The organism is Armatimonadota bacterium, from assembly GCA_020354555.1.
In the GTDB taxonomy this organism is placed as follows: Bacteria; Armatimonadota; Hebobacteria.
Genome location: CP070648.1, coordinates 3,427,353 through 3,473,418 on the forward strand (window position 1 = coordinate 3,427,353; position 46,066 = coordinate 3,473,418).

Below are 46,066 nucleotides of genomic sequence, written 5' to 3' on the forward strand. Positions count from 1 at the left end.
AAGGGTTACGCACAGGGGCGCCCCAGCCGCGAGCAGCGGCATGGACGTAAGATCAGGTGCGTCGAGCACCTCCCACCTGTGGGCACCGACGGGTGACGCAACCCGCAGTTCCGCTTCAGCGATGATAGCACAGCGGAGGTGGGAGAGCAAGGCTGGCTGTGAAGCGGCAGCCCCGGTGCAGCGCATCCCCACGGCGCCGAGATAGCGGGCACGACCCGCGAACGCGCTGAAGCCCTTCTCACATCCCCGGTGGATGATCGCACGCAGGCGAACGCGGGCTCGGGGGAGAAACAGCCGGGAATGCGGGGGTGCGTGACCAGGACTTGCGGAAACCGAATGGATTGACTCAATGACGGCGGCGGAAGCGAACGGACCGAGAGGCGGGGACGACGAAGCGGGCCATTGGCGGCGGACGCTCTACGGCATGTGGCTCGCGATGTTCTTCGTGTTCCTGGAGTGGACGTTCGCGATGACCTTCCTACCGGTCTTCCTTCAAGAGGACATCGGCCTCTCCTTCAAGCAGGCGCAATACTGGACCGGCCTGATGATGGCGCTGCCGTCGCTCGCGATGTTCCTCGCGCAGCCGCTGTGGGGGCTGTACAGCGATCGCCACGGTCGGAAGCGGATCGTCATCATCAGCGTCATCTTCACATCGCTGCTCAGAGCGATGTGGGCGTTCGCGCACACGCCGTGGACGTTAGTCGGGCTTGGGGTGGCGGCGGGAGTACTGGGATCAGGTGTGATTGCAGGGCAGGCCATCGTGGCCTCGGCGGCGCCTCGTCATCGGATGGGGGAGGCGATGGGGACGCTGCAGACCTCGATGGCGGCGGGGTTCCTCATCGGCCCCGTTGTCGGGCAGGCGTGCGCAGGTCTGATCGGCGCCAGGCCGACGTTTCTGATTCAGGCGCTGTTCGCATTGATCGGGGCCATCACGGTGTGGCTCGCGGTTCAGGAGAGGTTCGATAGACCCGCGCAGTTGGAGAAGGTCACCGTCCTGGGCGCGATCACGCGCGATCTGCGGCCGCTCGTCGGCAACCGGCAGTTGCAGGCGCTGTGGGTGATGGCGTTCGTCGTTTTCTTCGGCTTCTCTTCGATGTGGCCGATCCTGACGTACTTCGTGCAGTTCATCGGCGTGCCGATGAACCGCGTGGCGGCGTACGCTGCGTACATCATGTTTGTCACGGGATCGCTTCAGACCGTGGCGGCGCCGCTGTTCGGTCGAATGGGCGACCGGATCGGACAGAAGAAGGTGCTCGTCGCGACGACGGCGTTGTGCGGCGCGTTCCTCGTCCCTCACTATTTCGTGAAGACATACGCGCAGTTCTTCGTGCTGCGGGTGCTGGCGACGGCGCCCGGCGCGGGAATCAACCCGACAACATCGGCGCTCGTCGCGCGGACGATGCCGCGGTCGCGCTACGGCGGAGCCTACGGCGTGCTCGCCAGCGCGCGAGCGCTCGCGGGCTCGGTCGGGCCTCTCGTGGGAGGGACGATGGCGGCATTCGTCGGCATCCGCTGGGTATTCGTGTGGACCGGGCTGCTGACTATCGTCGCTGCCTTGTGGGCGACTGCTGCGGTGAGGGAGGGCGAGCGCGCGCCGACGGAAATCACCGCAGCACCGTAACTCCCCCCGACCTTCCCGGCCTCCGTAGGAGCGCGCGAAGGGAGGTTCGGCCTCCCTTCTCGCGACACAGTGTTCGACTACCGCCCGCACTTACCGCCGGGGGGCGCACGCTCTGCGGCTGCTAATTGCCCTTAGCTTTGCCGAACCAACCGCTGCCTTGCTTCTGCTTGGCATCTTCCTTCTTTGCTGGTGTCGGCTTCGGCGCTGGCTTCGGCGCCGACTTCGGCGGGCCAGCGCTCTTCGGCGGCGAAGGCTTCTGGGTTTGCTTCATCCACGGGCCCTGGCCGCGCCCGGGCTCCGGGCCGCGGCGATCTTGCGTGCGCATCCACGGACCGCTGGCGCGCCCGGGCTCCGGCCCACGCTGGGCGGGGAACCCGACGCGCGTTCGCTCGCGTTCGCGCTCTCGCTCCCGTTCGCGTTGAGGCGTCCCGTACACATAGCCGGGCGGGGTCGAGGCGACTCTGAAATCCCGCCACCCCTTCGGCCCCTTGAGCTTGAGGACACCGCCGTCACGCTGGACCGGAATGCTCATGTGTCGCTCGAAGAGGGTGGACGGCACGTAGACCGCGCCCCCGACGACGACCGGCGGCGCCGGTAGGACGATCACCTGCGGGCCGTAGTACACCGTCGTGCTCCCGATGACGAGCGCGATCTCGCGGCCGTTGAAGGTGATGACCGCGCGGTTGCGCAGGTGATCCCACAGCAACGCGGCGCCGATGAAGTCCGCCGCATCGCGCAGCGGGATGTAGGTCGTACCGTAGTACACAAACGGGGCCGGCGCGTACACCACAGGCTGCTGGTGGCGCCTATACCCGTGCGCCGGGGCCCACGGGGGCGGGCCGTAGCCATGGATCACCGTCACCACGTATGGTGGCGCGTACGGCAGCACCTGGTAGTACCCCCAGCCCGGCGGGCCCTGGAGCAGCACGCGGTTGTAGTCGGGTTCCCAGCGTACGGGAACGTCGAAATAGCGGTCGAAAACGGTCACCGGAACCAGCATCTGACCGTTCACCACCACCGGAGGCACGGGCAAAGCCACGGGCTGTCCCATGTAATACGCCGTGTGGCTGCCGACTACGAGGCCAAGCTCGCGGTTGCGGTAGGTGATCGTGGCCCGGTTCTGCAGTGAGTCCCACAGCAAGGCCGCGCCCACGAAGTCCGCCGCGCTCTTCAGAGGCACGTAGCTGTACCCCGAATAGACAAAGGGCGCGGCTCCATAGGTGTTGATGACCGTGTAACTGTCTGCTGCAATGCCGGTGGCAGTTATGCCTAGCAAGGCGACCGCCGCTACTACCCACAGAATGTATCTCGTCATCTCCCGCTCCTTACCGAGCCCTGACGCTCTACGTATCATTATACTGCTCCTGTGCCTCCCCGTCACTTCGCGCCGCGTCTCCTCTCTCCACCATATTTGACTCCGATCACAGGTCGAATGTTCCGTGTGCCGCTAGCGCAAACGTATATTCCGGACTACGGTCGCCGGATGCTCGGTGGCCAGGTGGTTGATACGTTAGCCGCAGCATAGTATAATCAGGCACGTCATCGCAAGGCGCGGAGACAGCGTCCGAGGGGTTTCGCCCGACGGGCGCGCTTGCGAACTGTGAACTGCGGCAGGCCTATGCCAGCCGCTGTCATTGCCGAAAACTCAGGCCCCGATGAAAGTTCTGATGTACGCGAGACATCGGGTGAAGCGACCCGGCGGACCGGCGCGAGCAGCCGTTGCGGTGCTCGTCGCGATGCTGTGCCAGGCTTCGCTCGTCCTTTCACCCTATCCCACCGCCGCGGCAACCCCCGGTCAGGACGACCTGATCGCGCGCCAGCAGCAGGTCGAGCGCGAGAAGGAGAAGGTGCGCGCCCGGCTGCGCAGCACCAAATCCAAGCAGCGGGCCGCGGGCCACGACCTGAAGGTAGTAGAAAGCCGTCTGCGCGCGGTGCGCCGAGAGCTCGTCAGGGCCGACGCCGAGCTGCGCTCGACGCGAACCGAGCTTGAGCAGGCGACCCGCAGCCTCGCGGCCGCGGAGGCACGACTCGACAATCACCGCGAGACCGCCTCCGACCGGCTCGTCGCCATTTACGAGAGCGGCGGCATCGAGTATCTCGAGGTGCTGACGGCAGCCGCCAGCTTCGCCGACTTCGCGAATCGGCTCTACTTGGTGAAGCTGATCGTAGACGAGGATCTCCGGCTGCTGCGGGCGATGACGGAGGAGCGCGCGCGCATCGCGAGCTATCGGCGCCGCGTCGAGGAGCGGGAACGCAGCGTGGTCATGCTTGAGGCGCGCGTTGCTCGCAAGCACGACGAGGAGGCCAATCGCCGTCGCCAGAAGGCGCACGTCGTCAGCGACCTCCGGCAGCAGCGCATCTACTGGGAGCGCGCGCTGGCCCAGATGGAGGCAGACTCCCGCGACATCGCCGCGCAGATCCGCCGCTACCAGCGCACCACCGGCCGCTCCCAGTATTCGACGCCGTGGACCGGCAGCTTCATGCGCCCCGTGAACGGGTCCATCACCTCCGGCTACGGCTACCGCATGCACCCCATCCTGCGCGTACGCAAGATGCACACCGGGGTGGACATCGCCGCGGCCGCCGGCACACCGATTCGCGCGGCAGACGCCGGCACCGTGATCTGGAGCGCGTCGCGCGGGGGCTACGGCCTGTGTGTGATTATCGACCACGGCGGGGGCATGAGCACCGTTTACGGGCACTGCTCGCGGCTGGCGGTCAGAGCGGGCCAGGCAGTCAGCAAGGGCCAGGCCATCGGCAACGTCGGCAGCACCGGCCTCTCCACCGGCCCCCACCTGCACTTCGAGGTCCGGCGCAACGGAAGCCCGGTTAACCCGCTGTCCTACTAGCCCGCCTCACTTGCCGTCGGGGTCGCAGGGCTGCGCGGGACGTTCGCGGGCCCCTACGCCCGTGTCGCGCCGCCCGAATCCAGCCTACATCCATCCGTGTTCGTAGCCGGTCTCGTACATCGCCACGATGTTCTCGGGCGGGCTGACCGCCTGGATGTTGTGGCACGGGGCGAGGACGTAGCCTCCGCCGGCGCCGAGGATGCGCAGGTTGTCAAGCACCTCCTGGCGCACCTCGTCCACCGAGCCGAAGGCGAGCGTGTACTGATTGTCCATTGCGCCGTGGAACGCGAGCCGGTCGCCGAAGTCGCGCTTGAGCCCTTCACGCTCCATCCCCTTGCAGCGCCATTGCACCGGATTGAGGACGTCAATCCCCGCCTCAATGAGGTCGGGCAGAATCTCGCGCGCCGCCCCGTCTGTGTGGTGGAAGACGTACGCGCCGGCGCTGTGCGCGAGGTCCATCATGCGCTTCATCCGTGGCAGCAGGAACTCGCGGATATGCTCGCGCGACATGAGCAGGCTTTCCTGCGAACCGAGGTCCTCGGCGACATACGTGATCATGACCCGCCCCGGTATCTGCTCGTAGATGCGGCGCGTGTTCTCGTAGGCGAGGTCGAACAGCTTGTCAAGGCAGAAGTGCACGAGGTCCGGGTGCAGGATCAGGTCCATAAACGCCTGCTCCGGGCCGCGCAGATTCTTGTAGGTCAGGAAGGGCTCCGACCCGCCGCCCTTGATCGGGTACTCCTCGTTGCCCTTGGTTTGCTCCGCGATGCCGGAGTGATCCCACCAGTCCGGGCTGGGCCAGGCATATTCACGCTCCAACTCCGCCAGGGTTTCGTACCTCGCCAGCGGATGATGGACGCACTCGCTGTAGACCCCCGTGCCGTAGTCCACGGCTTGAAAGCGGCACCCGAAGATGTCTTCGCCCGGGGGCGCCTGCGGGCCGACGTAGCGCGGGCCGACGGCGACCGTGCGGTCAATGTGCAGCCGCTGAAACATGTCGTCGCCGCTTGCGCATCCGAGGTGCTTCATCAGCTTCTCGGTGGCTTCGCCCGTCGCCCAATAATCCATCGGCACGCGGTCCGGCTTCTCCCGCCGCAACACCGCCAGCCAGCGTTCCCTGGGAGTCATGCTTTCCTTCAATTCGATCCCTTCTTTCCGCGATTCGAGATACCGCCGCCGTACTTCGGCGCGAGCTTGTGGAATTCATCGAGTAGCGCCATGAAGTTGTCGTACTTCGTGCCGTAGGCGATGGACTGGCTGGGGCCGAGAATGAACCCGGGGGTTTGTGCGCCCTTCTCGAGCGCCCGCCGCACGTCCCGGCGTATGTCATCGGGCGTGCCCATGACGAGATCCTCCACCGGAATCCCTCCCCACAGGCACAGCCGGTCGCCGAAATCCCGCTTGAGGCCTCCGATATCCATGTCGGGGATGGTTTGGATGGACTGGTAGCACTGGATGCCCGCCTCGATGAACATCGGGATCAGCGGGCGGTTGTTGCCGCAGCAGTGCAGCACCGCCTGGTAGCCCAGGGATCGCGCCCTTTGCACTCGCTCGCGCATGGCCGGAAAGCAGATCTCCCGGAACATCTCCGGCGACACAAACGGGGCCTTCGTCGTGCCCATGTCTTGCTGGAAAAACACGCCGTCCTGGCCCGGTCGAATGCGGAACTCGTCGTTCGCGTTCTGCACGGCCACTGAGTGCCGCGTCGCCGCCCGCACGACCTCGGGATGAAGCGCATACTCCAGCAGCCCGCGCTCCCAGCCGCCAAGCAGAACCAGCGCCGTCAGTCCGCCGGAATCGCCGAGGATGTACCGATCATGCCCCAGGTGCTCGATGACGTAGTCGCACGCCTCGAAAACCGAGGGGTCCGGCGGCTTGGCCTCTACCGGGCCTTCGAATTGCTCGACGGTGTACTCACCATCGCCGGTCGTCGGATCCTCAACGCACGTGATGTCGTTGGTCAACTCGGACGCCCGCCACACGCGGCCGCGGCGGTCGCGCCAAACGTTGTCCGCGATTTGCTGCGGCGGATCCTCCGGCTCCCAGCCTCGCGGCGGGACGACCGGGGCTTCCTTGAAGTCAATCACATCGGCCAACTCTATCTTCCGAAAGAACTCGACCGTGTCTTTCCTATAGCTCTCGACCACCTCGTCGCGACGGCCCTCCCAGAAGGCGACCTGCGCCTTGATCTTGTCGCGCACGTACGTCTCGCGGCCGATGACGCGCGCGATCGTGTCGCAGTCAACGACGTAGAAGCCGAGCGGCACCCGATCCACGGGTTCCAGGTCTATGGCCGCTCGGACTCGTTCCTTACCGGTCATCTGCTGCTCCCAATGGCGGTGCAGACGCTCCGCCAGGCGTCGTGCCGTACTCGAATGGCCGGGCTATTGTCTTCCACTCGCGTGCGCCAAAACCCCTTCGGGAAAACGAAAGGTCCAACCGGGCGGCAGACGACACGAAGGCGCAGGGGAGAAAAGACGCGCGGGCCGGCAGCGTGATGCCGGCCCGCGTTGACGTATGATCGGCCACAGCCACGGTCAGCGCAGGTGGAGCGGACGGTCAGGCCTTGGAACGGCCGGATTGTCCGCTCCCGGAGGAAGGGGTCAGCCCCACTTCCGGCTCGGCCGCAACGTCCCTATTTGACCCTCGCCTCGCCCATGGGAGCGTAGATCTGCCGCTTCGCAGCGCACTCGGGCAATGCATAGGACGAAGCAAGGGCCGCTACTGTTCCGTCGGCTAGCACGAACCATGCCACACAGGTCGCCGGGTCAGCCGGGGGGGGGCGGCGGAACGCCTCCAAACAGATGGTTGCATCGGCGTAGATGCGCGGACTGGGGCCGAAACGACGCTTCGGACGCTGTCTAAAACTTCCGTTCGCTATTGCCAGAACATGTAGCTAGGGATGCCGCGGACGATGCTGACGATGTTGAGGATGCTCCCGACCACGAATTGGCCCAGAATGAGCCCGAAAAAGAACGGCAGTGACTGGCGGAATAGGCGTAGGCCGCCGTAACGCAGCAGGATGGACTTGGCGAGCCAGGCGACGAACAGGGGCATCCATACCAGGTTCATCTCCCAACTGCCCGACACCGCGAAACCGAGGGGATGAAACGGCCACGCCGCCCAGCGCACGCGCGCCAACTCGAGCAGGTACGCCAGCACGAAGCCTACGCCGATGGCAACGGTAGCGCCCCATTTGGCCGGCTGGGGGGATTCGAGCCAGGACGCGAGCCTGTTCCACCCTTCCGCGCCGAAGGACATCCGGCTCTTGCCCTGCGCGCCATAGGAGTACATGAGATGGAGCATCGCCCAGAACGCGCACAGCGTTCCGAGGGCGGCGGCAATCATCAGCGCCCACGAAAAGCTGCGCCGCGCCACGCCGACACGCCCGGTCATGTACATACCTTCGAGTTGGTGCGGCATCGGGTGGGAGCGATAGGCGCGATTGAACCAGAAGTACAGGGACATGACCGTTAGGTCCGAGCCCGAGAAGAACCGCTGGCCGGTGACCACGGGCATAGTCCAGTCCGGGCCGGTGAAGTGCAGATCGTGCACCGGCGTCCCGAACTCGGCGCGCATCCGGGTCACCGCAAGGGCAAGCGCGAAGTAGATGACGAAAAACGCAATCGCGACCCACAGCGACATCCCAGCGTAGCGGCTGAACAGAATGAGCCCCGCCAGGCCGACGGCCGCCCCGGCCGCCGCCGAGCGATAGCTCATGGCCTCCCGTGAGTCGTCGAGGGTCGAGGGGCGGCCGAGGATCTTGTTGAGCACCTGCTTAAGATAGCCCCGGCCGATCCAAATGGCGAAGATGGCGAATGCCATATACGCGCCGAACGCCTGCGAGTTCACGAACGGGAAGTCCGGGGTGCGGTCGAACCCGAACGCGCGCGTGAGCACGAGTTCCGCCTTCCAGAACAGGTAGAAGAACCAGCACGAGAACAGAAAATCGAGCGGGATGAGCACGCCGATGCCGATGACGAAGGGATAGAACGATATCGGCATCCAACCCACGGCGGTCCAGGGGTGCGTGTGGATGTGCTGATTGAGGTCGTATTGCTCGATGCGAATGTGGGGGATCGCCGGGTAGAGGAAGGAGAAGCTGTTGAGGGTGTCCACGCTCGCCGCCAGGCCGAAGCCGATCCAGAACAGCCTGCTGCGGAACAGCGCGCCGACCGGGTTGGTGATTTCGAGCGGGATCTGGGCCAGCGGATAGGTCAAGCGCTCGTGCTCGCTCCACTGCCGGCGCAGGATGGCATTGATGCACAGCATGACCCACAGCAGCAGCACGATGAACCCGGTCCAGGAAAGCACCGGCACCAGCCACGCCATGATGACGCGGCGGGTATACATGGTCGAGTTGCCCTTGAAATAGCCGGCGAGAGCGGTGTCGTCCTGTACCATGAGCCACGACCGCAGGTGATGCCCGAACAGGCGCTCCCAGCGGTTCTCCGGCGTCGAGAACTCGGTCGGCCAGGCAAGGCTGGGCGCGAGCACTTGCACGCCGTCGTGCCCGGCGATGACCGAGGAAATCGCAAGCATGGCGTAGATGACGAGCAATTCGCCCTGCGTCAGCGCGGCGCGCGGCCATAGTCGGCGCAGTCCCGCGTTGGCGAGGGTGAGCACGAGGATGATGAAGACGACGTTGAACAGCAGGGAGATCGTGGTCGGGTGGGCGGAGTAGCGCACGATCTCCATCTGGACGAGCCAGTAGGCGTTGACCGGCATCAGGACGGCGGCTACGAGCAGCGACCGCCAGGTGACGCCGCGCGCACGGTTCCGCGCTTGCGAGTGGACGTCGGATTCCAAGGCGCTTCCGTCTGCCACAGCGAAAAGTGAAGATACATTAAGCGCCGGCCGCCGCGGAACCTGCTTCGCGCCGCCCGGCGGCGCCCGTGGAGGATGATCTATGAAGTTCGCGACCGACTACGTGTGGTTCAACACTAAGCGCCCGCGCGAGTACGTCAACGTCACCGAAGATGTGGAGCGTGTGGTCGCGGAAGCCGGCATTCGCGAGGGGATGGTGCTCGTGTCGGCGATGCATATCACGGCCGGCATCTATGTCAACGATGCTGAGCCGGGGATCATTCAGGACATAGATGAATGGGCCGATCGCCTCGCCCCCAAGGGGCCGGACTATCACCACCACCAGACCGGCGAAGACAACGGAGACGCGCACCTGAAGAGCATTCTCGTGCATCACCAGGTCATCGTGCCGGTGACCGGGGGCAAGCTCGACCTCGGCCCGTGGCAGCAGATCTACTACGCCGAGTTCGACGGCCGGCGTCGCAAGCGCGTCATCATCAAGGCAATGGGGGAGTAGCGGCGCGCCGTAATCGTCCTCGGCGGCCATCCCCAGCTGGTCGCGCGCTCACTGCGCCTGCTTCAGCAGGTGATATCGCCGCTGATGCTCCAGCAACTGCGCCACCTTCTGGCACATGGTGTCAACCGTGTGCGTCTGTTCGCCGATCTTGAACAGAGTCGAGACGTACGTCGGCAGGAAGGGCAGACGCAGCAGGTCGCCCAAGCTCTCGCCGTGCTTGATCCGCTCAGGGGCCGCGATCAACACTTCCTGCTCCGGTCCCGGCGGGAAGACTTCCGCAGCCGTCTCCAGCGCCTGCACGATCGGCACGCCCGAAATCAGCATGAGCGCGAGCGAGCCGAAGTACTCGGCAAGGATATGCAGTTGCTCGTCGGGCGCGCTGTCCGAAAAGCCGGCTTCCTCGCGCGACGGGTGGAGCAGACTGCGAAACGGCGTTCCCGTGACTTGAGCATCGGCCCAATCGGCCTCGAGGGCATCGGCCGCGCGTTCGAGGCTCTCGTCAAGTACGCCTCCGACCTCGCCGGCTCGCACCAGGGCAGCGTACATCGTAGTGAAGAGCATAGGCCTTTCGCGCATCTCGGCGGAGAGAGTGCGGTTGCTCTCGCAAATCCCCTTGCGCATCTCGACAGTTGCGCTGCGGAGAGGCTCGTCCGCAACGTCAGCGAGGATGTCGAGGATGCGGACCAGCGGCACGCCGGCGCTCAGCAGTACGGCGAACGCCCGTGTATAGACTACCAGGTCCAAGGGGTCGAGGTTTTGGTCGTTACTCATCGGTCAGCTCCTTTCGGTGCCGGCTGCGGAGAGTCGTTACCTTGGTCATGAGAGTCCGCCGCAGCCGCAGCCGCGCGCGGAAGATGCGGCCTTCGACGGTGGTCACCGGCACGCCGAGAAACGCGGCTATTCGTTCGTACGGCATGTCGCACCACACGTGCATCAGAAGCGCATGGCGATTGGCCGTCGGCAGGGCTTGAAGCGCCCGAGCGATCTCCCGTTGCTCGCACCGCGCGATGGCTGCGGCGACAACGTCCGCGCGGTCCGGCTCGGTTTCCGTCAATGCGAGCGCTCGTGGGCGGCGCGCCCATGTCGCGCACAGATTGCCGGCGATGGCTCTCAGCCACGCGGGGAACGATGCGGCGTGGGCCAGTTCCGGGAGGCGCTCGAACGCACGTGCGAGAGCCTCTTGCGCGAGGTCCTCGGCGTCGTCGAGGTTGCGCGTCCGGTCGAACGCAAGGGCGACCAAGGCGGGGCGGTACCTTGCCGCCACTTCCGCGAATGCTTCGGCATCTCCGCTCTGCGCGCGCTCGACTAGTTCCGCATCGGACGCTATCGCTGCGGACCCGGTCATCGCCTCGATTCTATAGACGCACGGCGTGCCCGAAACTTACGGTCTGCCCTGGGCGCCCGATGATTCTACTCCACGGGCTTCTTGAGCGCCGCGCCGAGGTCGAACACCACGGCGGAGCGGTCGAAGGCATTCGAGCCCGGCCCTTCCGCATTTGCCACCCACATCTTGAGGCCGGTGACGTCAAACGCCACCGCGTGCAGGTCACCGGTCCCCACCGCCTTCATGATTCCCATGCCCGTCTCGGCTGTCAGATTGCCGTAGTTCTTAAGCAACTGTTGGTGCATGGACTCATTCCAGTCGTCGGTCTTAACCTCCATACACGTATAGACGACGTCTTCCACGGGTGGGCTGCTATGCGGAGTCTCGCGCCAGTCGTAGAGCTTGAACAAGGTCTTGCCGGTCGTCATCTGCCGCGCGTCGAGCAACTCCCCATCGCCGATAAGATAGTCGTAGCTGCTCGGCCGCACCGAGTCGCGCACCACTGCGATGGCGTCGTCGAGATTATCGGTGTACTGCAGCACCCGCCGCGCCATGAACACCCACGGCTCCGCGTCGAGCTGCTTCTGGTCCTCGCCGAAGCTGTCGCCGATCTCGCTGATCGCGATCTTCTCGGCGTTCATGCCGGTGATGACGCCGACGAAGCCGATCCAGCTTGCCGTAACTAACGGATATCCTTTGCTGGGCCGCCACACGATGATCGCCGGCTTGTCCTGCACGTGCGCCTCCATCCAGTAGTCCAGCGCGCGGATCTGGTAGAGGTGGTCGTCGGGGACGGCCTTGCCCCACGCGGCATAGTAGCTGCACGTGATCCAGCTCAGGTCGGGGATGATGTGCATCCAGCGCGCCCATTGCTCGGGGACGTCGGCGCCTTCGGCAAGGCCGCGAATCTCCTCCTTGAACTCGTCGGAGATGTGACGCGACATCACGTCCCACGCGTAGTCGAGCTGCGCGTCGGTCGCGCCCATGGCTCCCTTGATGACGCCGAAGAACGTGCTCCAGTAGTCCTTCAGTTCGTCTCTCACCAGGTAGCCGTGGGCGTAACCCATTTCGTAGGGGGAGCCCCACACCTCGATGACGCGCACGGCGTCCGCGCCCTCGCCGAGCATATACGTGCGCCCGTTGACCTGCTCCGCCGCAGCGCCGGTCGCGATGAGCAGCATGATCGCCGCGCCGGGCAGCAGCGCTCGCCTCGTTCTCCGAATCATCACTGTGCCACCTCCGTGCAGAAGACGCCCATCACCGAAGGGCGATTCGGCGCGGGGACGGCCGGCTCCTGTAAGGCGCGCCCGCCGGGCTGCCCGTTGCGGGCTACGGGCGGCTCATCGCGATCTTTGGGATGCGCCCCTGATCCCGCTCCGCGGCTTGACACGGAGCGGCTCTTTTCGGTACTATGATGGTGCCGCTGATCGGGGCGGTACGAGGGACCCAGATCAGCGGATCGTTTTTGAGGACACGACCATGAAGGAAGGCATCCATCCCGAATACAGGCGCGCGCGCGTCGTGTGCGCCTGCGGCAACACGTTCGAGACGCGAGCGACGCGACCCGAAATCCGCATCGAGATCTGCTCCAACTGCCACCCGTTCTTCACCGGCAAGCAGAAGCTGATTGACACCGAGCGGCGGGTCGAGCGCTTCAAGCAGAAGTACGAGCGCTACGAGCAGCAGGCGGCTCAGCGCAGGGCAGCGGCGGCCAAGACATCCAAGTCCTAGCCGTCGGACAATCTGGTGGGGCCGATTCAGCCTGGCGCGGGCTGGATCGGCCTCATTGCATGACGGGGGCATCAACCGGCGGCATAGGCCGGCACGGGGCGCTTTCAAATGGGGAGGCTGACGCAGCACGAGGCCACCTACGGCGGCCAAGCGGTCATCGAGGGGGTGATGATTCGCGGGCCGCGTCACGTCGCCACCGCCTGCCGCGTGGCTGATGACCGGATCGTCGTCCACCAGGAGCCGACGCGCTCCTTGCTCACGCGCTACCGGTGGTTGAACATCCCGTTCATCCGCGGCACGCCGGCGCTGATTGACGCACTCGCTATCGGATTTCGCTCACTGATCCATTCCGCGAATCTGGCCGTCGAGGCCGAAGGCCAGAAGCCGCCCAGCCCGTGGTACTTCACGCTGTCCATCGCGGTAGCCTTCGTCTTCGGCATCGGCCTGTTCGTTCTGCTCCCGAGCGCGGCCATAGGGCGCGTCACCGAGAACTCATTTCTGCTCAATGTGCTGGAGGGGTTCGCGCGCCTGGCGATCTTTGTTGCTTACATCGCGGTCATCAACCGCATGCGCGAGGTGAGGCGGCTGTTCCAGTATCACGGCGCGGAGCATAAGGTGGTGAACGCGTACGAGGCGGGACGACCTCTGACCGATGCAGACGGGTTCAGCGTGATTCATCGGCGCTGCGGCACCGGCTTCATCTTCAACGTAATCATCGTGGGGATCCTCGTCCATGCGGTCATGGGCTGGCCGAGCTTCGCGATCCGGCTGGCGAGTCGACTCGTCGTGTTGCCGGTTATCGCCGGGATCGCGTACGAGTTGACGCGACTGGCCGGCCGCTACGGCGATTCGCTCATCGTGCGCGCGCTCATCGCTCCGGGGATGTGGCTGGAGCGGCTGACCACCGCCGAGCCGACGGCGGACCAGATCGAGGTCGCGCAGCGCGCGATGCAGGCCGCGCTCGACGCGGAGCGCGGAGTCGCCGCTGCACGGATTGAGAGCGAAGTGCCGCAAGGCGACGAATCCCGGGCCGCGAGCGAATTGCCGGCAGACGAAGACGCAGTGAAATGAGCGAAACGATCACACAGGAGATGGAGAGCCGCCTGGCGGAGTTCGAGCGCCGGTATGACGAACTCGGCGAAGAACTGTCGCAGCCGGAGCTATTCAGAGATCCGGTACGGCTCAAGCGCGTCTCCCAGCAGCGCGCTCGGCTGGAGCGAGTGGTCGAGCAATACCGTGAGCTGCGCTCCGTGCGCGCGCAGATCAACGAGGCGCGAACGGTGCTCGCCGACAGCGACGACGAAGAGCTTCAGGAGTTGGCGCGGTCGGAACTGCGCGAGCTGGAGGCGCGCCAGGAGCAACTGGCGGACGAACTCATCATCGGCTTGCTGCCGCAAGACCCGGACGAGGATAAAGATGTCATCATGGAGATCCGCGCCGGAGCCGGCGGCGAAGAGGCAGCGTTGTTCGCGGGGAATCTGTACCGGATGTACGCGCGGTACGCGGAGTCGCGCGGCTGGCGCGTGGACGTGCTCGGCTCGAGCCCGACCGAGATGGGTGGGATGAAGGAGGTCGTGTTCTCGGTCGAGGGATCGGGGGCGTACAGCCGCCTCAAGCACGAGAGCGGCGTGCACCGCGTTCAGCGCGTGCCGGTGACGGAGGCGTCGGGCCGCATCCATACCTCCACGGCGACGGTGGCAGTGCTTCCCGAGGCCGATCCGGTGGAAGTCGAGATCAACCCGGCCGACCTCAAGATCGACACCTATCGCGCCTCCAGCGCGGGCGGGCAGCACATGCAGAAGTCCGAGACGGCGGTGCGCATCACGCACGTTCCGACGGGTCTCGTCGCTTCGTGCCAGGACGAGCGCAGCCAGTATCAGAACCGCGAGAAGGCGATGCGCGTCCTGCGCGCGCACGTGTTGGAGAAGATCCGCGCGGAGCAGCAGTCCGAGATCACCGCCGCGAGACGCAGCCAGGTCGGAACCGGCGAGCGCAGCGAGAAAATCCGCACCTACAACTTCCCCCAGGATCGTATCACCGATCACCGCATTGGGCGCACGTGGCATAACCTCGAAACAATACTCGACGGCGCGATCGACCCCGTGCTGGAGGCCCTGGCTGAGGCCGAGCGCGCGCGCCTGCTGGAGCAAATCGGAAAGGGCGAAGACGTCGGAGCGGCATGATCGCAACGCAGGTGCAGCCAATTGACAGCGCGGCGCCGGACCCTGAGGTGATCGGGGACGCCGCGAGACTCGTCGCCGCCGGTCAGGTCGTGGCCTTCCCCACAGACACGGTGTACGGTATCGGATGCCGCCCCGACGACGAGGGGGCGGTGGATGGCATCTACCAGGCAAAGGGCCGACCGCGCGCCCTGCCGCTGGTGCTGTTCGTCGCCGGGCGGGAGTGTCTTCAGCGGTATATGTCAGCGACGACGCCGGAGTTGGAGCGGGCCGCAAACCGGTTCTGGCCGGGCCCGCTCACGGTGATCGCTGCCGCCGGCGAGAGAGCGCCTGCCCAGCTCGTCGCCCGCGGCACCATCGGCATCCGGATCCCGCGACACCCGGTGGCGCTGGCGCTGGTGCGGCAGTGCGGCGGCGCCCTGGCGACCACCAGCGCCAACCTCAGTGGCCGCGGCAGCACGAGCGACCCCCGGCAGGTGTTGGAGCAGCTTGGTGGCCGGATCGCGCTGCTGCTTGATGCAGGGCAGGCGTCGATGGGCGTGGAATCGACGGTCGTTGACTTCACGACTCAGCCGCCGACGCTGCTCCGCGCCGGGGCGATCGGCGCCGACGAACTGCGCCGCGTCATCGGACACATCACAGCAGCTTGAGTCGGCAGTCTGGCGCACGGGGGTGAGCCAGCAATCCCGGGATGGGGCGCCCCGCAACCGGACTCCGCATTGGAGGGTCTGCAACCATGGATACCGTAGAGACCATCCTCAGCCGCAGGAGCATACGCCAGTATCTCAACGAGCCGATCGCGGCCGATGACCTGACGCGCATCATGGAATGCGCCCGCCAGGCGCCGTCCGCAGGCAACCGTCAGCCCACCCATTTCGTCGTCGTCACCGACCCGAAGCTGCGGCGGGAACTCGCCCAGGCAAGCCACGACCAGACCTGGATGGCTGACGCTGCGGCCATCATCGCTGCGTTGGGCGACCCATCCATCAGCGAGAATTGGTACGCGGTCGACACGGCCATCGCCATGCAGAATCTGATCCTCGCCGCCACGGGTCTCGGGTACGGCACGTGCTGGGTGGGAGCCTTCGACGAGGCGCAGGTGAAGGCGATTCTGGGTATCCCCGAGGAACTGCGCGTGGTCGCTCTGACGCCGGTGGGGAAGCCGGCCCACCAGCCCGACGCGCGCCCGCGTCGCAATATGGCCGACTTCGCCTCACTTCAGCGCTACGGTCAGCACTTCTCCCTGTAACGCGATACGAGCCGGGCGCGGCGATGCCGGGCACGCGGGGATGTCGCGTTTCAGCTACGTCGCGCCCCGCCCTCGCGCCACTGCATCCACATGCCGGCGCAGCTCCAGTTCCAACTCGCGGGCGACCGCTTCGTTCTCGCGCAGCACGTTCCGCTGCTCACCGGGATCGTCTCGCAGATCGAAGAGCTGCCGCTCGCCGTCGCCCAGGAGCATGTGGAACGACCATTCCTTGGTGCGAATCGTCCACGACCGCCCGAAATGGCCGATGTAGGCGAAGTCGCGGATCCTCTCCTTTCCTCCGCTCATCAGCGGCAGCAGGCTCCGCCCCTCAAGCTCGACGGTCTTCCTGGCAGCGGGCATGTCCTGAGGGAACAAGTCCTTCGCGGGCGCGCGGTAGACTTGCTCGACCGTCAGCGGCAGGCCCAGGAAATCGAGTACGGTGGGCATGATGTCCACGCTCTGAGCGAAAGCGCTCACGCGCTTGCCGGCGCCGACGCCTTGGGGGTGACGAATGGCGAGCGGCGAGCGCACCAACTCCTCGTAGTTCCACGGCACCGCCTTGCGAATGATTCCATGCTCGCCGAACGGCTCGCCGTGATCGCTGATATGGATGATGAGGGTATTGTCGAACAGGCCCAGGTCGCGCATCTTGGCGAGCAGCACCCCGACCCACTTGTCAACCAGCGTCACCTCCCCGGCGTACAGCGTGCGCGTGCGCTCGACCTCGTCCGGCGTCATGTAGCCGTCCACGGGGCCGGGCACGGGATCGACCAGTTCGGCGCCGTCGTACCCCTTCCGCTTGTACATGCTCCAGTACGGCTCCGGCGGATCCCAGGCCTCGTGCGGATCGAAGCAGTCCACCCAGAGGAATAGCCCATCCTTCTGCTGCTGCGTGATGCGTTCGAGCCATTCAATCGCCGCCTGCACGGTGCGCGCGACGTAGTAGTCCTCTTCGCGCTTGAACGTCGTCGCGTTGCGAAGATACTGCTCGAACAAGGGGCGCCAGTGCTTGTCGGAGTCATCGCCGCGCAGGCGATGGTGGGGGCTGGCGTCGAGGTCAACGTCTGCTCCCGCGATCCACGGGTCGTATTCCTGGCCGCGAATCCAGTGCACGCTGTCGAAACCGCGCCCGGCGCCGTAGATCGGCTTGTGCATATGATACGTGTCTGCGACGAGCGCCGAGGTATAGCCCTTATCCCACAGCACCTCCGCGAGCAAGACGTCGTTGAGTTGAAACGGCTGCCAGCCCTTGACCGGGAAGGTCCACAGCCCGGTCCACCACGCCGTACGCACTGGCAGCGTCGGCAGGCCCTCGGGGTAGTAATGCTCGAAGACCGTCGCGTCGGCTGCGAATGCGTCGAGGTTGGGTGTGTGCGCTCTGCCACCGAGATTCATGTACCCGGTGTGATCCGCACGTAGGCTGTCGGTGATGATGACGGCGACGTTCATGTGGCGATCTCCCACGTGAATTGTACTACGGGGCCTTCAGCATCGAGCGCTAAGATCCCTTCACAACACGCGCGGCTGCGGTCTCGCGGCGGTGCAGAGGCGAATCGGGCACCGCCTACGGGACATCAAACAGGTGCTCAAACGGGGCGACCAATCGCAGATTGATGTAGATCCTGAACAGCGTCCACCACAGGAACACGGCCAGGGGAGCGACGACGGCATACGCCGCGAACTGCAGCAGGTACGGCAAGAATTTCGCGGATCGTTCGGCATGCTCGCGATAGTCGGCAGCGATCCGACGCAGTGTTTCCGGAAGCTTGCCCGACGTTTCGCCAATGGCAAGTTGGTTCACATCAATTCGCGAAGCCAGACGCAAGCGGCCGAGGGTGTCGGTCAGGCCGCGCCCGGCGTAGAGGTCGTCCGATTCCCGCAAAAGGCGCCGCGCCAGGGCGTGGTTGCCGGTGGCTGCGGCCGCCGTGCGATATGCCTCGACGACGGGGACCCCGGCATTGAGAAGCACGGAGAGCGAGCCGAGGAACCGCATCACCCCGATACGCCGGTGGGCGCCGCCGATGATCGGCACTCGCAGCAGCATGGCGTGCGAGATGACGGCGAACGAGCGACTGCGCGACGCCGCGAGCCATGCAGCCCACACTCCCACGAAACCCACGCCAATCGGCACCGAGACTCGGAACAACATCCGCACGTACCCCGTCCACAGTTCAGCCGCCGTCCAGCGCCGGGGGGCCTCACCGCCGAGCAGCAGCGCCACCGGCAGCACGAGCAGCATGACGACGGTGACGAAGAAGACCGGGAGCAGCGCCAGCGCCACGGCCTTGCGCAGTTTGTATTCCGCCTCGCAATCGCTGGCGATCTGATCCAACGCCTGGGGCAAGCTCCCGGACAACTCCCCGGCATGCACTAACTCGACCTGGTAGGCGAGGAAGATGTCGCGGTACGGACGCATGCCGTCGCTGAGTCTGCCCCCATCCACGACGTGCTGCGCCATTGCGCGCACCGGCCCCTTGAGCCCCACCGCGACGTGCCTTTGAAGGTCCGCCAGTGCCTGCGCCAGGGGTATCCCTGCCTGAACCAGTGCGTGCAGTTGGCGAAACAGCACCATCGCGCGGCGCACCTGCCCGATGCCGCCATAGAACGTCGGCATCGTCACCGGCGGCCCTGCGGGCGCCGGCGCTGCTTTGGGCACACTTGCTTCGGGCACGCGCGGGGCGTCGCCCCGTTCGCCGAGGACCGCCGCAAACCGCTGGCTTGCGGGGCTGCTTGTGCTCGCCGGCCCCTTGGCTGCGGGCCCGGTCAGCGAGGCGCCACAGGCATAGCAAGTCTCGCGCCGGACGCTGTTGTCGGCGCCGCACTGCGGGCATTTTGTCATCTGCGGCATGGCATTCTCCGGCCCCTCGCGGCCCACTGTAGGTCTTCGCCCTGTTCGCATCGGCACCTGCCCCCCGGGGGCTCATGGTAGGCCCTCGGTCATATGTGGAATAAGGCCGTGAGGGAATGGGCCTGGCTTTACCGACCTGCCTGATCGGCTGGTAGCGCAATCTGTGGCGACCGCCGTTCCGGGCGCCCTGCGACGGGCGCTCGGCGGGCCGCCATTCACACGGTTGGAGGTCTTTCGTCATGTGGAGGCGACAGGGCTTCACGCTCATCGAACTCCTGGTCGTACTGTGCATCGTCAGCATACTGGCGGCGATCCTGTTCCCCGTGTTCGCACGGGCGCGCGCCATCGCCCGGCGCACAGTCTGCGTGTCCAACATCCGCCAGATCGCTACCGCGATCCTCATGTACTGCGATGACTACGACGCGGTGCTTCCCTGGACCGCGACCTCCAACTATGCGATCAACGTGACGTACGTCTTCCCTGCGCGCTATCCGGACGGATCCATTCCCGAGGACTGGCGCGACGGCGAACTGCACACGCTGCTGGACCGCTACGCGCGGGGAAACGATATCTGGTACTGCCCCCTGCTGCCGCCCGGCACCGACATCGGGCGCGCTACCCTCGTGCCGCCGCGGCCGCTCAACCGTGGATGGGTGTTCGGCAACGGCGACGGCCGGCAGGTACCCTCATCGTACTACTGGGCGCACGTCACGAGCGGCAGCGCATTCCTGTCCTATGCCGACCCACCCTACGCGGTGGCGGGCAGCTCTCTCATCGAGTGCGGGAACCCTGGGGCGGCGCCCATGATCTGGGACCTCGCCGACTGGGCGGCGCCGTTCGGCGTTCACGACCCGATGATCAATGTGGCATATGCCGACGGGCACGCCAAGACGAAGACACCGGAACCTTTCTGGGATGACTTCGGCTGGCCTGAATACTGGGTTGTGCGTAGCGATGATGGCTGGGTTTACGAAGACCCCAAGGACAATCCATATCATCGAGGCGCGCCCTGAGCGTCGTTGCGAAGGGGCGCGTCCGAAGAATGTCAAAAGGCAGGCGCGCTTGGGTCGCCTGCTGGCGTTGCTCCTCATTGCGGTGACGCTCATTGCGCTCTACTTCACGTTGAGCACGGGGCGCCGCCGCGCTGCGGAGGCCGCATCCGCAGCAGCCGTCATCGAGTCTTTCGAGAAAGGCCGCGCGCTGCGGGCTGGTGTGATGACTCCGCGGATGGAGCGAGAAGTCGAGCGCCCGGAGCGAAGTTCAGCCAACTGAGCCGCGTGCGTTTTGGTTTTGTTGTCAGTCTGGGGGAGTGGAAGGGAACCGGGAATTATGCCGTTGACCATGTGCGGGCGACGTCGCCTTGTATGGCTCTGTGCCGTGCTTCTAGCCATCACAGCCGGGCTGTGCTTCTCGCCGAGCCGCTGCGACGCGCTGGAGGAAGTCCACACCGTTGTCCAGGATTTCCTGCGCGGGCAGTATGACGGCGGCACCGCTCTCACCGATACCGCCGGCGGCGAGGTGACAGCGGCCCCTTGGGGACGACTCGCATCGGACGGCTTCCAGCCTGTTACCTCTCTGCCGTATGCCGCCGAGGGCGTCTGCCTCGTGGCAAGCCACGGCTGGCTCTATGCCGCAGGCGGCTGGGATGGCGCCTCGGCGCTGTCCTCGGTGTATCGGGCTGAGATCGGCGCGGCCGGGGGCCTCGGCGCCTGGCAAGCGTGTGGATCGCTGGCGGCCGGCCGCGCGTACGCCGGCATCGCGGTCGCAAATGAGCACGTCTTCATCGCCGGCGGATGGGACGGCACGGCAGTTTGTGCCAGCGTCTATTCCGCCGCCATCGCGGCTGATGGCAGCCTCGGTTCGTGGCAGCCAGTCGCATCATTGCCGGCAGCGGCACGCGGGCTCTCTCTCGTCGCTGCCGAAGGGCGCCTCTTCGCTTGCGGCGGCCAGCTCACCTCGGGCGATTACACCGGCGCCGTCTATGCCGCCGCCGTCACCGCGCACGGAGAACTCCAGCCCTGGGCCGGCGTATCGGTCTTGCCGGAAGCTTTGGCCTGGCACGGCACGGTCAGGGCCGGCTCGCACATCTACGTCGCGGGCGGCGTCAACGCTTTGGGCGCGCGCGATGCGGTTTACTCGGCGCAGCTGACCCCCGGGGGATTGGGGGCCTGGTATCAGTGCGGAACACTGGCCACACCCAGCTACGGGGCTGCCGGCCTCGGCGCTGGCGGCCACTTGATGCTCCTCGGGGGAGACACCGTCTCCGGTCCCGTCGCAGGGATCGCCGCCGCAGCGCTTGCCCCGGGCGGCGGCATGGGATCGTGGTACGCCACTCCGGCCGACACTGACATTCTTCCCAAGCCGCTGCGCTATCACGCCTGCGCGCGCAGCTCTGACTGGGTCTACGCCGCGGGCGGGTATTCATCGAGCGGAGGACTATCGAGCGCCGTTTACTGCTGCGCCATCGCTGATGGATGCGTCGGGCCCGTGGCGCCGGTGACTTCTCTGGTAGAAGCCAACGGCAGCCCGGCCGCCGCAGCCAACAGCAGCCATGCATACATCCTGGGCGGGCGCACCAGCTCGGGCTACACCGCAGCTGCGTACTGTGCCGCCATCGCACAGAACGGGTCGCTGGGGCCGTGGACGAGCACCACCGCTTTGCCCGTAGCCCGTGCATACGCCTGCGCCGCGGCCACGGACACTTACGTTTACTTCATTGGCGGCGAGAGCGCCGGCAGCCCATCGGCCGCCGTGTATCGTGCCGCGATTAACCCCGACGGCAGTCTCGGAGCGTGGTCGGCGACGTCCTCCCTGCCCGGACCGCGGTCGAAGGCCGCGCTGATCGTGGCGGGCGAGTATCTCGTCCTGTCGGGTGGATATAACGGGTACGGCCCTACATTCGACGTGTACTACGCTCACATCAACGCCAATGGCAGCCTTGGCGCATGGCAGAGCACGACCGACCTGCCGGTGCTATTGCAGTCGCATGCTATGGCTGCCACCGCTGGCCGCGCATACGTCTTGGGGGGCGATGCCGGTCGCGGCGGCGTGCGCGATGATGTCTACCATGCCCAGATCAACGGCAACGGCACGCTTGGCGCGTGGACGGCTACGACAAGCATCCCCGCCGCAATGACCGGTCACGCCGCGTTCGGTAGTGATGGTTATGTCGCAGTCGTCGGCGGCTTGGCAGGTGGCTCTTACCGATCTCACATACACGTCGCCAAGGCAGACGGCGGCGGCGCTCTCGGAGCGTGGTCCACCCCGTCCGCCCTGCCCTTGCCGATCGCCAACCATGGCGCCGCTCTCGGTCGCGGCTATATCTTCACCGTCGGCGGAGCGAACGCCCTCGGCCGACGCGCGGAGTGCTACAGCGCCCCGAAGCCGGGAGCCAACCAGCTGTCTCGCTTCTGTGGTCGGTTCACCTCCGGCTCTGAGGTGCACTTCGGGACGCTTGCCTGGACCGGCAATGGGTGGGTGCGCTATCGCATTGCGCCCTTCGCCACCGGCATCTACGGCGCGTGGAGCGACTACCTCACTTCAGGCGCTGCGAGCGTCGAGGCGAATGCGGGCTATCTCGAATACGAGATCGCCATGGGCACGTGGCCGGGCGACCCGCAGGACGTATCCGAGATCAGCGTGACATTATTCCCCGTTGCGCCCGGCATCAGCTCGCCGGTGGATGGCGCGGTCACCAACGACCCCGCATGTACCGTGAGCGGCACTGCGCCGGTCGGCAGCACCGTCACCGTCTATGACAACGACGTCGAAGCCGGCAGCGGCGGGGCGCCCGACGGCACTTTCGCGGTCCCGATTACGTTGGTGGAAGGCGTGAACGTCCTGAAGGCTACGGCGACTACCGGCGAGGGCACCAGCCCGTTCTCGAATGAGGTCACGGTGACCCTCGACACGCAGCCGCCGACGTGCGCGCTTACCGCTCCTGCCGACGGCGCATACCTGCGCGGCGCGGTGACGGTCTCGGCCACGGCGAACGATAATCGCGGTGTGACCAAAGTCGAGTTTTACGTTGCCTCGGAGCTGCGCAACGTGGACTTCGCCGCACCGTATTCCTGGCAATGGAACACCCCGGACGATAGCGACGGGCCGTACACCGTTGAAGCCATCGCCTATGACGAGGCGACCAATACCGCGTCGGATTCCCGTGATGTCAACGTGGACAACACGCCGCCTCACGTGTCATCCACCGATCCCACCAACGGCCAGGAGTCGGTAGCACTCACTGCTGACGTGGTGGCGGTCTTCGATGATGTGATGGATCCCGCGACGATCGGTACCGGTACGTTCGTGCTCGAAGACCAGTACGGCGCGCCGGTCAGCGGCAGCGTGTCGTACGATTCCGGGACACACGCCGCGACGTTCGACCCGGACGCCAATTTCGAGCCCGGGCGCTCCTACACGGCGACGTTGAAGGGCGGGACGGGGAACATCGCCGACATGGCGGGCAACGTGCTCGCCGCGGACTATGTGTGGAGCTTCACTGCGGGCGACGACACGCCGCCGACAGTGGCCATCACCGACCCAAGCAACGGCGCCACCGTCTCCTGGATAGTCGGCGTCACTGCTGATGCGGACGACAACATGGGGGTGACCCGGGTCGAGTTCTACGTCAACGATGCGTTGGAGTTCACCGACGACGCGGCGCCGTACCAGTATGACTGGCAGACCGTCGCCCTCCCGGAGACGACCTACACGCTGAAAGCCGTCGCCTGGGACGCCTCAGACAACTACGCGGAAGACTCCGTGACCGTCACGGTTGACAACACGTCGTTCGACGATGTTCCCTGGGACTTCTGGGCGCGGCGCTATATCGAGGCGATCAAGCGCGAAGGGATAACCGGCGGCTGCGCGGCCAACCCACCGTTGTATTGCCCGACGAACTCGGTGCGGCGCGACCAGATGGCCGTGTTCCTCGTCCGCGCGATGGGGCTGACGCCGCTCGACCCGGAGACGCCGACGTTCGTTGACGTGCCGAAGACGTATTGGGCGTACCAATGGATTGAGGCACTGGTGGCGTCCGGTGTAACTTCCGGATGCATCGCCAATCCGCCGCAGTACTGTCCCGAACGCGAGGTGCGGCGCGATCAGATGGCCGTGTTCTTGGTGCGGGCGTTGGGTTTGACGCCGCTCAACCCGGAGACACCGACGTTCGTTGACGTGCCGAAGACGTATTGGGCGTACCAATCGATTGAGGCGCTGGTGGCGTCGGGCGTGACATCCGGATGCATTGCCAATCCGCCGCAGTATTGCCCCGAAAGGCCGGTGCGGCGCGACCAGATGGCCATATTCTTGTGTCGCGCGTTCGACATACCGTATTAGCGCCTGCTCGTTCGTCGCGAACGGCGTCGGACTAGGGCTGCCGCGGCCCACGCAAGCACGCCGATCGCGCACGACATGGAAAAGACGGGACCGAGCCGCCGGTACAGCGTATCGGCGGCTCGCGGCTTGATATCCGCCACCACTACGCCGCGCTCCATGAGACCGAGGGAACTCATCACGCGGCCCAGCGGATCGAAGAAGCACGATATCCCGGTCGCCGCGCCACGTGCGACGTACAGCCCTTCCTCGATCGCGCGGAATCGCCCAATCTGCAGGTGCTGAGCCGCAGCTGCGGTGCGCAGAAACCAGGCGTCGTTGGTGATGATGCAGAGCGTCTGTGCCCCGCGATTGGCCTCCTGGCGTGCGATGTGAGGAAAGACCGATTCGAAGCAGATCATAGGACCAACCGCGAGGCGGCCGACGCGCAGCACGCGATGCTCGACCCCACGCGTGATATCGGTGTCACGCACGCGGTAGTGACGCAGCAGCGGCAGCCATTTTCGCCAAGGCACGTACTCACCGAACGGCACCAGGTGCACCTTGTCGTAGCGACCGGTGACGCGCGCGCGCGGTGACACCGCGTAGGCGGAGTTAAACCCGCGCCCGTCCTCGTACGCCGGCCCTCCGACGAGCATCCAGATCCCGTGCGCGCGCGCCGCCGACGTCACACGCTCGCGCACCAGGCCTTCGTAGTCCAGGTAACCCGGCACTGCGCTCTCCGGCCAGATCACAAGTTCCGCCCCCTGCGCAGTCGCATCGCGCGTCAACTCCTGGTAGGCCGATAGTTCCGCGCGCTGCTGATCCAGGGTCAGGGGCACGTTGAGTTGCTCGACGGTTAGCCAGGACTTGATGCTGGCCTGGGCGATGCCGACTCGCACGGACGGCTGCCGGTCGGCGCGCAGCGCACGCTGAACGCCGGCGGCGTGCACTCCGCCCAAGGCGACCGCCGTAGCGGCCAGGGCACCCGCGTACATCATGGGCTGATATGCGAGGCTGCCCTCACGCCTCGCGGCGATGGCATGAGCAGCGGCGGCGTTCACCGTGACTACTACGAATGAGATGAGCGGCACGCCGCCGAAGGCGGCGAGCTGCGCCAGCCGCAGAAATGGGGCCTGGGAATGGCCGACCTGGCCCCAGGGTACGCCGAATTCGCCCGCTCCGCGCGCAAACTCAAACGCAGCCCACGCCACGCCGACAGCGAGCACACGCCAGGCAGAGCGCGGAGCGATAACGCGCGCGGCCGCCGCCGTCAGCACAAACGCGAGCCCCTGTATCAGGGCCAGCAGCGCCCACGGGAGATAACCGAAGATGGCCACCCAATACATCAGCGCCGCAAAGAAGGCAAATCCCGCCAGCCAGCTTCCGACAACGAGGATCGGCCAACTCGCCGTGAAGGCCACGACGAGCCACGGCACGAGCGCGACCCACGCCAGCGGCCATAGATCGAAACGCGGATACGCGAGCGCGAGGACGACGCCGGAGGCGACGCATATTGCGAGATGAGCAGCGGTTCGCATGGTCCGCACCGCTGTCACAGATTCGCCTCGCCCCGGCGCGCCGCCTGCAGCTTCACTTGGCAGCCGCCGCCGCGCAAGCTATAATGAACAGGCGAACCATGAGACATTTGCCCCAGGGCGTGTTGCTTTTTGTGTGTATCCTGGCATGCGGCTGTGCGCGGACGCCGTCAGAGTTCACCGACCCCGGCGCGCCCAAGCGTCAGCTCATCGCCCAGTTTACCCTTGCCGCCCCGGCTGACCCGGCGTTCTACTACTTCGTCGCGATTGATACGAACGGCGTCTCAACCGACGGCCCCGTGCCTATCGTGGCCAATCCCTCCGCGCCCATCCCGGCCACCGGCGTGCCGCTTCTGATCTCGGATTCCACCGCGCCGCCGCCGTTCTATCTCCAGCACCATCAGGGGGCGTTCTTCCAGTACAAGGAGCTGTACTTCATCGGCCCGCCCTACCAGGCCGGCGTCTCGCAGGACGGCCTCACCGTCGCCGTCATCATGGATCTCGATCAGATCACTACCACCGTCCAGCAGATCGAAGTGAACGTCATCACCGCCGACCGCCTGCTGCCGCCGGAGAGCCAGTTCATCGAGTTGAACTACGATGGCCTTGGGCCCTCGGGCAACAGTTACATCATCATTCCGGTTGACGTCAGCGGTCTCTACGACAACGCCGGGGCGCTGATTCCCGAGCGCGAAGGCGACACGTCGTTTCCCGCGCTCGATATCACGGACTGGAGCGTGGAGGTGCGGCTGACGGGATAACCCACAGCCGCTTCCGCACCGACGAGGGCTGCCCGGGGATTCCCCGGCGCCGATTCCCGCAGGCGACAACACGTTGCCCGCGGCGATCCGTTCCCCTAATGCGCGGCGATGAAATCGCGCATCCACTCGGCCTGTTCGCGGTGCCCGTCTATCAGCACCGCCCCCAGTATCGAGTAGCCTGCGATCTTTCCGCGTTCGAGATAGCCAGCAATGCGCTCGAACTGGAAAGCAAGCCTCTCGACCGGCACCGGCGCGGGTATGCCGTAGTCGCGCAGGTAACAGCCGATAACCAGCGGCTTGCCTGGGAACAGGTCGCCCGCGCGATCCACCTCTCCGTCGAGTTGCTCGAGGTCGCTGCTCTGCCACACCCACAGGTTGACGATATCAATGTGCGGCGCGACGGTCGCCCAGAAGTCGGCATCCCCAAGCTCGTGCCCGTACACGACGCCCCACATCCTCAGCGCCGGGTTGTGACTGGCGAGCCCGGCGCGCGTCGCCGCCAACTGCTCGACGGTGTAGCCGTGCTTCTTCATGATGCCCTTGAGGTCGTCGAAGAAGCCTCCCGTCACATTGGGAAAATCGCGGGACAGGCGGCTGACCTGCTCGGCCTCGGCGCGCGTGCCCTCCGGTGTACCCAGTTGCGCGCGGTCAACGCCCTCGCGGTCGAAGCCGGGATAGCTCTGCGAGATGTCGCACGTGACCTCGTCGAGGTCTGCCAGCTTCTCCAACGCGTAGCGATCATTGGGATGAAACAGGAAGTTGGCGCGAGTCAACCCGAAGTAGCGGCAGCCCTCGCCCAGGCCGTACATCGAGGGATACACGCCCGGATCGATGCCCTGTCCCTCCCACACCCAGCCGACGTCCTGCATTCGCATGATGCCGCTCTCCGTTGTCGGTTGCTGACGCGACGCCAGCGTGTTTTCCGCCGCCGGCCAAGCCCAGTGGCTCTGACCATGCCCGTCGTCGCGGCGCGGCAGCTACACGTCGGGGGGCGCGCAGGCCCCGCGGCTGCCATCACTCACAGGATCGGCAGGTATCGGTCGAGTTCATAGCCGTGAACCTGAGCGCGGTATTCCTGCCACTCGATCTTCTTGTTGGCGATGAAGTTGTCGAAGATGTGGTCGCCCAGCGCCCCGCGCAGGACGTCACTTCCCTCGGCGAGTTCGATTGCGTGACCGAGGTCTTCGGGCAGGCTCTCAATACCCCGTTTGGCACGCTCCTGTTCAGTCATCTCGTAGACATTCTCTTCGACCGGAGGCGGACACTCGCACTTATTCTCGATTCCATCCAACCCGGCGGTCAACATCGCGGCGAAGGCGAGGTAGGGGTTGCACGCCGGGTCGGGCGAGCGGAACTCGATCCGCGTCGCCCTCTCGCGGCCCGGCTTGTACACGGGCACCCGGATGAGGTCCGAGCGATTGCGCTGCGCCCACGACAAGTACACCGGCGCCTCGTAGCCCGGCACCAACCGCTTGTAGGAATTCACCCACTGGCTGCATACGAGGCAGATCTCTTGCGCGTGCTTGAGCAGGCCGGCGATGAAATGCTTGCCCGTCTCCGAGAGATGGTACGAGTTCTTGGGATCGAAAAACGCGTTCTTCTCGCCCTGGAACAGCGACATGTGGGTGTGCATGCCGCTGCCGTTCTCGCCGTAGATCGGCTTCGGCATGAAGGTCGCGTAGATGCCGTGGCGAAGAGCGATTTCCTTCACCACCAGTCGGTAGGTCATTACGCTGTCCGCCATCGTCAGCGCGTCGGTGTAGCGCATGTCAATCTCGTGCTGACTCGGTGCCACCTCGTGATGGCTGTACTCGACGCCGATGCCCATCTCTTCGAGCGTCAGCACCGTCTCGCGCCGCAGATCGTGCGCCACATCGAGCGGCGTCAGGTCGAAGTACCCGCCCCGATCGAGCACCTCCGGCGGCCCCTCGGAGGAGCGGAAATAGAAGTACTCCAACTCCGGGCCGACGTAGTACGTGTAGCCCATGTCCCGCGCCCGCTTGAGCACGCGCTTGAGCGCCCAGCGGGGATCGCCTTGGTACGCAGATCCATCCGGCTCCACGATGTCGCAGAACATCTTCGCCACCGCGCGATGCTCCTTCGGTCGCCACGGCAGCAGCGTAAACGTGCTCGGATCCGGCTTCGCCACCATGTCGCTCTCGTCAATCCGCGCGAAGCCTTGGATCGAGGAGCCGTCGAACCCCATCCCTTCGTCGAGCGCGCCCTCGAGCTCCTCAACCGTGATCGAAAAGCTCTTGAGGAATCCCAGGATATCGGTGAACCACATGCGGATGAACTTCACGTCGTGTTCCTTGGCCATCTTCATCACATAGTCTCGGTCCTTGGTCTCCATCCCTCATTGCCCTCCTTGTGTGAGTTGCAGTGACTGCTCGGGCACCTGTTCCGGCGCCCTCAGATTGCGTCGTCTCCGCCTTCGCCGGTGCGCACGCGCACCGCATCGTCCACGGGCAGCACGAACACCTTGCCGTCTCCTTCTTCCCCGGTGCGGGCGTTCGCCACAATCGCGCGCACGATCAGCGGCACGTCCTCGTCAAGGGCCGCGATCTCCAGCTTCATCCTCGACAGCAGCTCGGCGAAATACTGCTTCCCGCGCCACTGCTGGCGTATGCCTCGCTGCTTGCCGTGCCCTTTGACCTCCGTGACCGTCAGGCCGGGATAGCTCAGCTCGGCCAGTGCCCGGCGCACCTCTTCCAGACGCTCGGGCCGGATGATCGCCTCGATCTTCTTCATTGCCGCTGGCTCCTTCGACGCGTCATATCGCAGACCTCCCCTCGCTGCGCCTCACGGCCTCAGAACCCATAAGCGGTTTCGCTGTGTTGCGACAAGTCGAGACCCATTTCCTCTTCATCCTCTGTCACCCGGAGGCCCATCGTCGCGTCCACGAGCTTGAGGAGCATCAGGCTGACCACGAAAGAATAGCCGACCGTGGCCGATACCGCGGTCGCCTGCGCCGCCAGCAGATTGGGATTGCCGAACACAAGCCCATCAGCGCCTCCCGGGTTCACCAGTGTGGACGCGAAGATTCCCGTCGTCAGCGCGCCGAGGGTGCCGCCGGCGCCGTGGATGCCCACGACATCCAGCGAATCATCGTACCCCGCGCGCCACTTGACCTGCACCGCGCCGTAGCACACGAGGCCGGCCAGTCCGCCGATCAACAGTGCCGGCATCGGCGCGACGAAGCCGGACGCGGGGGTGATCGCCACCAGCCCTGCAACGCAGCCCGACGCGGCGCCGAGCGCGGTTGGTTTCCCCCGGTGAATCCATTCCCCCGCGACCCACGAGAGAGCGGCCGCCGCCGCCGCGAGATGTGTCACCACGAATGCGCTGCACGCGACGCCGTTGGCGGTGAGCGCGCTGGCGGCGTTGAACCCGAACCAGCCGAACCACAGAATCCCAGCCCCCAGAACAGTCAGCGGCAGGTTATGCGATGCGAACACGGACGAGCCATACCCTCGGCGCCGTCCGAGCACGAGCGCCGCTGCCAGCGCGGCCGCGCCTGAGCTGATGTGCACCACCGTGCCGCCCGCGAAGTCCAGCGCACCCAGTTCCCGGATCCATCCCCCGACGCCCCACACCCAGTGCGCCACCGGCGCATACACCAGCAGGCACCACAGCACCGTGAAGGCAACGAATCCGGGAAAACGCATCCGCTCGGCGAAGGCCCCGGTGATGAGAGCAGGCGTGATGACGGCGAACATCCCTTGGAAGATCATGAACGCCAGATGCGGAATTGTGGCCGCGTAATCCGGGTTCGGCGCCTGCCCGACACCTCTCAGCCCAAGCCACGCCAGGCCGCCGATGATGTGGCCGCGATCCGGGCCGAACGCCAGGCTGTAGCCGGCAACTGCCCACAGCACCGATACCAGCGCGACGATGAAGAAGCTCTGCATGATAGTGCCGAGCACGTTCTTCTGCCGCACCATGCCGCCGTAGAAAAGGGCCAGCCCCGGGGTCATGAACATCACCAGCGCCGCCCCCGCCAGCACGAACGCCGTGTCCCCGGCGCTGACCTGCCCGCTCAACCTCCCGCCCTTCCTTGGCTCGCCGGTCGTTGCCTTCGCACGCTACGCTTGCCTCTCAGACAGCCGAATCAGATAGTCCAGGTAATGAAGCACCAGGCTCACCTTCGCCCGCCCCGACTCAGAGGCGACATCCTCGCCAGGCTCCAGGTCGTTCATCGCTTGTGCCGCATCCCGCGCCAGGCTGCGTACGGTGCCGCGGAATAGCTCCGCTCTCCTTCTCGCCGTGCACACGCCGGCCGCTGGGTCACTCTGCTCACTCACAGGCCGCATTGTCCACCTCTCCCTTTCACGATGCGGCGCACCAGCGCGTCGTATAGTGTCAGGATACCAGGCGTATGTTTCGGGCACGTTTCGCGCGAGTGAAATCACGATGAATTCTCCGATGTTCTATCCCTTCGGCGAGTTGTCAGAAATCGATGTCGAGTTGCGTCGTGATAGAATCATCGAGGGCGTGGTCGTGTTACGCGGGCCGTGTTGCGGCACGGTTTCCGGCATGCGAGAGTTGCGTGAAATGTAGCCCCGTCGCCATCGCTGAGAACGAGGAACGGGCCGAGACTCGCGCGACAGGTGATCCAGGCGGCGCGGCCTACTCCCACTCGATCGTCGCGGGCGGCTTGGAGGTGATGTCGTAGACGACCCGGGTGACGCCGGCGACCTCGTTGACGATCCGGTTGCTCAGCGTCGCCAGCATGGCGCGCGGCAGGTCGGCCCAGTCCGCGGTCATCGCGTCGTCTCCGGCGACGGCGCGCACGATGGCTGTCTCGCCGTACGTGCGCTGGTCGCCCATGACGCCCACGCTGCGGATCGGCGCGAGCACGGCAAAGGCCTGGAACAGCTTGCGGTAGAAGCCCGCCGCCGTGATCTCGTCAATGATGATCCGGTCGACCTGGCGCAGCGTGGCGAGGCGCTCCTCAGTTACCTCGCCGAGGATGCGCACGGCCAGGCCGGGGCCGGGGAACGGCTGGCGCCACGCGATTTCATCGGGCAGGCCGAGTTCCGTCGCCACCGCGCGCACCTCGTCTTTGAACAGGCTGCGCAGCGGCTCGACGAGCGCGAGCCCCATCTTCTCCGGCAGCCCGCCTACGTTGTGATGCGACTTGATGACGGCGGCCGACCCGGTCCCGCTCTCGATGACGTCGGGATACAGCGTGCCCTGGGCGAGATAGCGGACGTCGCCCAGCTTGTGCGCTTCCTCCTCGAACACGGTCACGAACTCGCGGCCGATGATGATGCGCTTCTGCTCGGGATCGGCGACCCCGGCGAGCTTGGCGAGAAATCGCTCCTGGGCCTGCACGTGGATCAGGTTGACGGGCAAGTGCTTGGTGAACGTATCTACGACCTGGTCGGCTTCTCCCGCGCGGAGCAAGCCGTGGTCAACGAACACGCAGACGAGTTGCTCGCCCACGGCGCGGTGCGCGAGCGCGGCGACCACGGCCGAATCCACGCCTCCGCTGAGCGCGCAGAGGACGCGCCCATCGCCGACCTGCTCGCGAATCGCCGCCACCGATTCCTCGATGATCGAGGCCGGCGTCCACAGCCCCCGGCAGCCGCACTGACCGTAGAGGAAGTTGCGGAAAATCTCCATGCCGCGCGGCGTGTGCACGACCTCGGGATGGAACTGGACGCCGAACAGCTTGCGCTGCTGATCCGACATCGCGGCGATGTGCTGTGCCGTGCGCGCGGTCACGCGGAACCCGTCGGGAGGACGGATCACCGCGTCCCCGTGGCTCATCCACGCAATGACGACGCGATCGTCGAAGCCGTGGAAGAGATCGTCGGTGGACTCGATGCGCAGCTCCGCCTTGCCGTACTCGCGGATGCTGCCCGGCGCGACTTCGCCGCCCAGCTCGCGGGCCATCAACTGCATGCCGTAGCAGATGCCGAGAATCGGGATGCCCGACGCATACAACCCGGGATCGCACCGCGGGGCGTCCTGCTCGTACACGCTCGCCGGGCCGCCGGAGAACACAATGCCCTTGGGCCGCATGGCAGCGATGTCAGCGGCGGGCTTATCGTGGGGGACGATCTCGCTGTAGACGCGACACTCCCTGATGCGCCGCGCGATCAGCTGCGCGTACTGGGCCCCGAAGTCGAGGACCGCGACGAGTTCGTCGTCCGGGCGCGCGGTGCGTTTCATCCCGTGCCTCGCGGGGGGGCCGACCGCGCGACGCGCGGCGGCTCGGTCTCGGCCGCCTGCGTGCGAGGGGGGCGGAAGGCGTAGCCAACGCCGCGGATGGTGTCAATGCTCCGCCGCCCGACATCCCCCAGCTTTGCGCGCAGGCGCCGAATGTGAACGTCAACCGTCCGCGTGCCGCCGACATAGTCGTAGCCCCACACGCTGTTGAGAATCTGATCGCGCGTGAAGACTCGCCCGGGCCGGGTGACGAGGGACTTGAGCAGTTCGTATTCCTTCAGCGTCAGGTCCACGCGCACGCCGCGAACCTTCACATCGTAGCTGTCGGGGTCGAGCGCGAGATCGCCGCTCCGGATGACGGTCGCCGAGACCGCGCCGTCTGCGCGCGCCGCAAGACGTAGAAGCCTTGCGCGAAGTTCGGCGTCCCGATACGGTGCGCTCACGAAGTCATCAATGTCGGCGCAGGAATTGAAGCTCGGCAGCCGCTGCTCCGGCACGACCGCCAGCACGGGGACCTCCCGGAGCCGGCGGATGCCCTTGATCGCGGCGCACAGCTCTGTCTCAGCCACGCCGGCGTCGCCGAGGTCGAAGAAGATGACATGCGGCAGGCGGACGTGTTCGGCCCGGTCTTCCAGTTCGTCCGGCCCCAGGTGAGCGACGTCGCCGCCGACGCGCGTCACGTCGTCGTGTAGGCGGCCCGCGCGAGCGGGGTCCGAGCTAATCACGAGGACGCGCAACGACATCGGACTATGTCTCTGCCGCTGGCGGTGGTTGCTCCTCCAGCGCGAACTTGCGGGTCTTGATCTCGTCCGGTATCGGGATGGGATAATCGGCGTCGAAGCATGCCAAGCAGAACAGCGCGCGCGGCAGGCCGACCGCCTCGATCAGGCCCTCGGTTGTCTGGTAGCCCAGGGTGTCGGCCTCGATCGCCCGACAGATATCTTCGACCGACTCCACTCGCGCAGCGAGCAACTCGCGGCGGTCGCTGGTGTCCACGCCGTAGAAGCATGGATATCGGTACGGCGGCGCGGTGATGCGCACGTGGATTTCCCGCGCGCCCGCTTTCCTGATCAAGCCGACGATGCCGTGCTTGGTCGTGCCGCGCACGATCGAATCGTCTACGACTACGACGCGCTTGCCCGCGAGCACCTCCTGCATCGCGGTCAGCTTGAGCCGCACGCCCAACTCGCGCTGGCGCTGATCCGGCTGGATGAATGTCCGCGCGATGTAGCGGCTCTTGATCAGTCCCTGCCCAAAGGGGATCCCCGACTCCTCCGCATATCCGATCGCGGCCGGCCACCCCGTGTCCGGCACGGGGATGACGAGATCCGCATCCACCGGATAGGTCTGCGCCAGCTTGCGCCCCATGCGGCGCCGGGCCTCGTGGATGAGCTTGCCGTAGATGTGACTGTCGGGGCGCGCGAAGTAGATGAACTCGAAGATGCACATCGCCGGCCGCCCGGGGCGTGCGATAGTCCTGGATCGCACGCCGTCGCCATCAATCGTAATCAACTCTCCCGGTTCGACCTCGCGCAGGAAATCCGCGCCGACGACGTTGAGCCCGCACGTCTCGGAGGCCACGACATGGCCGCGACTGTTGAGGCTGCCGAGGCACAGCGGCCGCACGCCGTTGGGATCGCGAAAGGCGAGTAGTCTGTCCTCGGTGAGAACGGCAACGGAGTACGCGCCGTGCCACGAGTGGCTCGCTTGAGCGATCGCTTCCTCGAGATCGCCGCACTGCTCCCAATGGCTCCCGATCAAGCGCGCCATGAGGCCGCTGTCGGTCGTGCAGTCACCCGGCGGCTGGTCGCCGCAGACGTCTCGGGCGAGGTCATGCAAGTTGACCAGGTTACCGTTATGCGCCAGTGCGACGGTACCGGCGGCGCTGGGCACGACAACCGGCTGGACGTTGTGATGTCGGCTGGCGCCGGTGGTCGAATAGCGCGTGTGGCCGACGGCCATGTGACCCCGCAGGCCGCTCAGGCGCTTTTCGTCGAACACTTGCTGCACCAGGCCCATTTCCGCGTGCACGTTGAGGCCGGTGCCGTCCGACACCGCGATGCCCGCGCTCTCCTGGCCGCGGTGCTGCAGCGCGAACAAGCCGAAATACGTGTGCCGGGCAACATCCTCGCCCGGCGCGTAGATACCGAATACGGCACACTCCTCCCGACATTCACCCAATCGAGTCTCCAGCTCGGCCAAAGCACTCATGCGTCTGCGACCTCCCGGTTAAGCAGCATACTTCCCTCCATATGGCCGATGTGAGGAAGGCACGAGCGTGGTGAACGGATGGCTCAGGATTGCTTTCGCGTTCAGCCCGAACTCGCGGGCATACTCCTCGACGTAAGCACGGAGCTGCCGCAAGTCGTCCTCACCGGCCGGGCGGATGGTGACGTGATCGTCAGCGGTCTGCGACGGATCCACGTCCCCTCTGAAGTATATCATACCTCCATGCATGCCGGTAGCGCAATAGTCTCCGACCAGAGGATGCCCCTGACGCCCGTTCAGCCCCAGCACGACGAGCACTCCGCCGGCCATGTATTCGCCCAGGAAATCCGCGGCCGTCCCGCCCACGACGAGTACCGGAACCTGCGCCCGGTACGCCTTCATGTGAATACCCACGCGGTAGCCGACGTCGCCCCGCACCAGGATCTTCCCGCCGCGCATGCCATAGCCGATGACATCTCCGGCATCGCCGTGGACGACGAGCGTCCCGCCGTTCATCGTATTGCCGACCGCGTCCTGCGCATTGCCGTGGACGACCACGGTCGGCCCGTCCATGAACGCGCCGAGGTCGTTCCCCGGCACGCCGTGGACGTCTATCCGCACCTGCCGCTCGACGCCGTCGCCAATGTAGCGCTGGCCGTTGACGTTGGCGAGTTCAATGCTTTCCTCGCCCGCAGCAACAGCTTCCCTGATCCGCGCGTTTAGCTCGCGATAGTGCAGCCCTTGCGCGTCAATTCTCATGTGCTGCGATCCCTTCGTCATGTCCCGAATTGCCGTACCGTCTCGGAGACTGGGCGGCTCCTCACGCGCCGACCCCCGCCGGCTTGACCCCGAGCACGTCGAGCGTGCTCGGGTCCACATCCAGCCCGCGCAGGCGTTCTTTGCTGCCGCGCAAGCTCTCCACCGCGTTGAGCCCGAGAGCGCCGAGGATCTCCTCGAGTTCGGCGCTCCACGCTCGCACCAGGTTCGCGATCCTCCGCGCGCCGACGAGCGGGTCAATGCGGCGAGTCAACTCCGGGTCCTGGGTGCAGATGCCCCACGAGCATCTGCCGGTGTAGCATTTCTGGCACAGCGTGCAGCCCAGCGCCAACAGCGCCGCGGTACCGATCGCCACCGCGTCCGCCCCGAGCGCAATCGCCTTCGCCATGTCGGCGCTGGACCGAATCCCGCCCGCCGCGATGAGCGACGCCTGGTTGCGTATCCCCTCCTGCCGCAGGCGTTCGTCAACCACCGCGACCGCGATCTCGACCGGGATCCCGAGGTGGTCTCGAATCACCGTCGGCGCCGCCCCGGTTCCCCCGCGAAAGCCGTCGAGGTAGATGATGTCCGCGCCCGCGCGGACGATGCCGCTCGCTATCGCCGCGACGTTGTGCACCGCCGCGATCTTCACGCACACCGGCTTGGCGTAGTCCGTCGCCTCCTTGATCGCGTAGATGAGTTGGCGCAGATCCTCGATGGAGTAGATGTCGTGCTGCGGCGCGGGCGACAGCGCATCCGATCCCACCGGGATCATCCGCGTTTGTGATACCTCCAGGGACACCTTCTCTCCCGGCAGATGGCCGCCGATGCCCGGCTTGGCTCCCTGGCCGATCTTGATCTCGACCGCGGCGCCGGCGTTGAAATAGCCGGCGTGTACGCCGAAGCGGCCGGAGGCGCACTGCACCACGGCGCAGTGGGCATATGGCCGCAGGTCTTCATGCAGTCCGCCCTCGCCGGTGTTCCACAGGATGCCGCATTCGGCCGCGGCCATCGCAATCGCTTTCTGCGCGGGCAGGCTGATCGAGCCGTAGGACATCGGCGCGAAGACGATCGGCGTCGCGATTTCCAGATTCGGATCGAGTCGTGTCTTCAGCGCGAGCGCACTCCCCGGCCCGGCGTCCAACTCGACGCGCTCCGGCTTGCGGCCGAGGAACGTTCGCAGTTCCATCGGCTCGCGCAGCGGGTCAATCGAGGGATTCGTGACCTGGCACGCGTCGAGCACGAGGTGGTCGAAGATCACCTGATAAGGGGCGTCGTTGCCCATCCCGGTCAGCAGTACGCCGCCCGTGTCGCCTTGCTTCCACACGTTCTTGCGATGGGTTACACTCCACAGCGCGTGCGGCTTGTAGTGCTGGGGGTTGGGCGCGACGACGATGCATTTCTCCGGGCACATCGCCTCGCACCGGTGGCAGCCGACACACTTGTTGTGGTCGGCCCCGACGCGGTCCTGCCACGACAGAGCCCGCCACCCGCACTGCATCACGCATCTCTTGCAGCGGCGGCAGCGCTCGGTATCGTTGCGCCATACGAACTCCGGTGGCGAATAGAGCGGCACCACGTCGGCGCGGGGTCTCGTGTGATCCGGCGCAAACTCCGCTTCGGCGCCCGCGAGAGCATCTCTGGTATCGAGGTCAAGCTGTGGCATGAGCCACCTCCGTCGAGCTGACCAACGGGGCCGAGGTGCTGACGTCCTGGCCGCGGCACCCGATCACCGGCTCGCCTGCGCGCGGCGACCACACCGTGTCGGGGTTCGCGCACATCGCGCGAATTGCCGCCTCCTCGCTTGAGATATAAAGGAAGTCGTCCTTGCGCGCGGCGACCATCGGTCGCAGCTTGATGCGGTCGTTCACCCCCACCATCCCGTCGCGGTGGGCGAAGATGATGGCGAACGGCCCGTTAACCAGTGCGCTCGCATAGACCTGGCGCAGGGCGCGGTAGAGGTCGCGCTGCTCCGGCTCCATACGGTCCACCGCCTTCCAGAACGGCGGCGCAATGACTTTGCACGCCACTTCGATGGGCAGACCGTGACGCCGCACCAGCAAGTCGAGCAGGTACGCCATTACCTCGGTGTCCGTGCGCATCGTGCAGCGATAGCCGAACATCTCGAGATAGCGCTTGTTAATGCCGTAGGACGAGATCTCCCCGTTGTGCACCACCGCCCAGTCGAGCAAGGTAAACGGGTGCGCGCCGGCCCACCACCCCGGCGTGTTGGTCGGGAAGCGGCCGTGCGCGATCCAGATGTAGGCCTGATAGTCCTCAAGGCGATAGAAGTCCGCGATGTCCTCCGCGTACCCCACGCCCTTGAACGCGCCCATGTTCTGTCCGCTCGAGAACACGTAGGCGTCGCTGACCTCCGCGTTTATCCGCATCACCTCGCGCAGCACGAAATCCTCGTCCGAGGCGGACTGGCTCTGGGCTACAGCTTCGGGCTTCGGTGTCGCGAAGTAACGCCACAGTAGGGGAGGATCCGCTACCCCCTCGACCAACCGCGTTGGAATCCTCTCGTCGCGCGCGCAGTCGAACCCGGTGTCGAGTGCCTTCTCCGCCGCGTCCTTGGCATCCGCGGAGTAATACATGATGTGGAACGCGAAGTGCCGCGGAAAGTCCGGGTAGATGCCGTACGCGGCAAAGCCGCCGCCCAGCCCGTTGGATCGGTCGTGCAGCAAGGCGATGGAATCGCGTATGCCGCGTCCGTCCACGCGTTCGCCCGTGAGGCTCATCATGCCGCTCAGCCCGCAGCCGGAGATGTTACGAGTATACAGATCCGCTGTGTGGTGGTGCATCGCTGCCCTCCTTACGGGCGGCGGCGCTCGGGGCGCCATTCGAACAACTGCGTGAGTTCCGATCCGCCTGCCGCCGCCGGCTCCGGGAGTCCGAGCCGCTTGCGCTGCGAGGCGGAGCCCTCGACCAGCCGACCGGATTTGCGGAAGGCCGCCATGCCCTCCGCGGTGCCGGCGGGCGTCACGCCCCTCTCCGCCGCGAGCTGCTTCGCGACACGGAAGATATCCATCATGCTGTATCGCTGGAAGCACGCCTCCCGGCAAGTGCAGCACTCCACGCAGCGCCAGAACTCGCCCTCGCGCAGCACCTGGTCGACCTGTCCGTCCGAGAGTTGACGGATGATCCCGTTGGGATCGAACGCCACATCAACGCGCGTGACCGGGCAGTCAAATGCGCATGCGCCGCACTCCGCGCATTTGCGCAGTAGATCATAGTCCCAGCGCTCCCTCACGCGCTCGATGGCCTCGCGCTGCCCTTGCCACCGGATGAGGAAAGGCTGGATGTCAATGCGGTGAGACGACAAACCGAGATCGTCCGGTGCCAGGCCAAGCGCCAGCCCCAGGAGTTCGGTGTAGTACAACACGGGGACGTGGATTTGTTCACCCTTGCGCTGCAGCAGGAACTGCGTCGTGTCGTACTGCATGAAGCAGGCAGGGCAGGCCAGGCAGATCGCGTCCGCGCGCTCCGCGGCGACGTCGCGCAGCTTGCGCCGCGCCATCGCCTGAGCCGCATCCTGATCGTCAACGCGCGACAGCAGTCCGCCGCAGCACGACAGCTTGCCTTCGTAAGCAACGCTCGTCGCGCCGAGAGTCTCCACCAACTCGTCGAACTTGGTGGGGTGAGCCGGGTCGTCCACTGCGAGATCGGCGCTCGGCTTAAGCAGGTGGCATCCGTAATGGATGGCGATGCGCATGCCGGTGAGCGGCGCCGTGACGCGCTCGCCGATCGCCGACAGCCCGAAATCGCGGTGGAGGAATTCCAGGATGTGCGCGGTGCGCGCTGTGCCTCGATAGGAACGACCTACGCGGCGCAACTCGCGGTTGACCTCGCCCTGCGCTGCGGCGCTTGACGCAACCTCCGCCGCCGCGCCTTTCAGGGTGCCGAAGCAGCCCGGGCAGGGAGTGAGGAAGTCAACGCCGGCATCCTCGGCGATCGCGAGGTTCCGGGCGGCGGTGACGAGCCACTCGTCGTGGCCCATGTTCGCGACGGTGGTCTTCTCAGGACAGCAGGTGAGGCCCTCGGTGTCCGCGCAGTCCACGCCGAGGTGCTGCATCACCGCTCGCGTGGATTTCTCGATGTGGGGCAGGCGGCCCTGGACGTAGCATCCCCAGAAATAACCGTAGCGCGACATGGTACCATCTCCAGGCCGCGCCACTGGGGCCATTCGGGCTGCGTCGAGCCTCTTCGGTCGGCAGCCGGTAGTTTATTACCGTCAATATACCATAACACAATATACCACGTCAAGGGTTGGATTATGCGTTTTTTCGCCATTTACTGGGGTTAAGCGTGCCTTAAGCAGAGCGTTCACTTCAAATCACGCTTAACATAGCACGGCTTGACACGACGGCTCAGGAGTGCTAAACTACGTTCGATGGCGGCAATAATTGCCTACTAAGGAAAGACATGGCGGCAACTAAGCGGGAACAGGCGGCAGAAAGAACGAGCGCGGCGGCTCAACTGCGGCCGGACATCGAGCGCAAGGTGCTTGCGATTCTCCGGGTCGTCGCGGACGACGGCGGACCGGTTGGCGCAAGAATAATCGCCGACAAACTGCGCGCTCACGGCATTGAGTTGAGTGAGCGGGCGGTACGGTATCACCTCAAACTGATGGATGACCGCGGCCTGACCGAATCCCTGGGCGAGCAAGGCCGGGTCATCACGGACTACGGCAGGCAGGAGCTTCAGAGCGCTCGTGTCTCGGACAAACTCGGCTTCGTGATTTCTCGGGTTGACTCACTAGCTTACCGCGTGACGTTGGATCTCCGCACCGGGAAGGGGAAGATCATTCTGAATGCGAGCCTGCTGCCCGCGGACCGCTTCGCGGACTGCATCAACATCATGCGGCGCGTCTTTGAGGCAGGGTACTGCATGAGCGAGCTGGTTGCGGTGGCCGACGCCGGGGAGCACATTGGCGACTTGCGCGTGCCGCAGGGGAGCGTAGGCTTCGCCACCGTGTGCAGCGTGACGCTCAACGGGCTCCTGTTGAAGAGCGGCATCCCGGTCGAATCGCGCTACGGCGGGCTGCTCGAAATCCGAGATCGCCGGCCGTATCGCTTCACCGACCTCGTGGGGTATCACGAGTCAACCCTCGACCCCGCGGAGATCTTCATCGCGAGCAAGATGACGAGCATCAACACCGCGGCCACTGAGGGCGCCGGGAAAGTGCTGGCGAGTCTTCGCGAGGTGCCGGCGGTATGCCTTGCCGACCTGGAACGAGTCCTCGCGGGAGCGCGGAAGCACGGCTTGGGCGGTGTCCTCGCGGTGGGCAAGCCGGGGCAGCCGCTGCTCGGGGTTCACATCGGCATTGACCGCGTGGGTCTGGCGGTCGTCGGCGGCCTCGCGCCAGTCGCCGCGCTGGAGGAAAGCGGCATCGCGACCGTCAACAAGGCGATGACGGGCCTTGCAGAGATGCGCGACCTGCAGCTCGTCGCGCAGACGTGACGGCGCGGCGTCGGGTTCACTCCTGCGCCTGCTTGGCGACCTCGAGGACGTCGGCGGCCGGGAGGATCACCGCAAAGGCGCCGAGGTCTTCCGCTGCGCTCAGTGCCTCTGCGGAAGACGGGAGTCGGAGCAGTGTAATGCCGATCAGCCTGCCATCCACGGAAAACGCCGGAGTGCCGACCTCATCGCCGCCTTGCGGCACGTAAAGGGTGCGGGGTTTCGGGATGATCGCCTGAATACGATCCACGCGGGGAGCGATCGCCCAGTCGCCGAAGCCTGCCAAGCGGTTAAGCGTCACGACCTGGTCGAGAAGTTGCGGCGCAGCGGACTGCGCCAGGTCAACCGCGGCGAAAGGTTGAGGCAGTTCCTCCGTCGGGCGGACGAATGCCAGGTCGAGGTCCTTGTCGCGAAGTATGACCTTCGCGGGCACCTCCGTGCCGTCAGCCAGCCTGAGCTTGACGTCGGTGATCTGAGTGTCGACATTGAACGAGGGCATCCCCGGAATCGTCGGCATCCTGACGCGTTTGAATATCTCGCCCGGATCCATATTGGTGAGCGAGACGACGGTCAAGCCGTTCGGGGCGATGACGGTGCCATTGGCATCGGACTTGACCTCGCGCTCATTCGCCTCTGCCCCGCCGTAAGAGGTCGTTACCTTCACGACGAGTCGCACCGTGATTACCGCGTCCTGCCATTTCTCGACGATCTGACGCCCCTGCGCCGCCGGCTCGTCGGCCACGGCGTGAGGGGCGGACAGCCAGAGACATGCGAGCGCAGCAATCCACGCGGCGGCGCACTTCCCGGCACATCTGACCTGATCGCTTGCCATCTCCGTCTCCTTCACTGCTGACTTTACACGGCGTACGGCGCGTGCATTCTATTTCCCCGACTCGGGCCAGGCCGGACGCATATCGAGGTAAAGCCGATGGATCCCACGCCTGACCTGGAGCACGACGCTCTGCGGGCGGTCGCGCGCAACTTGCTTCATCGTTGCCTCGAGCGCCTCCACGTCGGCTATCGGAATCCCTTCGGCCTCGGTGATGAGATCGCCCGCCGACAGGCCTGCGATGGCTGCCCAGCCTCCCTCCCGCGCCTCCTGCACTAGGGCGCCGCGCTGGTCCTGCGGCCAGCGCTGCTCGATACGATCGAGGAAGGTGAGTTCGCGCGCGGTGAACTCGAAGTCTTCGTCACGGTAGCGCTTCATCTCGCGCGCGACCATGGGTGAAAGGGCGAGTTCCACCGGCACAGTGCGCTGCTCCCCGTTGCGGATGATCGTGAACTCGGCGGTGCTGCCCGGCGTTAGTCGGCGAACCATGGCCGGCAGGACCTCGACGTCACGCGCCTCGGCCGCCGGGATGTCCTCGCCGTTGAGCCCGACGATGATATCCCCGACCTCGAGCGCGGCTTTCTCCGCAGTGCTGTCGGGGTAGACCTGGGTCACGCGCACGCCGGTGCGGTCGGGCATGCCGAGATTCTCCGCCAGCTCACGCGTCAAGACCTGGAACGCCACCGGTAGCCACGCCTTGCGCACCTCGCGACCCGGATCATCCAGCTCCTTAATGCCCACCTTGACGACGGTCAGGTAGTGCTCGCCGCGCCGCACATAGGCGACCAGCGTCGGCACGGGTCGCTTGGTGCCCTCGGTGATGCGATTGGTGACTTCGATGAGATCCGAGAGCGTCTTGATCGGCGTGTCGCCGACGCGCACGATGGCGTCTCTCTCGCCGATCGCGGGGCGCGCGTCGCCGCACGGGCCCCCGGGTCGAACGCTCGTCACGAGCACGCCGTCGCGGCTGTCGAGTTGCATTTCCTTCACCGTCATCAGGGACAGGTCGCGCGCGCACATACCCCACTGCTTGAGCTCGCGCTCCTTCGGCGCGACCTTCTCTCGCTTCTCCGTCCGGACGCGCAGCGCGACCTCTTCACCGTTGCGCAGCACGACTGCCTGGACTTCCTTCCCGACCGGCAGGCCGAACACGAGCCGATTCAACGCGGCCATCTCCTCGCGGAACTGCACGTTGACATCTTGGCCCGCCAGCCTGATCAGCACGTCGCCGGGTCTGAACCCGGCTTTGTCCGCGGATGACCCGGTGATCGTGCCGCTGACCAAGACGCCGCGCTGCGGCGCTCGGTCGCGCAGCCGCGGTTGAACTTCCAGGCCGATCCAGGACCGGGTCACCTCGCCGTGCTCGATGAGCTGGGCGGCGATCTCTCGAGCGAGGTCGGCTGGAATTGCCGCGCCCAGACCCATGCGAAGCTCATTGATGCCGACGACCTTGCCCTGGAGGTTCACCAACGGCCCGCCGGAATTGCCGCCGTAGATCGGCGCGTCATGTGCGATCCAGCGGACGATGGAGCCGACATCCTCCCCTTCGAGCGTGATGCGGTAATACCAGGAATCATCCGGCATGACCAGCTCGTTGTTGGCCACGATGCCCATCGTCACCGACTGCGAGAACGCCAGCGGGCTGCCCATCGCCAGCACCTGGTCGCCCGGCTTCAGCTCGGAGGAGTCGCCGAACGACGCGACCGGGAACACCTTCGGCTCCTTCGGCTTCAGCTTGATGACCGCGATATCCGACAGCGGATCGGTACCCACAAGCTCCGCCTCGATCTCCTCCTTGTCGGCCAAGGTGCATACGATCCGCTTTGCGTTGCCTGCCACATGATGATTGGTGATGACGTGACCCTCGGGGGTGATGATGACGCCGCTGCCGGCGGTCTCGGACTTCTCCTCGCGGCCGCCCGAGTAGTTGACCTCGACGACGTCGAGCTTCACCAGCGCAGGCTTCACCGCACGGATCGCAGCGTCAACGATCTCCGCGGTGGCCGGCGGGGTGCCCTTCACGGCGGGCGCCGCGCGCACATCGCCTGCGCTGCTACAGACGGCCGCCACCGCGACTGAACCGAGCAACAGCGCCAACGCGGCGCACCGAGCGCATCGGCCGCGAATTACGATAACCATTGCGGCTAGCCCTTTCCTAATCGCGAGATACGGGACGTGCGGCGGAACGCGGAAGTCAATGTGCGGACAGAGGGATCGGCGCGCTTGTTACCGTGCGCTGGGCGCGGGCCGGGACGTTGAGCCACAGGAGACACTTCATCATCCCCCCGAGATCGTCGGTCGCTGTGACGGCCCCGCGACTGCCCCGGACCGCCGCTTGCGCGATCACCTCTGAGCGCTGCACTAGTTCGACGGACGCCATGTTCGTCCTTCACAGCGCCGGAGGGCGGTGCAGGCCGGCGATGTTCCGCCGCCGCGGGATCTAGCCGCTCGCCCCGGCGTTCATTCTCCATATCGCGAAGTTCAACGCGGCCGCGAAGCTGACCCAGGCGAGATATGGCATCATCAGAATGCCTGCGGCCGGAACCGTTTTCCAGAACGCGATAAGGGTCGCCAGGATCAGCCACCACAGCGCGACGATTTCCGCGAACGCCGCGCCGGGCATCTTGAGCCCGAAGAAAAGGGGGGTCCATGCTGCGTTGAACACGAGTTGGAGGCCGAAGAGCAGCAGCGGCACCGGCGCTCCCGCCGCTCCCGCCCGCCGCCACACGAGCCACGCCGCCGTCGCCATCATCAGGTAGAGCACCGTCCACGCCGGGCCGAACGCCCAGCTCGGCGGCGTCCAGGATGGCTTGTGCAACCGCTCGTACCAGTTCGAGCCGCCGGGGCCGCCGAGCGCCGCTCCCAGCGCAGCCGCGCTGAAACAGAGCAGCACGAAGACTCCGAATCCAATGAGGCGTTGCCCGAGACTCATCTCCACCTCCGCCGCCTTCCGAGGGTGCATGGCTCGCCCCTATCATACAGCGTGCCGGGGCAGCGCGCAACGGGTGCTTGGAGCAGCCCTCCGCGCATGCGGATTCCCCGCGTCGGCTACAAACCGGCGCAGAAACGACGAACCGCGAAGCGGGTTTAACCCGCTTCGCGGTCGCGTTCACTGTGCATGCGACATCTGGCCCTATTCGGGCTTAATCCTAACCGATTCGGCCTTCTCCTCCGGCTCCACTTTGGGCAGCGTGACCTCGAGCAGGCCATCCTTGAAGGACGCCTTGGCGGCGTCGCTCTTGATCTCGACAGGCACGGGAACGGTGCGATGGAACATGCCCCACGACCGCTCGCGGCGGTAGAAGCGGCGATCACGCTGCTCCTTCTCCTCGCTCATTTCCGCCCTGATCGTGAGGGCGTCAGGCGTCACCTCGATATCGAGGTCATCCTTCTTGACACCGGGAAGTTCCGCGCGCACGACGACGGATTCATCGGTCTCCTCAATGTCCACCGAAGGCACCCGCAGCCCCTCGCCCGTCCGCGCGAGCCCAGGTCGGCCGGTGAAGAAATCCTCGAACATACGGTCAATCTCATCCCTCATCCGGGACAGTCCCCCGAAGGGGTCCCACCTCATCAGGCTCATACGACCACCTCCGATTGAGATTCCGGGCTGCCGGCGAATACGAGCCTGCAGCCGCATCTCTTGTATGCTATGGCATGAGTGCAATGTTGTCAAGATATATGAGGCCAGTTGTGTATGCTCTGTGCGACAATACGTGCGGAGATACCGGACTGCCCAGGGGGCGTGGGGGCGGCTCCACTGAAGGGCTTGGCCCACAGATGCGGGAGCGAAGCCCCGGGACTGGGGCGAGAAAAAGGCATTCCCGACACTCAGGCGTCGTAAGGGGCCCGGAGAGCGCCCCGCCGATTGACAGGCGGGAGAACGGCGGGGTGAGGAG

At 65.8% G+C, this 46,066-nt stretch carries 39 protein-coding genes; 13 read left to right on the top strand and 26 right to left on the bottom strand.

Translation table 11 applies throughout. From position 1 onward, the window contains the following. Positions 1–349 precede the first annotated feature (349 nt). Complete coding sequence (locus tag JSV65_14040; GenBank protein ID UCH33675.1) at positions 350–1,621, top strand: MFS transporter; 1,272 nt, start codon at positions 350–352, stop codon at positions 1,619–1,621. 121 nt (positions 1,622–1,742) lie between these two features. Here JSV65_14040 and JSV65_14045 read toward each other — a convergent pair whose 3' ends face one another. Then, positions 1,743–2,936: a copper amine oxidase N-terminal domain-containing protein gene (locus JSV65_14045; protein UCH33676.1), complete on the bottom strand. Its 1,194-nt coding sequence runs from the start codon at positions 2,934–2,936 to the stop codon at positions 1,743–1,745. 352 nt (positions 2,937–3,288) lie between these two features. Here JSV65_14045 and JSV65_14050 point away from each other — a divergent pair, with 352 nt between their 5' ends. Then, entirely contained in the window at positions 3,289–4,470 is a 1,182-nt protein-coding gene (locus JSV65_14050; protein ID UCH33677.1) for a peptidoglycan DD-metalloendopeptidase family protein, read from the top strand. An 84-nt stretch (positions 4,471–4,554) separates the two neighbouring features. Here JSV65_14050 and JSV65_14055 read toward each other — a convergent pair whose 3' ends face one another. From JSV65_14055 to JSV65_14065, 3 genes are all read right to left on the bottom strand, one after another. Next, on the bottom strand, positions 4,555–5,598 hold the full coding sequence (locus tag JSV65_14055; protein ID UCH33678.1) for a uroporphyrinogen-III decarboxylase-like protein: 1,044 nt from the start codon (positions 5,596–5,598) through the stop codon (positions 4,555–4,557). 8 nt (positions 5,599–5,606) lie between these two features. Then, positions 5,607–6,791: a hypothetical protein gene (locus JSV65_14060; protein UCH33679.1), complete on the bottom strand. Its 1,185-nt coding sequence runs from the start codon at positions 6,789–6,791 to the stop codon at positions 5,607–5,609. Between the two features lie 556 nt (positions 6,792–7,347). Next, positions 7,348–9,279 (bottom strand): hypothetical protein, encoded by a 1,932-nt coding sequence (locus tag JSV65_14065; protein UCH33680.1) that lies wholly within the window; start codon positions 9,277–9,279, stop codon positions 7,348–7,350. Between the two features lie 100 nt (positions 9,280–9,379). Between JSV65_14065 and JSV65_14070 the strand changes: the two genes are divergently transcribed. Further along, a complete protein-coding gene (locus JSV65_14070) occupies positions 9,380–9,793 on the top strand; it encodes a YjbQ family protein (protein UCH33681.1) in 414 nt (137 codons plus the stop codon). Positions 9,794–9,841: 48 nt separating this feature from the next. On the opposite strand, the gene JSV65_14075 is transcribed toward JSV65_14070, so the two are convergent. The 3 genes from JSV65_14075 to JSV65_14085 form a co-directional block, all read right to left on the bottom strand. Next, on the bottom strand, positions 9,842–10,564 hold the full coding sequence (locus JSV65_14075) for a type II secretion system F family protein (GenBank protein UCH33682.1): 723 nt from the start codon (positions 10,562–10,564) through the stop codon (positions 9,842–9,844). Beyond that, positions 10,557–11,138, bottom strand: coding sequence for an RNA polymerase sigma factor (locus JSV65_14080; protein ID UCH33683.1), 582 nt, complete (start codon positions 11,136–11,138; stop codon positions 10,557–10,559). The genes JSV65_14075 and JSV65_14080 overlap by 8 nt, the downstream gene beginning before the upstream one ends. 65 nt (positions 11,139–11,203) lie before the next feature. Beyond that, positions 11,204–12,343, bottom strand: a complete 1,140-nt coding sequence (locus JSV65_14085) for a hypothetical protein (GenBank protein UCH33684.1) — start codon at positions 12,341–12,343, stop codon at positions 11,204–11,206. Positions 12,344–12,596: 253 nt separating this feature from the next. Between JSV65_14085 and rpmE the strand changes: the two genes are divergently transcribed. From rpmE to JSV65_14110, 5 genes are all read left to right on the top strand, one after another. Then, positions 12,597–12,848: a 50S ribosomal protein L31 gene (gene rpmE / locus JSV65_14090; GenBank protein UCH33685.1), complete on the top strand. Its 252-nt coding sequence runs from the start codon at positions 12,597–12,599 to the stop codon at positions 12,846–12,848. 108 nt (positions 12,849–12,956) lie between these two features. After that, entirely contained in the window at positions 12,957–13,919 is a 963-nt protein-coding gene (locus JSV65_14095; GenBank protein ID UCH33686.1) for a DUF1385 domain-containing protein, read from the top strand. A 20-nt stretch (positions 13,920–13,939) separates the two neighbouring features. Beyond that, a complete protein-coding gene (gene prfA, locus JSV65_14100; protein ID UCH36785.1) occupies positions 13,940–15,031 on the top strand; it encodes a peptide chain release factor 1 in 1,092 nt (363 codons plus the stop codon). Then, entirely contained in the window at positions 15,028–15,678 is a 651-nt protein-coding gene (locus JSV65_14105; GenBank protein UCH33687.1) for a threonylcarbamoyl-AMP synthase, read from the top strand. The genes prfA and JSV65_14105 overlap by 4 nt, the downstream gene beginning before the upstream one ends. 86 nt (positions 15,679–15,764) lie before the next feature. Further along, positions 15,765–16,277, top strand: a complete 513-nt coding sequence (locus JSV65_14110; protein ID UCH33688.1) for a nitroreductase family protein — start codon at positions 15,765–15,767, stop codon at positions 16,275–16,277. A gap of 54 nt (positions 16,278–16,331) precedes the next feature. On the opposite strand, the gene JSV65_14115 is transcribed toward JSV65_14110, so the two are convergent. Both JSV65_14115 and JSV65_14120 read right to left on the bottom strand, forming a co-directional pair. Beyond that, positions 16,332–17,726 carry a sulfatase-like hydrolase/transferase gene (locus tag JSV65_14115; GenBank protein ID UCH33689.1) on the bottom strand — a complete coding sequence of 465 codons (1,395 nt, stop codon included), beginning with the start codon at positions 17,724–17,726 and terminating at the stop codon, positions 16,332–16,334. 115 nt (positions 17,727–17,841) lie between these two features. Continuing rightward, the gene (locus tag JSV65_14120; GenBank protein ID UCH33690.1) at positions 17,842–19,125 is read right to left on the bottom strand and encodes a type II secretion system F family protein; all 1,284 of its coding nucleotides are present in this window, start codon (positions 19,123–19,125) and stop codon (positions 17,842–17,844) included. Between the two features lie 239 nt (positions 19,126–19,364). Here JSV65_14120 and JSV65_14125 point away from each other — a divergent pair, with 239 nt between their 5' ends. The 3 genes from JSV65_14125 (at position 19,365) to JSV65_14135 (ending at position 24,462) form a co-directional block, all read left to right on the top strand. Continuing rightward, complete coding sequence (locus tag JSV65_14125; protein UCH33691.1) at positions 19,365–20,138, top strand: type II secretion system protein; 774 nt, start codon at positions 19,365–19,367, stop codon at positions 20,136–20,138. 49 nt (positions 20,139–20,187) lie between these two features. Continuing rightward, positions 20,188–20,397: a hypothetical protein gene (locus tag JSV65_14130; protein ID UCH33692.1), complete on the top strand. Its 210-nt coding sequence runs from the start codon at positions 20,188–20,190 to the stop codon at positions 20,395–20,397. Positions 20,398–20,502: 105 nt separating this feature from the next. Beyond that, positions 20,503–24,462, top strand: a complete 3,960-nt coding sequence (locus tag JSV65_14135; protein UCH33693.1) for an Ig-like domain-containing protein — start codon at positions 20,503–20,505, stop codon at positions 24,460–24,462. On the opposite strand, the gene lnt is transcribed toward JSV65_14135, so the two are convergent. Further along, positions 24,459–25,979 (bottom strand): apolipoprotein N-acyltransferase, encoded by a 1,521-nt coding sequence (gene lnt, locus JSV65_14140; GenBank protein UCH33694.1) that lies wholly within the window; start codon positions 25,977–25,979, stop codon positions 24,459–24,461. The two genes, JSV65_14135 and lnt, sit on opposite strands and share 4 nt — an antisense overlap. 98 nt (positions 25,980–26,077) lie before the next feature. Between lnt and JSV65_14145 the strand changes: the two genes are divergently transcribed. Next, positions 26,078–26,737, top strand: a complete 660-nt coding sequence (locus JSV65_14145) for a hypothetical protein (GenBank protein UCH33695.1) — start codon at positions 26,078–26,080, stop codon at positions 26,735–26,737. A gap of 95 nt (positions 26,738–26,832) precedes the next feature. On the opposite strand, the gene JSV65_14150 is transcribed toward JSV65_14145, so the two are convergent. The 12 genes from JSV65_14150 to JSV65_14205 all read right to left on the bottom strand — a co-directional run bounded on the left by JSV65_14150 (position 26,833) and on the right by JSV65_14205 (position 40,031). Further along, positions 26,833–27,612 carry a hypothetical protein gene (locus JSV65_14150; protein ID UCH33696.1) on the bottom strand — a complete coding sequence of 260 codons (780 nt, stop codon included), beginning with the start codon at positions 27,610–27,612 and terminating at the stop codon, positions 26,833–26,835. A gap of 143 nt (positions 27,613–27,755) precedes the next feature. Then, positions 27,756–29,090, bottom strand: coding sequence for a type I glutamate--ammonia ligase (gene glnA, locus JSV65_14155; GenBank protein ID UCH33697.1), 1,335 nt, complete (start codon positions 29,088–29,090; stop codon positions 27,756–27,758). A 59-nt stretch (positions 29,091–29,149) separates the two neighbouring features. After that, on the bottom strand, positions 29,150–29,488 hold the full coding sequence (locus JSV65_14160; GenBank protein ID UCH33698.1) for a P-II family nitrogen regulator: 339 nt from the start codon (positions 29,486–29,488) through the stop codon (positions 29,150–29,152). Positions 29,489–29,547: 59 nt separating this feature from the next. Then, complete coding sequence (locus JSV65_14165; GenBank protein ID UCH36786.1) at positions 29,548–30,720, bottom strand: ammonium transporter; 1,173 nt, start codon at positions 30,718–30,720, stop codon at positions 29,548–29,550. Between the two features lie 102 nt (positions 30,721–30,822). Continuing rightward, entirely contained in the window at positions 30,823–31,050 is a 228-nt protein-coding gene (locus JSV65_14170) for a hypothetical protein (protein ID UCH33699.1), read from the bottom strand. Positions 31,051–31,366: 316 nt separating this feature from the next. Next, the gene (gene guaA / locus JSV65_14175; GenBank protein UCH33700.1) at positions 31,367–32,917 is read right to left on the bottom strand and encodes a glutamine-hydrolyzing GMP synthase; all 1,551 of its coding nucleotides are present in this window, start codon (positions 32,915–32,917) and stop codon (positions 31,367–31,369) included. After that, the gene (locus JSV65_14180; GenBank protein UCH33701.1) at positions 32,914–33,657 is read right to left on the bottom strand and encodes a response regulator transcription factor; all 744 of its coding nucleotides are present in this window, start codon (positions 33,655–33,657) and stop codon (positions 32,914–32,916) included. Before JSV65_14180 ends, guaA begins: the two co-directional genes overlap by 4 nt. Positions 33,658–33,661: 4 nt before the next feature. Next, a complete protein-coding gene (locus JSV65_14185) occupies positions 33,662–35,125 on the bottom strand; it encodes an amidophosphoribosyltransferase (protein ID UCH33702.1) in 1,464 nt (487 codons plus the stop codon). A gap of 18 nt (positions 35,126–35,143) precedes the next feature. Beyond that, positions 35,144–35,881, bottom strand: a complete 738-nt coding sequence (locus JSV65_14190) for a hypothetical protein (GenBank protein UCH33703.1) — start codon at positions 35,879–35,881, stop codon at positions 35,144–35,146. Between the two features lie 61 nt (positions 35,882–35,942). Next, positions 35,943–37,544, bottom strand: a complete 1,602-nt coding sequence (locus tag JSV65_14195; GenBank protein UCH33704.1) for an alpha-hydroxy-acid oxidizing protein — start codon at positions 37,542–37,544, stop codon at positions 35,943–35,945. Next, positions 37,531–38,682 (bottom strand): glutamine amidotransferase family protein, encoded by a 1,152-nt coding sequence (locus JSV65_14200; protein UCH33705.1) that lies wholly within the window; start codon positions 38,680–38,682, stop codon positions 37,531–37,533. Before JSV65_14200 ends, JSV65_14195 begins: the two co-directional genes overlap by 14 nt. Positions 38,683–38,693: 11 nt before the next feature. Continuing rightward, a complete protein-coding gene (locus JSV65_14205) occupies positions 38,694–40,031 on the bottom strand; it encodes a 4Fe-4S dicluster domain-containing protein (protein ID UCH33706.1) in 1,338 nt (445 codons plus the stop codon). Positions 40,032–40,303: 272 nt separating this feature from the next. Here JSV65_14205 and JSV65_14210 point away from each other — a divergent pair, with 272 nt between their 5' ends. Further along, positions 40,304–41,341 carry a DUF128 domain-containing protein gene (locus JSV65_14210; GenBank protein UCH33707.1) on the top strand — a complete coding sequence of 346 codons (1,038 nt, stop codon included), beginning with the start codon at positions 40,304–40,306 and terminating at the stop codon, positions 41,339–41,341. A gap of 16 nt (positions 41,342–41,357) precedes the next feature. Here the strand turns inward: JSV65_14210 and JSV65_14215 are convergent, their stop codons facing one another. The 4 genes from JSV65_14215 to JSV65_14230 form a co-directional block, all read right to left on the bottom strand. After that, on the bottom strand, positions 41,358–42,170 hold the full coding sequence (locus JSV65_14215; GenBank protein ID UCH33708.1) for a trypsin-like peptidase domain-containing protein: 813 nt from the start codon (positions 42,168–42,170) through the stop codon (positions 41,358–41,360). A gap of 48 nt (positions 42,171–42,218) precedes the next feature. Next, the gene (locus JSV65_14220) at positions 42,219–44,306 is read right to left on the bottom strand and encodes a PDZ domain-containing protein (GenBank protein UCH33709.1); all 2,088 of its coding nucleotides are present in this window, start codon (positions 44,304–44,306) and stop codon (positions 42,219–42,221) included. 301 nt (positions 44,307–44,607) lie between these two features. Beyond that, positions 44,608–45,099 (bottom strand): tryptophan-rich sensory protein, encoded by a 492-nt coding sequence (locus JSV65_14225; protein ID UCH33710.1) that lies wholly within the window; start codon positions 45,097–45,099, stop codon positions 44,608–44,610. Between the two features lie 201 nt (positions 45,100–45,300). Next, the gene (locus JSV65_14230; protein ID UCH33711.1) at positions 45,301–45,750 is read right to left on the bottom strand and encodes an Hsp20/alpha crystallin family protein; all 450 of its coding nucleotides are present in this window, start codon (positions 45,748–45,750) and stop codon (positions 45,301–45,303) included. Positions 45,751–46,066: the final 316 nt, after the last annotated feature.

Coding starts and splice junctions, on each gene's coding strand:
- JSV65_14040 (UCH33675.1), top strand. CDS start 350: ATGACGGCGGCGGAAGCGAACGGACCGAGAGGCGGGGACGACGAAGCG.
- JSV65_14045 (UCH33676.1), bottom strand. CDS start 2,936: ATGACGAGATACATTCTGTGGGTAGTAGCGGCGGTCGCCTTGCTAGGC.
- JSV65_14050 (UCH33677.1), top strand. CDS start 3,289: ATGTACGCGAGACATCGGGTGAAGCGACCCGGCGGACCGGCGCGAGCA.
- JSV65_14055 (UCH33678.1), bottom strand. CDS start 5,598: ATGACTCCCAGGGAACGCTGGCTGGCGGTGTTGCGGCGGGAGAAGCCG.
- JSV65_14060 (UCH33679.1), bottom strand. CDS start 6,791: ATGACCGGTAAGGAACGAGTCCGAGCGGCCATAGACCTGGAACCCGTG.
- JSV65_14070 (UCH33681.1), top strand. CDS start 9,380: ATGAAGTTCGCGACCGACTACGTGTGGTTCAACACTAAGCGCCCGCGC.
- JSV65_14075 (UCH33682.1), bottom strand. CDS start 10,564: ATGAGTAACGACCAAAACCTCGACCCCTTGGACCTGGTAGTCTATACA.
- JSV65_14080 (UCH33683.1), bottom strand. CDS start 11,138: ATGACCGGGTCCGCAGCGATAGCGTCCGATGCGGAACTAGTCGAGCGC.
- JSV65_14085 (UCH33684.1), bottom strand. CDS start 12,343: ATGATTCGGAGAACGAGGCGAGCGCTGCTGCCCGGCGCGGCGATCATG.
- rpmE (UCH33685.1), top strand. CDS start 12,597: ATGAAGGAAGGCATCCATCCCGAATACAGGCGCGCGCGCGTCGTGTGC.
- JSV65_14095 (UCH33686.1), top strand. CDS start 12,957: ATGGGGAGGCTGACGCAGCACGAGGCCACCTACGGCGGCCAAGCGGTC.
- prfA (UCH36785.1), top strand. CDS start 13,940: ATGGAGAGCCGCCTGGCGGAGTTCGAGCGCCGGTATGACGAACTCGGC.
- JSV65_14105 (UCH33687.1), top strand. CDS start 15,028: ATGATCGCAACGCAGGTGCAGCCAATTGACAGCGCGGCGCCGGACCCT.
- JSV65_14110 (UCH33688.1), top strand. CDS start 15,765: ATGGATACCGTAGAGACCATCCTCAGCCGCAGGAGCATACGCCAGTAT.
- JSV65_14115 (UCH33689.1), bottom strand. CDS start 17,726: ATGAACGTCGCCGTCATCATCACCGACAGCCTACGTGCGGATCACACC.
- JSV65_14120 (UCH33690.1), bottom strand. CDS start 19,125: ATGCCGCAGATGACAAAATGCCCGCAGTGCGGCGCCGACAACAGCGTC.
- JSV65_14125 (UCH33691.1), top strand. CDS start 19,365: ATGTGGAGGCGACAGGGCTTCACGCTCATCGAACTCCTGGTCGTACTG.
- lnt (UCH33694.1), bottom strand. CDS start 25,979: ATGCGAACCGCTGCTCATCTCGCAATATGCGTCGCCTCCGGCGTCGTC.
- JSV65_14145 (UCH33695.1), top strand. CDS start 26,078: ATGAGACATTTGCCCCAGGGCGTGTTGCTTTTTGTGTGTATCCTGGCA.
- JSV65_14150 (UCH33696.1), bottom strand. CDS start 27,612: ATGCGAATGCAGGACGTCGGCTGGGTGTGGGAGGGACAGGGCATCGAT.
- glnA (UCH33697.1), bottom strand. CDS start 29,090: ATGGAGACCAAGGACCGAGACTATGTGATGAAGATGGCCAAGGAACAC.
- JSV65_14160 (UCH33698.1), bottom strand. CDS start 29,488: ATGAAGAAGATCGAGGCGATCATCCGGCCCGAGCGTCTGGAAGAGGTG.
- JSV65_14165 (UCH36786.1), bottom strand. CDS start 30,720: ATGTTCATGACCCCGGGGCTGGCCCTTTTCTACGGCGGCATGGTGCGG.
- JSV65_14170 (UCH33699.1), bottom strand. CDS start 31,050: ATGCGGCCTGTGAGTGAGCAGAGTGACCCAGCGGCCGGCGTGTGCACG.
- guaA (UCH33700.1), bottom strand. CDS start 32,917: ATGAAACGCACCGCGCGCCCGGACGACGAACTCGTCGCGGTCCTCGAC.
- JSV65_14180 (UCH33701.1), bottom strand. CDS start 33,657: ATGTCGTTGCGCGTCCTCGTGATTAGCTCGGACCCCGCTCGCGCGGGC.
- JSV65_14185 (UCH33702.1), bottom strand. CDS start 35,125: ATGAGTGCTTTGGCCGAGCTGGAGACTCGATTGGGTGAATGTCGGGAG.
- JSV65_14190 (UCH33703.1), bottom strand. CDS start 35,881: ATGAGAATTGACGCGCAAGGGCTGCACTATCGCGAGCTAAACGCGCGG.
- JSV65_14195 (UCH33704.1), bottom strand. CDS start 37,544: ATGCCACAGCTTGACCTCGATACCAGAGATGCTCTCGCGGGCGCCGAA.
- JSV65_14200 (UCH33705.1), bottom strand. CDS start 38,682: ATGCACCACCACACAGCGGATCTGTATACTCGTAACATCTCCGGCTGC.
- JSV65_14205 (UCH33706.1), bottom strand. CDS start 40,031: ATGTCGCGCTACGGTTATTTCTGGGGATGCTACGTCCAGGGCCGCCTG.
- JSV65_14210 (UCH33707.1), top strand. CDS start 40,304: ATGGCGGCAACTAAGCGGGAACAGGCGGCAGAAAGAACGAGCGCGGCG.
- JSV65_14215 (UCH33708.1), bottom strand. CDS start 42,170: ATGGCAAGCGATCAGGTCAGATGTGCCGGGAAGTGCGCCGCCGCGTGG.
- JSV65_14220 (UCH33709.1), bottom strand. CDS start 44,306: ATGGTTATCGTAATTCGCGGCCGATGCGCTCGGTGCGCCGCGTTGGCG.
- JSV65_14225 (UCH33710.1), bottom strand. CDS start 45,099: ATGAGTCTCGGGCAACGCCTCATTGGATTCGGAGTCTTCGTGCTGCTC.
- JSV65_14230 (UCH33711.1), bottom strand. CDS start 45,750: ATGAGCCTGATGAGGTGGGACCCCTTCGGGGGACTGTCCCGGATGAGG.